Genomic DNA, 57,671 nt, shown 5'->3' with positions numbered 1-57,671 from the left:
CCCCAATTAGTACCGAGTAGAAACTAAAAATTTAGTCTTGACTTGTATTTTTTAATATTTTATAATTTTCTCATCAAAGGTTGGAGGTAATTTCAATGATTAAGACTAGAAATCATCAATTACAGCAGAATAACCGTTATTACTATAGCTATTACAGGTAAAGGTTTGGATTCATCACGGTGAGTTCAAACATCAAGGTTTGAATTTATCAGTGATGGCTATAGCTTTTTAAGTATGATTAGCCACACGACTTTCTAAGTGGCTAATCTTGCATTAACAATGAATGATTAATCCCAAGGCAATCTTGTGTTACCCACTTAGAAATGAGTGGGTATTTTTTTATTGGAGGAAAAAAATGCATTTACGTAAATTAATGACAGGAATCAGTCTGGCAGGATTACTTTTATTGGGAGGATGCAGCAGTAAAAAAGCTGACGATAACAAAGCTGTTAAACATGTTGGCGTATTACAAGTAGTTCAGCACCCTTCGCTTGATAAAGCCTACAAAGGTTTTAAAAAGGGACTGAAAGAGGAAGGTTATGTTGAGGGTAAGAACCTCAAAGTTGATTACCAAAATGCTCAAAACAGTCAGGATAATTTAAAGAGCATGAGCGATAAGTTAGTTAAGGAAAAATCTGATTTGATTTTAGGAATAGCTACTCCCGCCGCACAAAGTGTGGCTAACGCTACGCAAGATATTCCGGTAGTTGTCACTGCCGTAACCGACCTAAAGGCAGCCAAATTGGTAAATTCCAATGCTAAGCCCGGTAGAAACGTTACCGGTACTACCGACATGGTTTCAATCAAACGCCAAATTGACCTACTGTTATCAATTGTGCCTAAAGCAAAAACAATCGGAATTATGTACAATGCCGGTGAAGCCAATTCTAAAATTCAGGCGGACATGGCAACTGCAGTTCTAAAAAAGGCCGGAGTAAAGGTGCTGATTAAAACAGCTAATACAACTAATGATGTTCAACAAGTAACTGAAACCTTAGCCTCTAAAGTGCAAGGAATTTTCGTTCCTACCGATAACACTTTTGACTCGGCAGCCTCAGTTGTCGGCAAGGTGGTCAAAGAGAAAAAAGTACCACTAGTTGCGGGTTCAACTGATCAGGTTAAGACGGGTGGCCTAGCATCAATTGGCATCGATTATGAAGCCCTTGGCGAACAAACGGGTAAAATGGCTGCTAAGATTTTAGCTGGCAAAGCAAAACCCGCTGATATGCCGGTTGAAAAAGCCCACGACATGCGTTTAGTGGTTAATAAAAAAATGGCCAAAGCCCTGGGAATTGATCCTAAATCAATCAAGGCTCCCAAAAATTAAGATTAAATAATTAGCCAAGCTCAAATGCCCTTTCTAACAGGATTATTATTGAGCTTACTCACACATAGCTTTTTTATCAGCCAGGTTTTTCTTGACTTTAAAATCTTAATAATTTATAATTTTTTCATCAAGGTTGGAGGTACTTTTGATCATGAATATAAATCAAAAATCACAACTGAATAACCGTTATTACTTTAGCTACTTTAGATAGCATTTGAATTCATCAAGATGAGTTCAAATGAAACGCAAGTTTGGATTTATCTATGATGGCTAGAGCGATTTGATTACGGTTAGCCACATAACTCTAAGTGGCTAATCGCAACGATTAATTTACAAAACAATGTTTGTATACCCACTTAGAAGTAAGTGGGTATTTTTTTATGGAGGATTTTTAATAGATGCATATTAGAAAATTAATTACGGGACTTGGTTTAGCAGGATTATTATTACTTGGCGGCTGTAGTAATAACAAAAAGAGTGATAGCGGCCAAACTGTCAAACATGTTGGTGTGCTGCAAGTTGTGCAGCATCCCTCCCTTGATAAAGCCTACGAAGGTTTTAAAAAAGGTTTAAAAGAAGAAGGTTATGTTGAGGGTAAAAACCTTAAAATTGATTACCAAAACGCGCAAAACAGTCAAGATAATTTAAAGAGTATGAGCGAAAAACTGGTTAACGAAAAATCAGATTTGATTCTAGGAATTGCTACACCGGCTGCCCAAAGCGTTGCTAATGCCACACAGGATATTCCAACTGTCGTAACTGCAGTAACCGACTTAAAAGCAGCTAAGCTCGTTAATTCAGACGCAAAACCCGGCAGAAATGTTACTGGAACCACTGATATGGTATCAATTGATAAACAAATTAAGCTGTTATTATCAATTGTGCCCAAGGCTAAAACAATTGGCGTCATGTATAATGCCGGCGAGGCCAATTCCAAAATCCAGGCAGATTTAGCAATTAAAGCACTCAAAAAAGCCGGTGTGAAAGTGTTAGTTAAGACGGCCAACACTACAAATGATGTTCAGCAGGTAACAGAAACTTTGGCGGGCAAGGTTCAGGGAATTTACGTTCCAACTGATAATACATTTGCCTCAGCTTCCTCGATTATTGGTAAAGTTGTTAAGGAAAAGAAGATTCCGCTAGTAGCAGGTTCAACTGATCAAGTAAAAACCGGTGGTTTAGCCTCAATCGGAATTGACTACGAAAAACTTGGTGAACAAACTGGTAAAATGGCAGCTAAAATTTTAGCGGGTAAAGCTAAGCCAGCAAACATGCCAGTTGAAAAAGCAAATGAATTAAAACTGGTTGTTAACCACAAGATGGCCAAGGCTTTAGGAATTGATCCTAAAACCATTAAGGCACCAAAATAAGTTTAGAAAGGCAGCGTGAACGCAAAACAATGTTAAATACTTTTTGGGAATTATTTCTTTCTGCAACTTCACAAGGATTACTCTGGTCACTAATGGCCATTGGGGTTTACTTAACTTTTCGTATTTTAGATTTAGCTGATATGACTGCTGAAGGAAGCTTCCCCTTAGGTGGTGCAATTGCCACAATGTGCCTTGTTAAAGGAGTTAATCCGATTTTAGCAACACTAGCAGCTTTTGGAGGCGGCATGATTGCTGGCCTGGTAACAGGATTTTTAAATACTAAATTACGCATTCCATCATTACTGGCTGGAATTATCACAATGACTGGCCTATACTCCATTACTTCTCGGGTAATGCAAAATGCAGCTAATGTTTCACTATTAGGTAAAGAGACCATTTTTACTATTGCCCAAAACTGGGGCTTAACGAGGAATAATGCTGTTATCGTGATGGGGCTAATTATTGCTTTAGTTGTCATCGGCTTATTGGTAGTATTCTTCCGCACGGAAATCGGCTTAGCGATGCGTGCGACTGGCGATAATCCGGAAATGAGTGCTGCTAATGGAATTAAAACTCAAGGAATGAAAATTCTAGGCTACATGATTTCTAATGCTTGTATTGCCCTTTCAGGAGCACTGCTCGCCCAGAATAACGGCTTCGCAGATTTAAACTCTGGGGTCGGAACCCTAGTTATCGGTTTAGCCTCAATTATTATTGCTGAAGTCATTGTACGGAATTTACCAATCTGGGGTCGTTTGCTGACTTTAGTTCTCGGTGCAATTATTTACCGATTGATTTTAGCACTAGTTTTCCAGATGAATGTCGAACCATCGGATGCTAAATTAGCTTCGGCTTTGGTCTTAGTTGTTTGTCTAACCCTGCCTAACTTTCACCTACCGCGTAATCTAAAAGGAGGAAACAAGAATGCCGGAAGTACTAAAGATTAAAAACTTACACCAAACTTTTGAACGTGGGACCGTTAACGAAAACCGCGTACTACAAGGGATCGATCTCAGCTTAAAAGCTGGTGACTTTGTAACAATTATTGGAAGTAACGGTGCCGGAAAATCTACCTTATTAAATAGTATTGCTGGCACGATCCCGATCCAAGAAGGACAAATTATCCTGAACGGCAATGACATTACCAAATTACCTGTAACCAAACGGGCCAAAAATATTAGCCGGGTCTTTCAGGATCCTAAGATGGGAACAGCAGTCAGACTGACGGTTGAAGAAAACTTGGCCTTAGCAATGAAACGGGGCCAACACCGTGGTTTTTTACCAGGAGTTAAAAAACAGGACCGCAAGTTTTTTAAAGAACAATTAGCCCAGCTGAATTTAAACTTGGAAAACCGGTTGGAAACTGAAATTGGTCTGCTTTCTGGTGGTCAAAGGCAGGCAATTACCCTGCTTATGGCAACCTTGCAGCGACCTGACTTAATTTTATTAGATGAGCATACCGCGGCTCTTGATCCTAAAACTTCCATTACGGTGATGGAACTCACGCAAAAATTAATTAGTGAGCAGCACTTAACGGCATTCATGGTAACCCATAACATGGAGGACGCGATTCATTATGGTAATCGTCTCATCATGCTTCACCAGGGACGTGTTGCTATCAACTTGGCTGGTGAAGAAAAGCAAAACCTAACCGTACCCAAATTAATGGAACTGTTCCAAAAACAAGTTGGTAGTGAAGTTGGCGATGATGCGATGTTATTAGCCTAAATACTAACTAAAAAAAAGCAATCTGAACAAAGTTCAGATTGTTATTTTTTTTATTAACGGCTTCACTTGCATTTATGCAGTTAATCAAGAACATCGAATTAACCGAATAGTTTACCCTTGGGTGCGTTTTTTGTAGTGCTTTTAACGTTAGCAGTAATAATTAATTTTGCACTTTTATCTAAATCGCTTTTAATTATTAATTCTATTAGGTAAAAAATATATTATCGTTACCCTTAAATTCCTAATAATTACTAAACTATTCTTGTCAAATGGAATTGAGGTTCAAATATTATCCTTGAATAGTTTTTTTGCATCTAGCTCACTTATTTTTTAATTAACCAGCGCTCAATAACGTTTAAAAATAACTATTCTCTTTTTATCTATAATGTACTTGACAATTTACGCTGAATAATGTTAACAAAATTTCGAAAATTCTAATCAATAATTTAAATTAACCTTCATAATCAGCTTAAACTCATATCTATTCAACAATGCAGGAAAACTCCAGATTTTACAGGTAACCAAGATTAACTGTCGACCTTCAAATTATGTTGAAAATTCAATAAATAATTAAATTGGAAAATCCTATGCTTAACCATAATCTAACTAGTCGCGTACAAATAAGTAGTATTTAACATTTCATTTTTAAACATGTCTCTTAATGATTAAAAAAGAATTACGATATCATATCGCTTTTTTGTAAATAATAAAAGCAAAATAGATTTTTTAAGAAGTATCATTATTAGCAATTGACTAATCACCCAATTTTAGTTTAAAAACTTTTATTTAGCAAACAGCGTTAGCTATTTAATATATTTTGTTTGGTCAAAACTAAGCTATTCATCTTCAGATAAATTTAGTATAGTAGTAATTTAGTCCAAAAGTGTGAAACTGTTTCAATTAAGAGTTTTAATCCATATCTTTTGTTATCAAGAATTTAAAACTTTTAATTTCTAGGTTTCTCTTTATATAAAACAAATGATTCTTAAGTTTAATATATGATAAGCAGTTGTTGTACTCTTACTGTTAGGTTTAGGTCAAAATTTGTAAAGACTGAACCCACAACTTTAAGCGAATAGATAAAAATAAAGTCAGACTTAAGCTCTTTTAGAACGCAAAAGAGCGCATACCTTTTTATATAATACAAGTAAAAGTTTCAACATTTTTAATATAGCTTCACCACTATTAAATAAAAAATCTGAAAATCTTAATTAATTACATAGTTTTCCTAAAAGTAATCTTTAATAACATGTCATTTTAATTCCAATTTTTTTAACTTTTAGGAATAGCTTTTAATCTCTAATTTATTTGCGCTGACTTCTTGCAAAAACTGGTTTTGCTTAAATTTAAAAATCAAGTCTGTTGTTTTAATAGGGAGATACTAATATGTCAAAATAAATTACTAACTATTCATTAATAAACCACTTCAACTTTATTTTTCTCAAACAGTTCATTAAAACTGGTTGTTGGCTTTTTATCAGTTACTAACGCTGAAAGTTGATTTAATTCACAATCTTTATAGGGTAAAACCTGATCAAACTTAGTATTATCAATTAGTAAAATCATTTTTTTAGTACATTCCAACAGGGCATGCTTTAAATTTGATTCTGATTCTACTTTATCAGTTATGCCATATTTTAAACTAATTCCACGACAAGACATAAAAGAAATATCAAAAACATAATTTTTTAAATAACTCGCCGTAATCATGCCACTAGTATATGTATCAATCAGTGTACCTCCTAAAACATTAATTTTATTCTGAGTATGTAAATTTAAATAAATAGCTGTTTCTAAATTCGTAGTAGTTATATTTAAATCTTTAAAAGCTCCTAAAAAATGTGAAAGTGTGTTTGCTGTACTGCTGCCATCTAAAAAAATATTTTGTCTATTTTCAATAAAACCTGCTGCAAGTGAAGCAATATATTTCTTTTCACTCATATTAAGGTGTTGCTTAATAGTTGTTGGAGTTTCTATTTCATTTGGCTTTAAAACAAAAGCTCCTCCATTAATGCGCTGCACTAAATCATTGTCTGACAAAACTTTTAAATCTCGTCTAACTGTACTAGCGCTATAATGCAATAATTTAGAAATTTCAGTAATAGTTAAAAAGTTTTTTTCTTTTAAAAGCGTTAATAAAAACTCTTGTCGCTTATTCATAGTAGGCCTCCGATTAAGAATGAAACAAATCCGTCAATTTTTGAAAAATTCTTTATTCATTTTGACATATTTTCAATATCATTGTCATCTATTGAAAAAATATAGATAGATTTATAGCATTAGTAATGAAAGCGAATACAAATATAATTAACATTAATGGAGGTTAAAAATGACATTAGTAACTTTAAATGATATTTTACCAAAGGCAAAAAAGGAGGGCTATGCGGTTGGTGCATTTAATTATGCAGACCTGAATACTGCGCGTGGCATCATTAAAGCAGCAGAAGAAGAAAATTCTCCAGTAGTCTTGCAGATTGCAGAATCGCATTTTCCCTATTTGCCATTAAGAGAAGGCGGAAAGCTGGCACTCGACTTAGCCGAAAATGCCAGTGTACCAGTTGTTGTTCACCTAGATCATGGTACAGACATGGAAACTTGCATTAAAGCATTGCGCTTGGGCTTTAGTTCAGTAATGCTTGATTTTTCGCAAAAATCTTTGACCGAAAATATTGAAAAGACCAAAGAAGTCGTTGAATTCGCACATGATATTGGAGCAAGCGTCGAGGGAGAAGTAGGTGTGATGACGCACGATGGCGGTGATGGCAAACCGGATTATAGCAACTTAACAGACAACTATACCACCATAGAAGAAGCAAGAAAGTTTTACAATGAAACTAACATTGATGCTATGGCCATTTCTTATGGAACAGTTCACGGTATTTATCGCGAAAAACCGATGCTTAATTTCGATCGTCTACATGAAATTTCAAGTGCAGTCCCAGTTCCTTTAGTTGTTCATGGTGGCTCTGGTTTAACCGATGAAGAATACAGAAATTCAATTAAAAATGGTATCAGCAAAATAAATTACTATTCCGTAATGTCTTTTAATGTCACTAACGGGTTGCGAAAATATCTCAATGAGCGTGAGAAAGAGCAAGTTTTCTTATATGATGTCGATATGAAAATAATGGAATTGGTTAAAGAAGATATCAAGAATAAAATAAGAGTCTTTGGTTCAGCAAACAAGGCTTAGTATATAAAAAGGTATAGTTATGAACAAATTTTTAATTATCACTCATAGTACTCTGGCTGAAGGTTTTTACAACAGCACCAAGTTTCTAAGTGGTTTGACAGATAATGTCAAGTTTATTAATGCTTATGTCGATGAAAGTGACTGGACCAAAGAAGCTAAACAATTTTTATCAGAAGAAAATTATAAAAATTCTGTCGTTGTTATGACGGATATTTTCGGTGGTAGTGTTAATCAAAAAATGACGCTTTTACTCAAAAAATTTAACTTTATCCTGATTACTGGCGTAAATTTGCCTTTAGTTTTGTCACTGGTACTCGAAACTGAACCGTTAACGAAGGAAAAGTGCTCAAAAATAGTTACAGAAGCAAGAAAGCAATTACAAGTTGTCAAAGCGGTTAGGCCAGAAAAGGATGAACAAGACGATGTTTTTTTAAATTGATTAAGGATGCGATTTTATGATTAAAGAACTGAGAGTAGATGACCGGTTAATTCACGGCCAGGTCGCACTAACCTGGCCGGGTCATTTGGGAACAAGTCATATTGTTGTTGCCAATGATGAAGCCAGCAAAAATGAGATGCAACAAAGCGCACTAAAAATGTCAGTGCAGGGAACAGCAAAAGTTCTTGTACGGAATATTGACGATGCAATCAAATTGTTTGAAAATCCGAAGGCACAAAGCATACCAATGTTTGTGGTGGTTAATAAGGTAAAAGACGCACAAAGAATCTATGAAGGCTTGGACAGACAAGGTGTTGAAAGAATAAATATTGCAAACGTTGGACGTTTTGATGGTATTGATAAAAGCAAAAAGACTGAACTAACAGGTTCAATATTATTGACTTTAGAGGATGAGGAAGCTACTAAAGCTTTAATAGGTGCTAATGCCAAAGTAGTTCATCAAGTGATACCAACCGATAAAGCAGAAGCATTTTCGAGCATACTGAAGGAGCACTAAAATGACTAGTAATATAATTTGGGCCGCTTTTTTATGTGGCTTAGCTGAATTTATTTGTTACGGAGGCGACTGGCTAATCGGGCAAAATATGGCTGACCAGCCTATTGTTGTCGGTCCACTCGTCGGCCTGCTTTTAGGCGACCTCCAAACGGGAATTATCCTAGGAGCGATGCTTGAAGCGACTTTTATTGGTGCGGTCAACGTTGGGGGAGCTGTTTCACTCAATCCCTCCGTTGCCACCGTCTTAGCAGTAGCCTATGCAATAATTGGCGGAGGCGATACCAAAGCTGCCGTTGCGCTTGCTATACCAATGGGGTTATTGGGTGGTTTACTTGAGGTTGGTACCTATGTATTGTTTTCCCTAGTTCAAGATTCATGGACTGACGCCGCAGATAAGGGCAATGAGAAAAAACTAGTTTGGCTTCACTATGGCGTCTGGTTTGCCAGGTCACTTGTATTTTTTGCAGCAGTCTTTGTCACAGTTCTTATCGGTGTCAAGCCAGTAGCTGCTTTCATCAAGTCACTACCAGCATTTGTCGAAAATGGACTGGGACTGACTGGTGGCCTTCTTCCGGCAGCTGGTTTCGCAATGTTGCTTAGCATGGTTTGGGAAAAGAAACTGGCGGTGTGGTACTTTTTAGGATTCATCTTAGTTGAATATGTCAAGTTACCACTACTTGTTGTTGGAATTATTGGCTTAGTATTTGCAGTAGTGTTCGCTTTTTACGATAAAGATATTTTCGACTTAAAACACCAAAAAAATGCAGCAATAGTAAATAACAAAACGTCAAATGAACAAGAAGAGGAGGATTTTCTATCATGAGCAGTGAAACTAGTATTAAAAATAAAAGCACCACAATTTCACCTACGGATAAAAAACTCTTGCGCAAACTTTACCTTAGATCATTGACAATTGGTGCACCCTTGCAATATGCCAACGAATATGGCTCGGGATTTGAGTATTCAATCCTGCCTTTTATCGACCATTATTATAAGGATGGCTCTGACAAAAAGCGCCAAGCCCTTAAAAGGCACATCGTCTTTTATAATATAACTCAATATGTTGGTACATTCTGCCAGGGTCTTGTGGCATCAATGGAAAAGCAGGCTGCTATGCATGATGACTATGATGTTTCATCCATTAGTGCCGTTAAGGCTAGTTTAATGGGGCCAATGTCAGGTATCGGTGATACATTGTTTTGGGGTATTTTGCGGGTCATTGCTGCTGGCGTGGCTATGACTTTTGGCATGCAAGGCAATGTTTTGGCACCGTTTGTCTTCTTATTGATATACAATATTCCGGCACAATGGTGTCGTTGGGAAATGACCAAGTTGGGCTTTTCCGTTGGTTCGGAATACATCACCGAAATGTATTCGTCAGGACTTCTCACGATCTTTACCAAAGCGGCAAGAACACTGGGTCTGATTATGTTAGGAGGTATGACTAGTAGCCTCGTCCAATTCAAGACGAAACTAGTTTTCCATGTCGGTGGGGGGCAAGTAATTAATGTTCAAAACATTCTTGACTCGCTTCTAAAAGGACTAGTCCCGTTGATAATCACTTTAGTTTGCTACTGGTTAATTGCCAAAAAACATATTAACTTTACAGTGGTCATCATTGGTTTAATCGTTTTCTGTATCCTACTCAGTGCATTGGGTATTGCATAAATAACTAAGATTTAAAAAGTCGAGAACTTCAATTTTTTGGTTCTCGACTTTTTGTATACAATTTAATAGTCAACGATTTTGAATGATAGTAGCAATATCGACACAGGTCTCTTCACTCTGTTTTAAATAACCTAGTCGATCAAAAAAGCCATGATCTAGTCCTTTATATAATATTTCTTGGACCTCAACGTTATTTTGCTGAAGCAGTTTTACAAAGTACTTATTACTTGGTAAAAAGTAGTCAAATTCCGCTTCAATCATAGTTACCGGTGGCATATTGACAAAATTAGTTGAATATACTGGACTAACTAATGGATCAGTTGCTTTAGCATTTCCAACATAAAGTAATTTCATTAAGTTGTTAACATACATAATTTTATTTAATCTTGTGTGAATATAATTACGATGCTTTTCATTCATTTGATAGAATAAATAATTCCAATTATAAAGAGTTTGTTCAACTTTCTGTAAATCTAGAGCTCCATATATTGAAATCACCTGTTTAATTAAGTGTTTATTATCTAGTAGCCCACATTCAACTGCTAAATTTCCTCCTGCACTATCACCAGCAACAAAAACTTGCGAATTATTAAAACCGAGATATTTTTGGTTAGAAATTGTCCATTCAACAATTTCTAACGCGTCATTAAGAGAACCAGGAAATGGTGTTTCAGGAGCTAGTCTATAATCTGGTGAAATTACTACACATTTTGCTCTTTCCGCTATTAAGCGACACTGATTTAGCAAAGTGCTACTACTTCCACCGATAAAACCTCCACCATGAAAGTAAACACAAGCATTTTTAATATTTTTTTCATTACCTGGTCTACAAACCACAGCAGGTAAAAACCTATTCTTACATTCAATAAGTATATTTTTTTCAATAACTGTAGTAGTAGTTAGATCCTTGTTAGGAGATCCCATACTTTTTCTTACTTCCGTAAAATCAATTTGAGTCAAATCAATTACTTTGTTTGCTTCTTCATCAGTAAACTCCGGTTTGCATTGTGTTCGCTTTAGAACCTGAGGATCGAGAAGCCCCCATCGTTCACCATATACAGTATTCTTAATAATCATCTTTTGCCCCCATTCATGATTAATTATTTTAAATCACATCAATAGACATATGTATGTATAATTACTTTACCAATAAGTTACATGTGCATGCCAAACTTTTATTAAAAATCTTTCTTAAAAAGTTAGATTTGCATCGTATTAAATAAAGCTATTTTTGAGTTTTATTATAATCATCGTTACAAACAACTTCCTATACACCTCGAATATTCCTCTTCGTTCTAAGTAAGTGCTGATTGTCAAAAAAATATCACCAAATTAAATAATCATATACAAATGCAAAAAAAATTAATTTTTATATATGAGAGTAGTTATTACGCATGTTTTCAGTGATTGCATTTCTTATTTCGTATGCAAATTAAAAACAAATCTTAAAATAATTGGAACAATTAAAGCCATAAATCCAAGAATAAATGAGTACAATAAGTGTGTTTTTTACAGTTATCTAATTAATAACATCCTCAATGCCACAATTCTCTGACTTATCAAATTCTAAGCCATGAATGCAGACTAAAGGAATGTTTTGCCCCCGCTGACCCATTACTAACCCGGCTGCAGAAGCTAGCATGTCACAGAGCGTTTCGGCAGTACCATTTTCCTTATTCAATCTCAATCCATTCAGGCCATACAAACCAACTGCAACTTGGTTCGCACCTTTTTTATCAACCCTGCCATCACTATCAGTAATGATTACGCTTGTTCGAACTCTTAGAATGTCAAAGAATGTATCGCTGATTGTCTTAGCTGTCTTGTCACAATCTTTAGGTAGAGTAATCGCAAAATTATCTTTGACCTTATCAACACCCGCGCTGGTCAAAAAGAGACCGTTGGGTAGCCAAGCACCAATATGATAACCAGAAATTTCTAAATGTTTACCTGATGGATCACCTGTCTGATTAATAATTACCTGAATTAATCTTGCATCTTTGCGTGGAATTTGTTTATGAATTTTTTCAGCTAAAGAAGAGGGCGTTATGGTGTTCAGATCAATAATATTGTCTTCTGCAAGAGAACAGATTTTAGAGGCGACACAAATAATGTCGCCATTAGCAATTTTAAAACTCTCTTTTTTTATTATCTTGGCTAAAGTTTTTGGTAAGTCACATGGTGCCGAAATTTGTGGTACGTTGTGTAGTCCTTCGATGGTTAACATATTTTATCCTTTTTGTTCCTTTGTCTTTTCGGAGGCTTCTTTTTATTACTTTGAAAAATGAATATTAAATTATCAATACACGAAAAAGTTACCTATTGAAAGAATAGCTGCATTTAAGCAAAAATCCGTACTCATAATTGCCGCAAATTTTTTATAAAATTTAGGTGTAGCATATTAATCCTCAGTATTTATTAATATATAGATATGTTTGACAGCTTTCAAGAGCCAATTAAGCAGTATGGCTTACTTTCTCTTTTAACTGGACAAAGGGTTTATAGAGAAAGTTTTGGAAATAAAGAATAAGCCCCATTAAAGGTTGGATATTGTCACATAACCTGAATATAGCAAGAGTTAAAATACAGTTGAGTAGCTGAACAAGTTTAAAAGGCTTTTGGTCAGCTTGAGACGTCATTTTTCTAGGCAATGATGGTGAGCGTCAATTACTTCAACAATTTCGGCAACTGGAGCAGCACAATCAGTTTTTAACCATTCACCAATCACAGCAGCAATCCCATTGCGGAAAAAAGTTTGATCAAAATGGTTCTTCTGCAGCTTTTGCTCGGTAAATCTTTCAGCTAAACCCATTTGTAAATTGAGTTTAAAAAACATCCGGTAAAGATCCTGGTGATCCTTGATGTGCTGCAGCAATATGGTAAAGGACGGGTCGCTCATATCATCCTGCAATCGTTGATATTCATCAACTAAATATTCACGAAGCTTGTCTGTTAAATCATAAATATCAATGTAATTATCATAAAAAGATGATCGGTTAATTTGAGCTTTTTGGCAAATTGTTGTTACTCGTAAATCCTGTAATTCATGATCTTTTAGCAGATCGATGACTGCTGCCTGAATTTTTTGCCGAGAGACAGCGCGGCTTCGCTTATTATTCATAAAAACAATTATGCCACAAAAATGTGTTTCGGTTAATTCTTTTTAAACTTGCATAAACTAATTATCACTTGAATAAGAGCTAATCCTGTCATTACTGCAAACGTGAACTGAATTCCGGCATAATTTGCCGTCACATGTGGGTTATTAAAGTGGGTTGCACTTGTCATTATCTCCATTAAGATAGCTGTTCCTAATGCACCGCTTAGCGTTCTTAAAGCCGTTAAAAGCGCGGTCCCATGGGCTACTTCTTCTTGTGGTAGATTCTGCATCCCCCACGTGACAATCGGCATCATCAGACAGCCAACTCCCAATAACCGAAGCAGATACAGTCCGCCTAATAAAAGCAGCTGACTTGAAGAATTAATTAAAGTTACACCCCAGCAACTAATCAGTAACATTAAACTGCCGCCAATTGCTAATTTATTGATGCCAAAACGATCATAAAATTTTCCTGTTAACGGGTTAATTAAAGCCATTGCCAACGAGCCTGGCAACATTATTAGAGCGGAAATCACCGCTGATTTTTTCATTACCGTTTGAATTAAAATCGGATAAATGGTTGAGCTGCCCATCATTACTGCATAAAGCAGCATACTAATGATGACAGCTAGGCGAAATTTAGGCTTTTGCAAAATCCGTAAGTTAAGAAAGGGCTCACTGCTATTTAATTGTTTTTTACTAAAAATAGCTAATAAAATAGCCCCGATAACTAGTTCAAACAGGCTAACCATGAAGTTTGTTGCCAGACTGCTCAGACTAAGTAAAATACCGGTTACCCCGCCTGCACAAAGCAATAAAGAAATGTAGTCTAATGGGATCTTCTCAGTAGGGGTAACATTCTTAACACAGCAAAATGCCAAAATAATGATGATAACAGAAATTACTCCTGCCATTAGGAAAATACTGCGCCAGCCCCAAGAATCAATCACAATTCCAGTTAAAGTTGGCGCAATTACCGGAGCAGCACCAGAGGCGAGTCCCAAAATACCCATCACAGTACCCTGCTTTTCTAGCGGATATAGCGTCATAATGACGACTTGCGTTAATGGCAAAATAATTCCGCTTCCTAAAGCTTGAAAAATTCGTCCCAGCAGCAAAATATTAAAGTTTTGTCCCCACCAACTGATTAATGTCCCCAGTGTAAACAGAATCATTGCTGCTAAAAAGACCTGCCTGGTTGTAAAGCGTTTAATTAGATAGGCCGTCATCGGTACCATAATCGCCATTGTTAAGCTAAATGCACTTGTCAGCCATTGGGCGGTCGCTGCCGATAGTGTTAATTCACGCATTATTTGTGGTAATGCTGTCGTCAAGGATGTCTGTAATAGCGATGTCACTACAGCCCCAGTTAAAAGTGTTCCAAAAACTAAATTGGCTTTCTTTGTAGACATATTTGTTCCTCTTTCAAATTTAATTGGTTTTAATTATAGCGACGGGAAAATTGCAAACAACCAACAATTTTTCTTTATTTGTCGGTTAACAGCATCTATAACCAAAGAAACTAATCACTTAGAATCAGCAAACATCGTCTTTTTCAGCATTTATTTTTATTTTGTATACTTATTGTTAAATTGCTTAAATTTGGTGCTATAATTAAACAAAATTTTATTTTAATTTCATGATGAGGAAAATAAAATGGCAGAACATGAATTTAAAGATTTAGATCAGGCTAAAATCTCGCATGCAAAGGCTCAGGAACGCCATTTCAATAAAATAATATTACCGCTTGCTGCAGTTTTCATTTGCTTTTTAATATGGACAGTAATAACTAGTATTGGTCTGTTTTTTAAAACAATCACGATTGTCGCATTAATCTTATTTGTTTATTTTGTTATCTCCGATTCAATGTACTTACATGACAAATTGAAAAAACGCAGAGAAAAATAATAGTCGAACTAAAATAGGCTTAGCAACATAAAATCGCTGCTAAGCCTGTTTTAGTACAGTTATATTCTAGTGTTTGTCAAATTTTGTCACCATTTTTAATCTTGTGAAACAGTGAGTAATATTATATTTTTCAATAGCTAACGTCAAAATCACTTACCAAAATTCTATGACCTTAATCTTATTTCAACTTTCTATAATCATTGGCTTTAATTTCAAGCTAACTTGCTCTGACCCAAACGTAAATCCTAACTTACTATTTTGTCCTTGTTACTCATTTTCCTTTCTAATATCATTGATTGTTTCTGCAAAAGATTTTTCCTTGCCAAACAAAGCCGAGGTTCCAAGAATAAAATTATCTACCCCTTTAGCATACAATTTCGTTATTTTTGCTCTTGAAACAGCTCCATCTATTCCCAAAACATAATTATATTTTTGCTTTGCTTCAATAAAGCAGTCTAATTTTGGCAAAACAAAATTTTGAAAAGGCTGACCAGCAAATCCAGGATGAACTGTCATTACTAACACATAATCAACCTTGGGCAACAATTCTTCAACCATTGCAAAAGAAGTACCAGTATTAACAGCAATGCCAGCCTTTTTACCTAAGACATGAATATCATCAATTGTTCGTGCAGGCTGTAATTCTGCGTCCGGACAAAAGTAAATTAAGTCAGCACCTAATTCGCTGAAAAATTTAACGTAATTGCGCGGGTTTTCAATCATCAAATGAGCATCAAGCGGCTTGTTGGTCAATCTACGAATAGTTCGGTAATCCTCTGGACCTAAGGCAAAATTTGGTACATATTTTCCGTCCATAACATCCATGTGAAACATATCAACACCGGCTTCATTTAGTTGCTTCACTTGGCTTGCTAAATTACCAAAGTCTGCACACATCATTGACGGACTCAAGATTAAAGACATTGTTTTCCTCCTTTTTTGAGTAATCAATTACTCATGTTCTTAATTGACATTATTGCACTTTATTTTTTGATTGTAAACGTTTTATTAAATATAAAAAGCAATCGTTTAACCTTATTAATAGAATGCAATAGTATTTTTAATGCTATAATATTTAGCATAAAGGAGTTAACGATGAAGCAATATTCAATCAAAGACATTGCTAAACTCTGTAATGTCTCAACTGCAACAGTTTCACGAGTTATTAATAATAATGGACGCTTTTCTGAAGAAACCAAGAATAAAGTTTTGGAAGTTATCAATCAGACAGGTTATATGATTGATGATAGTGCACGCAGTCTACGCACAAATGTTACTTATACAATTGGTATTTTAGTACCGGATATTAAAAACCCATTTTTTGCTGATCTTGTGCAGAAAATCGAAGAACTGCTTTTTTCTAAAAACTATTCCACAATAATCTGCAATACAGACAAAAATGAAAAAAAAGAACAAGCATACTTACACATGCTTGAAAATAAAAAGGTGGATGGAATTATCGTTATTTCCGGGTCATATCAGCATGGTTTCAAATTCCAGAGTTCCTTAAAAGAGATCCCTTATATTTGTATCGACCGAGAACCGGAAAATTTCCATAATACAGTCTTTATTTCTTCTAATCACTATCAAGGCGGGCTAGACGCTACCAATTATCTCTTCAATCGAGGAAGTCAATTTCCAGCAATTGTTGTTAAAAAAATCAATTCTTCAACCAAATCGAGAATTGCGGGCTTTAAAGAAGCACTCAAAAATCATCAGGTAAAGTTTTTAAAATCGCATCAAGAACTTAAGCTCACAAATAAAAATGCAGTAAAAAAATTTTTAGCAAAAAATCCACAAGTCGATGGTTTTTTTGCAGCAGATGATAACATTGCCATTAGTTTGATTCAGTACCTAAAGGAGCTTAATTACCAGATTCCCAAGCAAATACAAATTATTGGTTTTGATGATATTCCAGCAGCCAATGTGCTCACGCCTAAATTAACTACCATTCAGCAAAATACTAAAAAGATCGCGCAAACTGCTGTTAATAGCATGATGAATGCAATTAATAAGCAAAATGAAAAGGGTAGCCAATTTCTTATTCCAACCAAACTTATTAACAGAGAAACCACAAGATAATACAAAATTAGGCCAAACACAGTTAAATGTTTGACCTATTTTTTAATTATTAAACTTTATTCGACTTAAAAAGAAAGATTTATCTTTTATTATTAAAATATTCATGAAACTTTTTCATTTCTCGCTCTATTACTTCATCGTCTGACATGGCAAATTCAAAAGCACATTGTGCGTCACTAGGTAAATAATAAATAACTGCACGCCAATTAAACATTCCCGTGTCTAATGATTTAGTATTTTGCATCTTTCCTTCTGCTGTTAACATTGGGTTTTTTAAATGAATATAACTAACAAAAGGTGCTAACTTTTGAGCTGCTTGATTTGGATCAAAACCAGTAAAAGCCAGGTTACCTAAATCAAAAGTACAGCAGATCGAATTAAATCCCGCTTTTCGTGCTGCTGTCAAAAAATCATAAACGGTATCTGGATTACCTCCGATTGGAGTTTGATCATTTTCAACGGTAGTTTGAATTTCGGCTAAAGGCAAATTTGACAAATCTTCTTTTAAATCCCCATGATATCGATAAAAGTTCCCCGTACTAAACTTTATTTTCTGCGCCCCAAGTTCTTTAGCTTCTTGATAATATATTAGTAAGTTTTGATTAAAGTTACCTTTTTCATCAAAAATATTATCTGGGACACTATAATTTACTAGTAACTCTTTTTGTTTAATTGCTGGTGCCAATTCTTTAATTTCTTGATTAACATTTTTAAAGTATTCACGACGAATCTCAATACCATCTGCATTTAGATCCGCAATGCGATCAACTAAATCAAATTGACTAATCCCACTTTGAATTTCTTTTTCATAAACTAAGGTATTAATAATTAGAGTCATGATTTTTCTCCTATTTTTTCACGAATTCAAGATATTTATTATGAAACTTAATGGCATTTTTTGTAACTTGCTGATAATCATCTTCTTTTGCCGGACCAACCATACTTCCACCAACGCCAACAACAAACGCACCTTGCTTAAGCCATTTGGTCAAATTTACCAGTGAAACGCCACCTGTTGGCATTATATTAACATTAGGAAATGGCCCATGAATTTCATTAATAACTGACTCTCCAGCCACAGAACTTGGAAATACTTTAATTACATCAGCACCATAAGTCAATGCTGCTTGAACCTCAGTTGGAGTAAAACAGCCTGGAATATATGGAATTTCATATAAATTGCAGAGTTTAGCCGTTTTTTTATTAAAAGAAGGACTTACAATAAATTCTGCTCCTGCAACAATTGCTAGTCTAGCAGTAGTTGGATCTAAAACCGTTCCCGCACCTATAATGACGTCAGGACTTGTACGGTATTTTTTTCTTAATCTACTAATAGTTATATCTGCATTAGGTGAAGTAAATGCCAACTCAATTGCAGTAATTTGACCTTGTACACAAGCTTGGGCAGTTTTATATGAATCTTCTTCACTTTTCCCTCTAATTACCGCTACTATTCCAGCTTGGTGAATTTTCTTAATTAATTCAAACTTCAATAACATGATTTTTCCTCTTAATTATTCCATATTATTATGTTTAGCCTTTGCATCAATATTAGTAACCTTCTCACGTTTGCTTAATTTCAAACATAAAATATCAAGTATAATATGGACGCTTTGATCAAACAAAGTACTTAACAACTGAATTGATTTTATACCGTCACCATTTTTAGTGGCTCCAGGAACAACCACTACTTGATTAGCAGCTTTAGCTAAAGGCGATTTTTTATTACTTGTCACTGCAATAATTTTCACTCCTAAATTTTGTGCCTTTTGTGTTAGTTTTACAACACTATCTGTTTTGCCTGAACCAGAAACTGATACCAGAACATCACCATTTTCAATTGATGGAGTAATTGTTTCACCTATCACATACACTTGATAACCAAGATGCATAAGTCTCATGGCAAAACTTTTAGCCATAAACCCAGACCTACCTGAACCCAAAACAAATATTCTTTTATCTTTTGTAATAATATCAGCAACTTGATCAATTTGTTTTTGATCCACTTGATGCACAACTTCATTAATTTCTTGTAAAACATCATCTATTAGATTATTTGTCTTCGTATTCATTGCATTATTGCCTCCTTAAATTGAATAGCTGAGTTAACCGGATTGCATGTTTTAACAATTTTGCTACCAACAATTACAATTGAAGCCTTTTTTTGCTTAGCAATTTGTTTAACTTGCTTCAAATTTATCCCGCCTGCAACTGCAATATTTTTGATATTAGGATATTCGCTTTTAAAATTAGCGATTTCATTTGTAATTGGCATACTTTTTTTATTATCATATGATTTATGCAGATTATAAATAGCATTTGGATAGACTGCTATTTTTCGAATTATTCTTGGCTCCAGACCCATCAAATCGATTAACATTTTTTTCTTTTTTTGTTCTGCAACTTCATAAGCTAAATCAAGTGTTGCTTTATCCGCTGATCCCATCACGGTTAAAATATCGGCACCAGCTTTAAATCCTTGACTGAATTCATAGGTTCCCTCATCGTTTGTCTTGCTATCCATTAGTAATAAGCTTTTCTTTAACCCAATTTCTGCTCTTTTAATAGTGCAAAAGCCATAATCTTTTATTATTGAGGTTCCTAATTCGATGATATCTGCAATGCCATCCAATTTCTGGGCTAGTCTTATTGCATCTTCCAACTTTACACGATCAATGGCAATTTGTAGTTTCATTTTCAGAAGTCCCCTGATCTTCGTAAAATTGTTTTAATTCAGCTGGAACAGGATAACCATCATTATCACCTAATGTTTGAACTTGCAAGCAACCAACTGCATTTCCCCGAATTGCTGCTTCTTTGAGACTCTTTTTTTCAAGTAAAGCTGTGATTAACCCCAATGCAAAACCATCTCCGGCCCCAACTGTATCAACTACTTTTTCTGCCTTAAAACCTGGGACAATATATTTATTGTGCGAGCTAGTCTTAACAAAAACGCCATGGGCTCCTAACTTGACCATGACTACACGAGTTCGTTTGCCGTTAAGATAAAAGTCAGCAATCTTTTCAGGATCGTCAGATCCAACCAAAACTTTTCCCTCTTCAATTCCGGGTAAAACAATATCAGCCATTCCTGCCAATTCATTGACTGTTTTAATCATATATTCTTTACTCTTCCATAAAGATGGACGAAGATTGGGGTCAAAAGTAATAAACTTACCTGCCTCAATCAGCTTTTGGTAAAAGACACGAAAAGTATGTTCAGCAGTAGATGAAATTGCAGGAAAAATTCCTGACATATGTGCTATTTTGACATCACTAAGATCAATTTTATCTAGCTGATTAGCCTCAAGATGACAAGCAGCAGAATCACGCCGATAATTGACTACCATTGGATCACCTTTTGTTACCAATTGTTTCATCTGATGACCTGTATAATAAAAATTATCATAACTTACATATTTTGTTCCTACATGATGCGCAGCAATAGTCTTTTGAACAAATTTACCCATTGGATCTTGGCCTACTCTTGTTATATATTCGACAGAGTGCCCTAAACGTTTAACTCCAATTGCTACATTTAACTCGGCTCCTCCCATAATCTTGTGAAACTCCAATGCATCAGTTAACGAAACATCTGCTTCTTTTGAACAAAAAGTAACCAGCGGTTCACCAATTGTAATTACTTCTGACATAATGTTTTCCTTTCTTCTTTTTCAACCAAAAAAGTAATAAACAAGAACTTCATTAATGATTGAGACAATCCACATTACAGGTACACCATACTTAAGAAAGTCTTTCGACTTAACTTTCATATAGTCAAGTCCCCAAACGTTCCAAGATTGAGTAATATCAACTGATACTGCCATCAAAGTTGGAACATATAATAATGGCAGTAAAAAGTTATCACTAAAGAGTCCTGTACCATATAGCACAGCAGCCGTAGCAGCACCAGCACCCCAAACATGCAAAGGCCCTCTAAATAAGGCAAGTGGAGCCAAAATACCTAGAGCTAAACATAAAACTAAATGCTGATGGGGTAGCATTGTAGCTAAAATTGGTTTAAATTTGGCAGCATTTAATGTTGCTGCGCCAGTAAAACATTCTAATGCCATCAAAAACATAATTAAACCAGCAATATCTGTAATTGCATGTGCAATGGAATCGTTCAGAAACTTAAGGCCTTTTTGATAATTTTTAAATTGACCCGTTAACAAGATTGCAATTATACTAGCTAATGTTAGAGCTGGAACTGCATCCCATTTAAATAACATATTTAGAGCAACTGGAATAATTGGAACAATGTAAGCAAGTTTAGGAACTGTGACCGTTTGATGATTGGCACTTTCAGCACCAATTAGCTTTAAATTTTTATCTGCATTAGTCTCATCTATTTTTTTGCGATTAATCAGTAAAAAGACAATAATTGCGAATAACTGAACAGATGCAGCACAAATACCAAATGTAATGTATTTACTATCATAAGTTGCTTTTGGTGCAAAAGCTTTCATTTGGTTATAGAGAACAACATTAATATACATTGGTGCTCCAATTGCCATTGAAAAAATTGTCAATGCTAAATCACGCGGCAATCCAAGTGACAACATAATTGGTAAAAGAATTACTCCAATTGCAATGACAGAACCCACTCCGTAGGCACTAATAAAAATAAATGCAGTTACCAAAATTACCAAAATCGTAGCTAATACCGGTTTCTTTTTACCAATTAATTTAGTCGCATCTGAAATTGCAGGTGCAATGCCACTATCGACCAAAACTCTGCCAAACCATGAGCCAAAAACAATATATATTATTGTTGGCCCATAACTTAACGCTGGTTGTGCAAATACCTTGCTTATTGCTTCATTAAATGGAATTAAGCCGATGACGCACCATAAAATTGCCATCGTAAAGAACCCAATCATTAGATTCCCGCCCTTTAAGATATACAAAATAAACAAAGCAAAAGTTACTAATAGTAAAATAGCTATTATTGTAGTATTCATAACTTTTGTACGCTTTCTAAACAATTAATTTTTAAAATTTCGCCATTTTTATTAGGTAACCGGTTACCTAACTAATATAAATCTTTAATCTAAGATTTGCAAGCGCTTTTTTAAACGAACTTAGTATTACAAATGTAAAATCATTTTATGCAGAACAAAATGATATACTATTATTTGAGGAAATTTAAATGAAAAGAAAAAAAAGTCATGAAAAAGCAACTATCCGTAATGTAGCTGAATTAGCCAACGTTTCCGTTGCATCGGTATCAAGATACTTGAACAACAAAGCTACAGGTAGGCTATCTAAAGAAAAAGCTCAAGCAATCGAAAAAGCAATAAAAACGTTAAATTATATTCCTGACATAGCTGCCAGACAAATGGCTACTAATCAAAGTAAAACAATTGCAGTAGTCGTTTCCAATATTGATGATTACTTTTCAACTGAGTTATTTAAGGGTGCCTCAAATATTTTAAGACTAAAAGGCTATGAAGCTTTTTTATTAGACACTAATGCGGACCAAAATCGAGAAAAAGAACTGATTAAAACTGTTAGTAGCAGTTTTTTTGATGGTTTACTTTTTCAGCCTTTCGGCAGTAACTTTAGAAATATCAAGTCTGAATTTGTTCACGATATTCCCACGGTAATTCTTGACAGAAGGTTGGCTAGTTTACATTGGCCCCAAGTTATTTCTAATAATATTGAAGTTTCAAAAAATGCTACAAAATATTTTTTAAATAAAGGATGTGACGATTTTTTAATTTTATCCTCAGAAGTTAAAATTGCATCAACTCGACGCGATCGTTATAGTGGGATTTGTTTTGTGGCAAAGCCAGAACAAATACATTTAATTCAGATTGATGAAGAAACTTACAACTATTCAGCTATTAAACGGAAAATCGAGGCTTTTTTACAAAAGCAAAAAGAAAAAGGAAAAAAGACATTAATTTTTTGCTTTAAAGAAAGATGGCTATTGGAATTTATTCCAATGTTAATGGCTGATGGATATCTCGATAATGAAAATGTTTTTGTTACTGGGTTTGCAGATACCAAGCTAGCGCAGTTAATTCTGCCCCAATCAAAGTTAATTTCCCAAAATCCTTATTTAATGGGAGCAAGTGCAGCAGAAATTTTATTAAATCTACTAGTAAATAAAGTAAAACCGCAAGAATTTCAACCTTTAGTAATTGCAGCTAAGTTTTAATTTAACTAAATTTGGGGAACAGATTATTATTCATAACAAAAATAGCTAGCAAATCTTTTTAAACAATTTGCTAGCTATTTATATATTATAAATTTTTGCTTATTTTATTTTGATAAATTACTTTGTAGGTTTCTAACATTTGTTTTAAATACCTTTTTTTATGAACATCAACAGTTGGTACATATTTTCTTACTTTTTTCTTCAAATGACGCCCTGTTGCAATAGTATAGGCTCCCTCGGAAACTGCCTGTTCAGTATCTATACTGATGACATTTGCTTGTAATATATCCGCCTTAAGTTCAAGCCAAAGGGGATCTTTGGCAGCAGGACCAATTACTTTAATTAGATGATATCTTTCTGAATTAAATAAAGTAGTATACGCAATTTTAAACTCACAAGTTAATCCTAAAAATAGACCAAAAATTAATTCGACCACTGTAGTCTGGCTTGTTAAGCCATATATGATCCCTTTACTACTAGACATTTTATTTGGTGCACCACTGCCGTTAAAATGTGGCATTACTAGAACTCTAGAGTTAAACAATGAATAATCATCATATCCTTTCTGAGCTTCATTCATTAACTCTATTAATTTGTTTTCATTTATTCGACAAAGATTCATCAACCAAGCAATTGTTGAACCTGCAGCTGGCATCGCAGTAAATCTGGTATAATGTTGATCATCTACATAAATACCGTTGGCCAGTGCATTTTTTTGTGCTTCAGATGAAATATCAAAATGCTCTACAATTGTCATCATTGCCTCAGTCGTCCCGGTTGAATCAAGAAGTTCTGTTTCATCTAGTCCAACACCAGCTGCACCACACATATGATCATGACCAGCAATTATCACCTGACATTCTTGGGCAAATAATTTACCAAGTTTTCCCTGAATGTGGCCTAAATTACAGCCAGCTGAATAAATTTTTGGAAAAGAAATATTGCTTATACCTAAAAGCTGTTGAACTTCTTTTGACCACTTACCTGTTTTTATATCAAGACAAAGTGTTCTACTTGCAATAGTATATTCCGTTGCAAGATTACCAGTAAATCGATAAACCAAATAATCAGGGACACATAACCATTTGTACTTTGCCAAAGGCATGGTAATCGTCTTATCATATTTCAATAACCAGGCGATTTTAAGCGCTGAATAGTGTGCATTAACCGGTAGCCCAGTTAGCTGGTAAATTCGACTTTTTTTCTCTTCAGTTATTTGATCAACAATTATTTGAGCACGATCATCAAACCAGGAAATACATTGACCAACTGGATTATTTTTTTCATTTAGTAGAATTCCAGATTCTCCAAAACTTGCAATCGCTATTCGGGTTACTTTTTTGAGACTAATTAGGTCAAATGAACTAATTGTCCTAATAATTTCATCCCATAAATAACTAAGCTCAAAGTTAGTTTGCGTTGCGACTGTTTTTTTAGGTGTAACAAATTGCTTTATCTCTGGAATTCCATTACACCATAACGTAATTTTAGTATTGGTAGTACCAACATCAATCGTCAGACAGTTACTGGTCAATATCGACAACCTCTTTCTTAGTCGTCCGATAAATCCACCATAGAAGAAGTCCAACTACAATGACTGAAAACAATGCAATAGGATTAAGTTCAAAAATTTTGACTAACCAAAATCTAAGTGGATTACCACCATCCAAGAAACTAGTTACCGTAGCATGCGCAGCTCCCTTGTATGCAACCGCACGTGCCATTTTAGTAATAATGGGAGCCATAGCACTAGCAATGTATAAATCACCTATTAAACACGGAATTGCTATAATTACAGCACGAAAAATGTTTCCCTTACATGCTAAGACAATCATTGAACTAAACACGGCTAGATTAGCTAAATCAGCCAATGGTAGTGTTCTATTTCCTGGTAAAATAAATGCCAGAAAAATAGCAATCGGAGTTAGCAGTAATGCCGTTGAAATAATTGATGAATTGCCAATTGCTACTGCAATATCTAATCCAATAAACAAATCTTTTCGATTAGGGAATCTCTTAGTCAAGAAGTTTTGAACTGCTTGTGAAATTGGCATTAATCCTTCTAGTAAGACCCTAGTCATTCTCGGAAGTAATAACATAACTGCGGCAAGATTAACTCCTATATTTAGTAATCCTTTAACGTCATAGCCTGCTAATAGTCCTAGCAGAATACCCAAAATCAAACCAATCATCATTGGCTCACCAAAAATGCCAAAGCGCTTTTGAATTGATTTAGGATCAATTTTTATATTTCTAATACCAGGAATTTTATCAATAAGCCAATTACCGATTAAGCCGATGGGCCAAAAAGTGATCGATGACACCGTTGGTAAAGAAATACCTTCTAGACCAAAGTATTTCTCTCCCATTGGTGCTGCCCAATCTGCAAGTTTAAATACAATAATCGTAATAATTGCAGCGGCTAATAGACCTAAGAAAAAGTTATTGGTAACATAATAAACTAACGTACCAACTAAGGCAAAATGCCAATAATTCCACATATCTACATCAACTGTTCTTGTTTTTCCAATGACTAGCATTATGATATTAATAATAATTGTCATAGGAATAACCAAGGGAGCAATGGGCAACCCCCACGTAATTGCAGACAATGCAGGCCAACCTAAATCAGCTGCGGGCAAATTGATACCGGTGTGCTTTACCATCGCTTGTGCAGCTGGTCCCACATTGTTAGTCAAAATGCCGAAAATAGCAAAAATACCAACAAAGCCAACTCCAACAGTTAAAGCAGCTTTAAATGCTTGTGCTACTTTCATTCTAAAGCACAAGCCAACAATAAAGAGAATAATTGGAAGCATAACAATTGCTCCCATACTTAAGATGTATTGAACAACTCCATTTATTTGTGAAGCCAAATTAGCCATTATTTGCCTCCTATTTTACGTAATCATAAATTTGTTCCAGTGTTTGATCAGCCCCAATACCTGTGATTAGTGATAATGCATGAACAACTGGAATATCTAGATCAAATGGAACCTGGGTAGTTGCTACAATTAAATCAACTGTTGAAGGATTTGCCACTTCTGGCAAAGAAGCAACATTTGTTTGAGTATAGGTAACACTAATCCCCTTATCTTTTAAATATTCTAATGTCTTTTCCGTAGCAACCGTTGAAGTTGCGATTCCAGTTGCACAAACAAATAAGATGTTCTTTTTTCTGTTAGCCATTTTTTATTCCTCCAAAATAGCACGTTCCACTAATTTTTTTATTTCAATCTGGGAACCATTTTTTATTTCAATTAAGTTAGCCGGATTTTGAAAAACGCTCATTAACTTAGCTAATATATTTAATTGTTTATTTGATTGATCCAGTGCAAGTAAAAAGACTATTTCAACACTTACCTCTGTATCCTTGCTACCCATTACTATTTGCTTAATTGGATGCTTAAGAATGCCGATAGCAATTGCATTGTGCCGAGTCCATTTAGCATCTGTATGAGGAATTGAAACACCAACCGACTTGGTTGGTAATCCGGTCGGAAATTTTTTCTCACGCAAAATTACCTGTTTAGGATAATCAGGATCAACTAAACCTTGTTTTATTAATTCATTTGCTAGATCTTTAACGACATGTTCGAAATCAGTTTTTTTGTTAAAAAACATAATCTGATTCTTTTCAAATATGATTTTTTTATCGCTTAACGCCATCTTATCTCCCTTTATTGAACTGCTATTGGCGATAGTTTATTCATGACTTTAATCTTGTGATAAACAATCTCTTTAACAGCTTTTCTTGCATCTAAAGTGACATTAACTAAGTCAAAGCGATTTTTGTTCCGTTCATAATCTTTTCCCATCGTTTGAATATAAGCTTGTCGCAAATCACTAGCTACATTAATCTTAACTACACCATAATTAACCATTTGATTAATTTGTTCGTCTGGAATGCCAGAAGCACCATGCAACACAAGCGGTACTTTACAAACTTCTTGAATCTTTTTTAATAACGAGAAATTAATATTAGGATCAAGATTCAAGCCATGGACATTACCAACTGCAACCGCTAGTAAATTGACTCCAGTTCTTTTTACAAAATCTATTACTTGCTCTGGATCCGTATACTTATGCTTGGGATTGACGAAATCATCTTCCTTACCCGCAATTGCGCCTAGTTCTGCTTCAACTGGCACACCATAACCTTGAGCGAATTCAACAGCTCTTTTAGTTTGAGCAATATTTTCATCATATTCATATTGAGCGTTATCAGTCATTACTGAACCAAAGCCGGCCTGACATGCATCAACAACATTCTGAAAATCCTTGCCATGGTCTAAATGCAATGTAACTGGTGTCTCCATTTGATCGGCATATCTTTTAACCATATCGTAAATGTAGCCATAACCTGACAATGGAATATTTGTCGGTGCAATTTGGATAAATGCTGGAATTTTGCTCTGTTCAACTGCATCCAAAATACCCATTGTTGTAATTAAATCTGTTGTATTATAGGCACCAGCACAGACATGACGCTCTTTAATTATTTCTAATAGATTAAAACCATTGATTAATGGCATATGTATCCCTCCAAATATATCTTTTCAGTTTAATTAATCTTTAAAAAGTCTCTTTGTTAAGGGAGTATCCGATATTAATGTTCACTTGTCTTCGATAAAATTCACTAAATGATTTTTATTGGTCAAACTATGTTTCGGATTAATAGCCAATAAAATCACCTTAGTTAATTGATAATCATTTTTTTCACTTACAGAAAAATAGGATATTTTATTTTCTAGAGTTATATAAAAAATAGTATCTTGCTTAATTTTTTGATCAATCACATGAATAATTAGTATTGATGATGAAACTAGCCCATCACCCATTTCATCTCTTTTTTTAATATCAGCTAAGATTTCTTCTCTACTTAAACTGGGCTCCAATTTTCTGGTCAAATTGATTACGCAGTCTTTAAGTTCACTAAACTTAGATATTTTTACCCTTAAATATTCTTCTTCAATTTTCAAAACGCTTATTCCTAACAATCTCATCAATTTTATTCTGCACAATTGTCTGATCTTTTTTTGTAAATAAAGCACTCACTACTACACTTGGCACTGCAATTTTATTAGATACCCGAACAGTTGAAATTAATAAATCAACATTACGATAATCATAATGACTATTATTACTTGCAGTCACACCTAATACTTCAATATTTGGAAAAGCCTTTTTAACCTTAATTTTAAGTAATTCTGAAGTACCAATACCTGTGGCACACATGATTACAGCTTTTAAACGGGTAGAATTTTCTTCGAGTGCCTGAGCAAAATAAAGTGTAATGTAACCAATTTCATTTTCATCAATTTCTTCAAATTGATATTTAGTAAATGTTTTTTTAGCAGCAGTTTGAATAATGTTAAAAAGCTGTTGATATTCCATCTTGATTTGCTCTAATAAATTATTATTAACACTAATATGATTTTTTAGGCGGTTAATTAACGGTTGAATGTGTTTCTCAAGCCTATCTTCAATAAAACTAAAGTCATAATGAAAATGAGAAGAAACCTCTTCAATCAAATCTTTGGTTATTTTGACAACCTGCTTAGAGGTTGTAATAGCTACAGTTTTATTAATAAACCTTGAAGAAGATAAGTAAGCAAATATATAATCTGCTTCAACATTGGGAACTCTAATACTTAAATAGTTACTAATATCATTTACAACCTGTTTACTAATTTGATAAATATTAGAATTAAAGACTTTTTGATCCAATCCTGCTTTATTAGCCACTTGATAATTAGTCCCGTTTTTTCGCAAACGACTAATTAAAATATACAGATGTGAAAAAAGGTTAACATTGTAAGGATATGGTAATGTCGTTTGCAGCAAATAACTTATTTTATCAATTTCACTTACTACAAACTGCACATCATATTTTTGACTAAAATCTGTGCTTTTTGGTAATTGCTTTAAATCAATTATTTCCTGATCATCAATTAAGTCTTTTAGCACTCTCCTAATACTTTCTTCTGGTCCTTTAACACAAATTAAGTTGTTTTTAGTTATCAAATTAATGCAATACTCACTGAGAATCTTTTTAATAATTTGTTTATCATGGTGACGAACATTCGCACTAATATAAAATTGATTAAAAACCTCACTTTCCTTTATTTTCTGAGGAGATATTAATAGTAATCGTTTCATAATCCTATTTCTTCTTTCAACAGGTGAGAGATTGACAGACGAGTTTTGTTCCAATTTTTGATATTTTTTTGGCTGAACGTAATACTGATAATTAAGCTTAAAGCCACGGCCTCTTTGAGACTTAATTAAAGCAGTCGACATATTTTCATTAATATTATCAACCAGGCGATAAACTGTTTTTTCAGATACATAAAGTACCTGAGCAATTTCTTTTGCCGTCAAATACCCACTGCTATTTAAAAGAAGACTAAATAATTCGTGTGTCCTCTCTGAATTTCTCATATTCACCCCCTAAATTCCGACTTTTTAAAGATTCAATTATCATTTTAGTGACTTTGTTCTTTCAAAAATTTCGACTTATGTCCACAATAATGGACAACTTTAATAGCGCTTACAAGTGCAATTATAAAAAAGATATTGTGGAAGTAGAGGTGCTTTAGTTAAAAAAACATGCAAAAAACAGGCATTTCAATAGATTTAAAATGCCTGTTCGTAATTACAGCAAAAGCGCTAATTTATAAAAAAGTGATTTTCTTTTTGTATGTTTGACCAACAGAATCCATAAAAATCACGTAGATTGTACCTGAGATTGTTTCACCACTTATTGAACGATAAAATTTGATTTTTGGTGTCATTTCACCTGGATTTACTTTGACAAAATCCCAATCAATCCCGGGCTTAACATGGCTCTGTTTAATATTCTTAAAACTACAACTACCATTTTCTTCATCAACGTGTTGGGCATAGCACCAACCAACATACTTAATATTACCAATATGTCTGCTCGTATTTGTACACCAAATGTAGAAACTAGCTTCATTGACAATCGGTTCACCGATACCTTTTAGTCCGATCATCTGCTCTTGACCCAATTCGAGAATATTCTTGGCTTTACTCATTTCTGAAATTTCAAATTTACTGTGAGGGTTAACTATATCGTAATATGTTATTGCTATAGCTAGTAAAGCAATTATTACAGAAAGTTCACCAGTGCTCATTCTGATTTCTAAAAAAGCTTGTTGAATTTGGGTAAACCACAACATGAAAATAAAAATGGTCAAAACAGCTAAACAATAAAATGCATTGCTATCATTTTTAGATTGCATAAGGGTATGCTTTGCTAACACCTTATCCCATAGTTTTACTATACCATTAGATATAAGATTAACTAACTTATATACAAAAAAGCTCAAAATTAATGAAAGTATGAGGACTACGAGATACAAAATTCCATAACCCGTATCTTGCAGAACATACGATGATGCTAAGCGATAAATTTTCATAACAATAAAATTGCATATTGAATATGAAATTAACCATGATATTAGTATGTATTCAACTTTTAACAATGTGTCTAATAACTTTTTCATTCCCCACTCCCGCTTAAATTAAAATACTTCTAAAATTATACAACTAAATAAACCAGATTAGAAAGTAATTTTTAATATTAATACTTTAAATATCAATGTTTTTAATTTATTAAATTATTAACAGAGCATTTACCCAACAGCTTTAAATCAAATTAGAAATACAAGCTACCATAATTTTGCTTTACAAAAGTATCGTTTACTAAACAATTATAAAAACAATTTTGCTTTTCGCCAACTACCCAAGCAAAATTAAAGCCTATTACCTAAACAATGGTAATAGACTTCCAACAGCTTATTCAATTTTGATAATTTCTTTGATAAATTCTTGATAACTGTTACATCTAGATAATTTGGCAACTTTATTATCATTAATGATCACTTCAGAAAGTTCATCAAAAACTTGCCGGAACCTTTTTTCGTCTTTTGGACTTGAAGCAAGCATAATAATTAAATAAACTCGCTGGTTTCCCCATTCGACACCCTTTTCATTAATATAAATAAACCATTGGCTCAGCCTAGCATGATAATTAATCGCATGAGGAATTGCTACAGAACCAAATGCCGTGCTGGAAAGGCGCTCTCTTTCCCAAATCTGTTCTTCAAAGTCTTGGGCGACAATTTTTTCTTGTAAAAACCGCTCACTTATAAAATGAATAACTTCATGGGCTGTCCGATTATGATTTTCAGTAATAAAGTTAGCAGCAGACGTAAATTTGTCTAACCCCTTCTGCAGTTTATGTGCTGCATTGGCATCCTTAATTTGGTTAATTGCCTTTTGAATCTTATTAATATCACCTGGTAAAAGGAAACTAGAAACTTGAACAAACTGATGCTTTTTGATAATTTGCTTTGAATCAACGACAATTACTAACTGCGTTTCCGCTAATAAATCGGTTTCTGAACTAACAGTATTTAAAATAACCAAATCATTGCCAAATTTATGGTCAAGTAGCGAAACTGCATTTTGTGCATTATTGTGATATTCAGGTATCAGCAATTGACAAATCACTTTGTTTTCATTCCTAATTTGTTCCGTTACGATATTACCGACATGAAGGGCAATAAAAGCAATTTCTTCTTCACTAACGGCAATTTCTAGTTCCTTTTTTATTTCATAGGCAATCAGAGTCGCACATTCATAAATTGTCGGCGAAGAATTTTTGATATTTTCAGCTAATGGATTATGTACTGTATTATTATTTTTAAAACGGGCAATCAAACGCAACAAATGTGGCAAAAAGCGGTTTTTAAAAAGTTCTTCATCAAGATCAAGATTATAAGTTTTACGGACAAATGCTACGATTCTTTTAAATAAATTATTAAGCTGCGAATCTTGTGGTAAATCAGCAGAGTGATTATCTGATAATAGCTGGACCATTTTCGTTAATTGTTTAATATCTTCGTCTGACAAATGATATCTTGTTCTTTGATTAAGCTTAGTAACAATTGACTTAACTACTGGATTAGAGATTTGATCTTTTTCTGCTACAAGTGCAGTCTTATCGGAACGATCTAGCATAATTACTAGGTGTAAGAGAAGATTACTGAAATTAAAGGAATCAAATTTAATATCAGCGACTTTAGCACTTTGCCGCAAGATATCCGCCACTGTTTTAACATCGACTTCAGGAAAATACTTTTGAATAGCCTTTTCATTAAGCAAGGTACCGTTTAATTCGTGATAGATCATTGACGAAAGAAGCTTACGCTTATTTTCCTCTTCACCATCAACATGGTAAAAATCGCCTTCGCGAATCAATCTTAAGTCAAAATTACTGAATTCACTCGTTAGCTTTTTTAGTTCTTTACGTAACTCAACTTCATTGATGTAAAGTTGACCAGATAGATCATAAATATTGAGTGGCTTTTTAGCTTTGATTAGTTTACGAATTAACCACGAACTCCTCTGGCCCGCATTATCAGGTAAATATTCGCTTATTTCCGGAGTATCAAAGTTGCCTTTTATTCTATATCCTTTAGGTCCACTCTCAATTTCAATATTATTTTTACGCAATTGAGCTATTTTGCTTTTTACCGTTCGCTCAGACACGGTCAATTTCATCGCAAGAGTTTTAGCAGTGATCCAAGATTCATTATTTTGCCTTAAAAAATCAAGTAAATCTCTGTTGTCGCTCATGTTTTAGTCTCCTTAATTACTCTAAATTAGAGTGTGTATCCCGTAATTGCCTAGTTGTAATCAAATTAGCATGCAATGCCTTTAAAATTAAGCTATCGAAAAGCAGTAATGAGGCTTGTTCATATAAACTTCCCATTGGCTGTAGAGAATTCTGGTTAATGTCCTTTGTTTGCGCCTCAATGACAATAACTTCATCACTTGTTTGACTTAAAGGAGCAGTCCTTTTAGCTGTAAAAGTCAAAATCGTTGCTCCCACATGCTTAGCGCTTTTAGCCTGTCCGAGTAAAAAGCTGGACGTGCCACTAGCAGAATTCAATATTAGCAAATCTTCAGCATTAATTGCCGGACAGGTAATCTCACTAACTACGTGAACTTGTAACCCCGCTTGCGTCAAGCGGTTAGCGAGTGCGCGAACCATCAGACCGCTTCGACCCTCTCCTGACAGGAAAACTCTCTTAGCAGAAAAGATTAGTTGTAGAATTTTTCGTGCTTTCTGCTCTGATAAATCATAATTAATAGTAGTTAATTCTGTACAAATTTGAGCAAACTCTTTAATCATTTTTAACCTCTTTTGCTAGCTGCTTACCGACTTTGCCAGCAGGATGATTTAATAAAAAGTCATTTTTAGAAAAATGTTGTTCTTGCATCAACAAAACAGCAATTACATCAAACAAAGAGATAACAGCTAAAGTACTGGTAGTAGCTAACAAATTAAATTTATCTAGTTCGCGTTTAACCTTAATTTGGACAGCCAAGTCCGCTTTTTGAGCTAAAACTGAATCAAGATTTTCCGTAATAGTAATAATTTTGGCCTTTTTAAATTCAATATTAGCAACAAAGCTGGTCAGTTCTTTAGTTGAGCCACCCTTTGAGATAAAAATAACCACATCATTTTGCTTAACTTGTCCTAAGCCGCCATGAACCGCATCCGAAGGATTTAAATAAAAAGCAGCTAGACCAACTACATTCAGTGTATGAGTAATTTTTCTGGCTGCCATTGCCGAGGTGCCACAACCGGTGAGAAAAACATTATGAGTATTCTTTTTTAAAATCGTTACCAGATGAGTAATCTCATCTGGGGCAATACTTTGCCCTAGGGCACTTATTTCTTCACCTTCAATTTGGAACAATTCCGAATAACTATTCATTTTGTTCTCCTAAAACAATAACTTCAATCTTTCGTTGACGTTCTCTTGTCTGATCAAAATCAACGAAGAAAATTTGACCGACTGCTCCCAGCAATAGCTCATTTTGCCGAACCCCTAAACAAATGCTTGAGCCCAACAAATCTGCTCTTAAGTGCCCATCAGTATTTAACATTGTCCACTTAACTGCTGGATAATTTGGGTCCGTCTTTTTCATACCATAAGCGATGTGCTTGGGACCAGGACTCAGATAGGGATAATTTTCCGTAGTTTGGCGGGGAACAATTTTTTCTAAAACATGATTAAGATCCACTTGAAGAAAATCGTCATCATAATAGTTGCGGTCATGCATGTACTCATCAAAATAAATTGAACAAGTAGTATGTACAGTTTGAACCAAGCAAAGACCATTTTGAACTTGGCTATCAGCCACAATTTGTTTAACCTGATCCGTAATCATGTGATAAGATGGCCTGCCCGAGACGGTTTCCAATTGAATTTCTTGATAGTAAAATGTCATGATTCAAGCGCTGCCTTTACTTGATCCCAAACCTGCTCTGTTCCAATTCCTGTTAACAGGGCTACTCCGTTGATTACTCGGTCTTTAATAGCATCCGGAACAATCGTCGTCGATATAACAATGTCATAAAGACCATTTTGAATATTATCGACTTCTTGACTAACTGCAGACTGCTTGATTTCAACGTCATTGGCAAAATTATTTTCCTTTAGCCAATCATTTACCTTTGCATGAACGATTGTTGATGTAGCATGGCCTGCGCCACACATAATTAGCATTTTTTTCATTATTATTCACCTTTCTTATTATTCATTAACATTAAATTTCTTTACTACATTTAAGTAAAAAAGCAATCCCAATAAAACAACGATTAAAATAACTAGTCCGATTAAGCCCATATTCTGAGCCATCCATACAAACGCTGCATTGGTCCACAAACCAGAAAGCTCAAATGAAAATGCTCCTTTAGTATTAATGCTGTAGTTAGCTAACTTAAAGCTCTTCATAACAAGCGGCGAAAGCCAAGTTGACAAATAGAGCATTGGAATTGAGTAAATTGTGGCACCAATTAAACTTCTAATAATATTGCCTTTAAATGCACCAACTAATAGTGTGAAAACATAAACATAAAGTGTTAAATCTCCTAAGGGCAAAACTTTATTACCTGGTAAAATGCTTGCTAAAAATAACGAGATAGGAATCATTAAAACACTAGTTGCTATGACAGCTGGATGTCCAACAGTCAAAGCTGCATCCATTCCGATATTGACTTTCTTGCCCCGCAAGTGCTTTTTAGTAAATTCTTGTGTAGCTGAAGAAATCGGGGTCAGACTTTCCATAAACATGGAAATCATTTTTGGCATAATCTTAAGAGTTGCACCCATTTCAACTCCCAGTTGTAAAATACCGGCAAAATCGAATCCTGCTAATAGGCCAATACCTACACCTACGATAAAGCCAATAACAAGTGGATCGCCCAAAACGCCAAAACGCTTTTGAATTTTTTCAGGACTAGCATCAAGCTTATTGAAACCTGGAATTTTATCAAACAGCCAATTTAAAGGAACTGCTAGAATAGTAGCTGAAAGTGCCATCGTGTGAGTTACTGCAATACCCGGTAAATTGAAAAACTTTTCCGTGATCGGCTGCATCAAATCTGCTAAAAGCAATTCAAGTAAGAAGCCACCGCCTAAAGCAATAATGCCATATACATAATTCCCGGTTACCGCCCAGACGAGCAAACCAATAAATGTTGGTTGCCATAAATTCCAGATATCAACGTTTAAGGTTCTAGTTAAACCAACCCAAACTAGGATCAAGTTAATTAAGATGGTTAACGGAATTGCTAAAACCCCAAGTGAACTTGAAAAAGCAAGGGGACCACCAACACCACAGCCAACATCCATGATGCTTAGAGATAAATGGTAACGCGTCACCATCAACTTGATTGCTGGTTGTAAATCGGTGGCCATCATATTTACCACCATATTCATCCCAATAAAGCCGGCACTCAAAGTTAATCCCGAAATTAACGCCTTGGCTGGCTTTAGGCCTACAATTAGGCCCAAAATGATAATAATAATTGGGATACCAACTGTTGAGCCTAAATTTAGGAACCAGTGGATTGCCTGTACAAACATTTTCTTCACTCCTTCTATTTCAAATCATACTTATTTAAAATTTGCTCTACATTTTGGGGATTTCTTTCAGCCAATAACTCGGCAATTGCTTGCTTATTCTGGCAAAAAGTCATTAGATTACTTAAAAGCTGGGCTTGTTCATGCGGCTTACTCATCGCAATCATGAACACCAAACTAACCTCTACGTCAACTGCCTTGTTAACCATGCTTTTGAAGACAACCGGCTTTTTTAGAGTCGCTACCGCTATTTGAGATGTATTAACATATTCAGAATCAGTATGGGGAATAGCAACTCCAATTCCATTTTCAAGTTGTAAACCCGTTGGGAAATTCTTTTCCCTAGCCAAAACATGAGTTAAATAATTATCCTTAACGATTGTTTTTTGCTTTAGCATCTGAGCAAGCAGTGTGATTATTTCCGTGCTGCTTTGCACATCTGCTTGCAGCTTAATAATTTTTTGATCAAAGAACATTCCTCATCCGCCTTTCTATCTTCAAATATTAAGCGCTATCACAAAAAGAATAAAAACAAGATTTGCACGTTAAGGGGAAAATACGGGTGCCACTTATTTCACCTTAACTAGGCAAATTTTATTTTGGTTTAGACATCATATTGGTTTAAAAGTTGTAGTAAAGGAGTGATATATGATGTGTCAAATAGCTGTTTCACTACACAGCGGACCGAAATTGAATTTAGACAAAACCCTGAAGAGCCTTGCTAGTGCCCGCGCTGATTTTCTTCATATTGATGTAATGGACGGTCATTTCGTACCTGAAATTGATTTTGGTCAAAAACTTGTACAAGAAATTAGTCAAAACTGCCAAATTCCATTAGATATTCATCTGATGGTCGAAAAGCCTGAAACTTTAATTGAGCAATATATTTTCCCAACAACGGAAATAATTGGTATTCATGTTGAATCAACACCGCACATTCACCGCATTTTAACTTTAATTAAAAAATTGGGTCAAAAATGCGAGGTGATTATCAATCCCGGGACACCTATTTCAACAATCATCCCTGTCCTTAGATTAGTAGACCAAGTAATGGTTATGTCGGTTGATCCGGGAACAAGCGGTGCAAACTTTATTGACTCAACAATCGAAAAAGTAAAGCTGTTAGACGAATTAAGACGGCAAAATAATTATCATTACCAAATCAAAGCAGATGGCAGTATTGATGATCACAATATTGTTAAACTGACAAAAGCTGGCTTAGATATTGCAGTTGTCGGATCTTTTATTTTTAAAGATAATTTGGCAGGACAGATTGCCAAATTAAAAAGCAAGTAAAAATAGGTCATTTCTCGTTCAGGAGAAATGGCCTATTTTAATGGCGCAAGTTAAGTAGTAATGTATTTTGGTTAAATCTGGTTAATCTGTTCTTCTAAGTTCAGTACTTCTAAAACATCAGTTGCACATTCTGCCCCCTTATTGCCGGCTTTTCCACCAGCACGATCGGTGGCTTGTTCAACCGTATCAGTCATCAAAACACCAAACATGACAGGAACTTTACCATTAGCAGTGGCTGCGGCAAGTTGCGCAGTTGTTCCCTCACAAACATAGGTAAAGTGAGCGGTTGCTCCACGAATAACTGCACCTAAAGCAATGATACCGTCAACTTTGCCACTTTTTGCTAAACAGTTAACTGTCCGGGCAATTTCAAAGGCACCTGGAACATGGACAACTACGATATTATCGTCCTTAACACCTGACTTATGTAATTGACCGATAGCCCCTTCAAGTAAGCGATCAGTCACAACGCCATTAAATTGCGCAACAACAATACCAATTTTTTTATTTTGACCAGCCGCAATATTTCCCGTAATTTCCTTCATTTTAATCAACCTCACTTAATAAATGGTTCATCGCATGTTTCTTAGTTTTCAAGTAATCCCTGTTTTCTGCGGTCATTCCAACTTCGACGGGAATGCGCTTAGTAACTTTTATCCCATAATTTTCCAATTGCTCGACCTTATCAGGATTATTTGTCATTAATTCAACTTCATTTACTCCTTTTTGGCGCAAAATTTCGGCAGCAATGTCGTATCGGCGAGCATCTACGGGCAAGCCCAAATGCTGATTTGCCTGGACCGTATCCATTCCTTGGTCCTGCAATTGATAAGCTCGCAATTTGTTCGTAAGCCCAATCCCCCGGCCTTCTTGCCGTAAGTACAATACCGCACCTGAACCATTTTGCTCTATTTTAGTTAAGGCCTCAGCTAATTGAGCGCCACAATCACACCTTTTTGAGCCAAATACGTCACCAGTCAAGCATTCACTGTGAAGCCGCAACAGCAGCGGGCTCCCTTGCTTAATTTCACCCTTGCTAATAAGTAAAGTTGGCTCCTTGTCTGGATGTTCATTATCTTTAAAACCCTCAAGCTGAAATTGACCATATTTCGTCGGGAAGTCAACTTTAGTAAAAGATTCGATATCCAAATCTTTTGCTTCATGGTGTTTACGGTACTCAATCAATTCTTCAATGGTTAAATATGGTATTCCCAAGCCTTCGGCTAAGGCCTTTAAATCCTTTCGCCGCGCCATATGACCATCTTTTTTAATGCATTCACAGATAAAACCAACTGGGGCCACACCAGCTAAGCGAGCTAAATCTAAAGCAGCCTCTGTATGACCAGTTCGTTCTAGAACTCCACCTTCTTTAGCTACAAGCGGAAATACATGACCAGGATGGTAGAAATCATCCCATTGACTATCAGGATTAGCCAACTTCTTGATTGTTTTTGCCCGGTCAAAAGCAGAAATTCCAGTAGTAGTTTCTGTCGAGTCAACGCTTAAGGTAAATGCCGTGCCAAAAGTATCATTTGACCCCGTTTCAATCGGTTCAAGTTGAAGTCTATCCGCAAATGCTTTGCTCATCGGTACGCATAAAAGTCCCCGAGCTTTGCTAATCATCATATTGACTGCTTCAGGAGTTACTTTTTCGGCTAAGCCAATCATATCTCCCTCCGATTCACGCTGAGGGGAATCGGCTACGATTACTAATCCACCATTTAGCATGTGCCGTAAAATTTTCTTCATTTTTTGTTCTAATTGTTCGTCCATTTTTTGCTCCATTAAAATTCTTTTTTCCATGCCTGAATTTGCTTTACCGCATAACGTCCAATCATATCCATTTCAAGATTAACCTGATCATGAACGTGATAATGCGCCAAGGTGGTATTAGCAATGGTATAAGGAATCAGACTTACGCCAAATTCGTCATTTTGTGCCATCGTCACCGTTAAGCTGATACCATCAATTGCCACTGAGCCTTTTTCAACTAAATAAGGATCATATTTATGCGGTACCTTAAAACGTAATTCAATTGCATTTTCATTTTCACTTCTACTAATAATTTCTGCCGTAGTATCAACATGACCGGCCACAAGGTGACCATCAAGCTTGCCGTTCAAGGAAAGCGATGGTTCCAAGTTAACTAAGCTGCCGGTAGTCAGCTTACCTAAGTTAGTCCGCTTCATCGTTTCCGGCATTACATCAACCGTAAACTCATTATTTTGCCAAGAAGTCACGGTCAAACAAATTCCATTAACCGCAACACTAGCGCCAAGTGGTAGGTTTTGTTTCGCAATTTCAGCGGCCGAAATGCCTAACTTAGCGTGCTTTTCGGTAATTTCTAACCGAGTGATTTTACCAGTTGCCTGAATTATTCCTGTAAACATTTATTTCCTCCTTGCCGTAATCCGAATATCTTGTCCTAGCTCTTGGACAGCTATTAATTGGTACTCCAATTTTTGAGCTAGTGCTTCACCTACGGCTACAGGCAGAGCGATTCCACCCAATACTATTGGAGAAATATAAGCAACTATTTGATCGGCTAATCCGGCTGCTAAAAACTCAGCTAACAGATTGCTGCCACCCTCAACTAATAGCGATTGAATCTCACGTTCAGCTAAAAGTTCACCAATTTTTTGGGGTGTCCATTTGTGAGAGACAAAGCAATGCACATTGGCCTGAGCCTTGCCCTTTAACTCGGTCTGACTAAGTAGCCAAATTGGGCCAGGTAATTTAAACAGATTCTGCGTTAAATCAAGTTGATTTGCATCATGCGTTAAAATGATTCGAATGGGCGGCTGTGGTAAAGCCTTTATTCGTACCGTTAATTGCGGATTATCAATTCGCAATGTGTTCGCTCCAATTAAAATCGCCTGCTGGTGCAAGCGCAGCTTTTGCACATCGTACTGGGCTTTAGGGCCAGTCAGAAGCGTGCGCGTTTTTTCTGCACCATTAAGCTTCCCGTCAAGTGACATTGCATATTTCAAGGTTACGAGTGGCCGGTGATGCTGATAAAAGAAGTTATATGCTTCGTTTAGTTTCTTTGTCCCCCCTAGCACCTTAGTTTTAACGCCGTGCTCATTTAAATACTTAATTCCTTTACCAGCCACAATTCCGTGGAGATCAATTTGTCCGATAATCACTTCTTTAATTCCGGCCTCAGCTACTTTTTGGCAGCAAGGCGGTTGCTTACCGTAATGACTGCACGGCTCCAGCGTCACATAAAGTGTTGCACCTTGAGCTTGTTTGATATCATCTAGCTGATTAAGTGCGTTAACTTCCGCATGCTCTTGTCCAAACTGATGATGATAGCCGGAAGCTAAGACCTGGCCGTTTTTAACAATAACCGCACCAACTAAAGGATTAGTCCATGTCATTCCCAGTGCCTTAACGGCCTCTTTGCTTGCTATTTCCATATAGTCTGTATCCTGCAAAAAATTCACTTCCTAAGCACAAAAAAACCTCGTTGATTTCAGAATCAACGAGGCACTAATATTTTCTAATTAAATAAGATTTCAGCGAAGTTTAAAAACAACGCTAAGATTAAATTAGCTTAATTTGTTCTTCTCCCATCCAGACTTTAACTGTCGGTACTAGACTTGCACTAGTTCCACCGTGCGTACGCGGGTCACGGACTTCAACCTTACTGGTTGTCACCGTCGGTAGGGAATTTCGCCCTGCCCCGAAGAAACCGTATTCAATTAGTTACAGAATAATATACTAATTTGATTGCGTCAATAGACCCAGCAAAAAGAATTGAAAAAGCTAGCTACAATTATTCCCGCTTAAGTTTCCAATCTGAAGCTTTAAGAGGGAGATTATTGTTTTTACTAAAATATTTTTTAAAAGCAGTGATAAATTCTAACCTATCTTCATGCCGATAACGGTAAATGTCATTTAATGTCATACAAGCCGTCACAAGTAAATCAGTCAAAATAATTATTAATAATCCGATTAAAACGTATAACAGGTAAAGCATGATATTCCCTCCTAAAAGTTTAGCTGTATTACTTATCTAATACAGTACTATCATAATGAATAAATGTCAACGCTTTTTTAAGGCAAAATTAAACTTTTATGATTATTTGACACTTTGGTTTCGCTAAAAAAAGACTATTAACTGTCAAGCAACAATTAATAGTCTAATTTAGTCTTTAGTTCTACCGGTTAATATTTATTGTTTTTTGAATCGACGAAGAAAATTAAGTACCGTGACAATCACTTGTCCAACCGTCAGGATCAAGCCTACGGTTTCTAATACATCAATTGTGTCTTCACCATTATTCAAGTTTTTATTTTTTCTCATCTAACCACTTCCTGCAAAAACCATTTAAGTAAATATTGATTCTTCTTAAATTATACTTTTTTATTCTCAATATACATCAAGTATATACCATATTATTAAGTAAGTTTTGCTTTTAAGATTTTTAAATAAAAACTTTTGTGGTACCTTCATAGTCACCCCGTCAGTTATCATACTTAAGTTATTATTTTCATCGCATTAAATTAGTAAGGTATTAGATAAAAAGTTGGAAACCTTAATTAAACAGCATTAAATCTTTTGCGTTAAAGATCTTGGTCTTAAAATTACTATTCAATTGTTAACCTACTTTCTCCCGTTAGATTCCTGTAGGTCGCAATTTCTTTGCCAGCGCGGTAAAGCTTAACATCAAAAGACTGAATTCCACTAGAACGTATTAATAAACTTTCACTCTTTCGAATAACTGTAACTTTGCCACAATCTTTACCATAACTATCAGTGATTGAAGTTACTATTTTTCCATTTTGCGGCTCAAAAATATTAATAGTTGGGTGTTTAGTAAAATCGTACATTGTTTTATCATCAAATTCACCAGTTACAATGACAGAATTCGGTCGAGCTAGAACCGGCAAAGTTAGCTCATCAAATTTTTCTTGATACCATTTTCCCCCTTCATAAAACTCACCATTCAATATACTGATCCACTTACCCTGGGTCTCAGGAACATAGAACTGCCCTTTACCTTGGTCATTAAAAATTGGTGCAACAAGCAAATTATTTCCCAGCATGTACTGCATATCTAAATCTTCTACTCCCGGATCTTCAGGAAATTCTAAAATCATAGCACGCATAATAGGAACACCATGTGTATGTGCTTCATGAGACATACTCATTAAATACGGTAATAATTTCAACTTAAGATTTGTAAATTTTTTTGTGTTTTCTACTGCTTCTTCGCCATATAACCAAGGAACTTTATATGTAGTTGAACCATGGTAACGGGAATGTGAACTTAAGAGTCCGAATTGTGTCCAGCGCTTATATAAATCAGGTGTTGCACTATCTTCAAACCCAGAAATATCATGAGACCAATAACTAAAACCACTCATTCCAAATGAGAGACCACTACGCAAGGTCTCTGCCATAGATGAATAATTAGAAGAAGAATCACCACCCCAATGTACCGGAAAGCATTGACTACCAACTGTAGCCGAACGTGCAAATACTACCGCTTCTTTTTCACCCTTAACTTCCGCAATAGTATCTGTCACGATTTTGTTATACAACAATGTGTAATAATTATGCATCTTCTTGGGATCAGACCCATCAAAAAACCGTACACCTTTGCTTGGAATTCTTTCACCAAAATCAGTCTTGAAGACATCCACTCCTTGATTCAACAATTTTTTCAAATATCCCTGATACCACTTAACTGCACTGGGATTAGTAAAATCGACAATTGCCATTCCTGCTTGCCATTTATCCCATTGCCAAATATCTCCATTAGTTTTCTTAATAAAGTAGCCTTTTTCTATCCCTTCGGCAAATAAACGTGATTTTTGTGCAATATACGGATTAATCCAGACACAAATTTTTATTCCTTTATCGTGAATGTTTTTAAGTAGTTTTTGCGGATCATGAAAGTTATCTGGATCCCATTCAAAATTACACCATTCAGTTGGTTTCATCCAACAACAATCAAAGTGAAAAACGGATAATGGGATATTTCGCTTTAGCATCCCATTTATAAAGCTCATCACTGTTTTTTCATCATACTTAGTTGTAAATGATGTACTTAACCATAAGCCATAAGTCCATGCAGGCAGTAAAGGTGGCCTCCCGGTCAAGGCAGTATAGTGATCTAAAACTTCTTTATTATTTTTACCACCGATAAACATGTAGGAAAGTTGTTGATCAGGAACAGAAAATTCAACTCTATCAACTTGCTGAGATGCAATTTCATATGACACTTTTTCTGGAGTATTTACAAAAATGCCATAGCTTCTGTTAGACAAGTACAATGGGACGTTTTTATACGCTTGCACAGTTTCAGTACCGCCGTCTTTATTCCAGATTTCTACTTCCTGTCCATTTTTCACGAAATTGGAAAAGCGCTCGCCAAGGCCGTATATTTTTTCACCCGGTTGTAAAACAAAAGAATTGGATATATGAACTTGCCCCTGCGGATCAAAAATTCTCGCAATCGATCTCTCAACTATCTCTGCTCTGAGTTCATTATTATATAAATAACGGAATTCAACTTGACTTCCCCTTGTTATTTCAAGGGTTGTTTTATCTGATTTAACAACGAACTTATCTGGCTGTTCTATTATCTCAGGTTTAAAGTTTGTACTTTTATTTAACTTAAAGTTTGGTCCATGATCTACAGTACCCCGAAAATTAATAATTTTAGTATTAATTATATTTTCACGAGGTGACGTGATTTCTACCGTCAGCATCCCATCATCTAAGGTCATGCCTGTATCGGTTATTGTCTTAAAAGGTAGCCAAAGTGTTAGTTTGCCGCCGTCAATCTTACTATCGTATACGCTTTGACCATAATCAATAGAAAAGCCGTCACGAACTAGCCAATTACCATTTAAATATTTCATGATTATTCCTCATTCCCTAAATCTGCCCCATTTGTTTTAATTACCTTGGCATACCAGAAATAGCTGCGCTTAGGAATTCGTTTTAAACTACCATTTTCGTGATTGTTTTGATCTACATAAACAAATCCATAACGTTTAGAATAACCATTAAGCCAACTTAACAAATCAGTAAATGACCAGGCACAATAACCTATTATTTCGACACCATCAGTAATAGCCTGTTGCATTGCAGTAATATGATCAGCTAAATAAGAAATGCGATAACTATCGTTAATCTTGCCATTTTCTACTTTATCAAGGGCTCCTAAACCATTTTCAGTAATCATGATGGGTAATTGATACTTCTCATACACTAGTCTGAGTGTAATTCTCAAGCCGGTAGGGTCCTTTTCCCAACCCCATTGCGTTTTCTTAACATATGAATTCTCGACATTATTAAACATTGGTACTTCAGGTTCATTTGCTTGTCCTTGCTGTGGCTGCATTAGATACGGATCAGTTTTATCAAATTGTTCTTGCTTTCCGGAATTAACAACTTTCTGAATTCTATTTTGCTGAAATGTACCGCCATGATAATAATTAATACCCAAGAAATCAGGATGAGCTTCTGGATCTTCTAATATTGCTTGTTGTTCTTTTGTGACTTTAGGCATAATATCCAGTTTTTCAAATTGCTTTTTGCAAAAATAAGGATACTTGCCAGTACAATAGACATCTAACCACCAATTATTATTAAAGTCATTTGCATTAATTGATGCTAAAACATCTTCTGGATCCGAAGTTTTCGCATATGTTGGCCCGTAACCGAAACTAGGACCTATCATGCCGTCTGGAACCATTTGATGAAAAAGTTTAATAGCTGCAGCATTTGCAAGATTTATATAATGATTTACTTGTAGCATTAATTTAAAATCATGCTTTTTCGGCGGATGTGTACCCCACCGGTAGCCCATAGACGTGAAAACATTTTGTTCATTTATAGTTACCCAAAACTTTACTTTTGTACCAAATTCTTTAAATAATAATTTGGCATAATTTGTAAAAGCTGCTATTGTTTTCGTAGATTCCCAGCCATGGTATTTTTCTTGTAGTGTCAAGGGAAGATCCCAGTGATACATGGTTAACACTGGCTCAATCCCCGCTTTTTTTAATTCGTCAATTAAATCACGGTAAAATTGCAACCCTTTTGGATTTACTTCTCCTTCTCCTTCAGGAAGAACGCGGCTCCAAGATACAGAAAAACGATAAGCTTTTAACCCCATCTTTTTCATCAAAGCGACATCTTCCTTGTACCTGTGATAATGATCTACAGCTATATCTCCGTTAGTGCCGTGATATGTATTCCCCTTTTCATGTGAATACACATCCCAAATTGACTTTCCTTTACCATCTTCGGTTGGCGCACCTTCTATTTGATACGCCGCCGAGCTTGCTCCCCATAAAAAATCCTTGGGAAAGCTATCTAAATTCTTGTGAAACATCTTTTTTTCTCCCTATATAGGCCCAATATGCTCCATAAAGACTAGCATCATCGAAAAATCGACAAGGTTCTATTTTTATTTGAAAATCTCTCCAATTCGGAATTCCAGCTAATTTCTTATTAAGTATCGGTATTAGTTCACTATTTTGACTAACACTTCCACCTATCAGAAATTTCTGTGGATTGAGTGTGCATGCAATATTAAAAATACAAATAGCCACGTATGTGGCCCACTGATCTACTATCTTTTTTACCTGAGGATCATCTAATTCAGAAAAGATTTGGTATTCTTCTACTAAGTCATTGGGAATACCTCTCATCTCTGAATAAGCAGTAATCAATGCTTTTGCAGAAGCCAAAAAGTGCTCGCTCTCATATCCATGACCAGAATAATCACTTATCATCATGCCAAATTCACCAGCCGAATAGCCAACGCCGCGAAGCAAACTATCGTTGATAAAAATAGCACCACCTACGCCATTACCCAAAGTCATAACTACAAAGTCATGCACATCTTGCGCATTTCCATTTAACTTTTCCGCTATTGCCGCACAGTTAGAATTATTTTCAATAAATATTTCGATTTTCTTATTTATATATTGGTGCAAATCTTCAACAATATTGTGTCCATCTAAAATCCTCAGTGATCCAGCACGAATGGCAATATTATGCTTAACATCAATAAATCCTGGAAAGCTTATACTGATTGCAGTAATATCTAAATCGCTTTCTCTTACTATCTTTGCTAAAGATTCATAAAATGTATTAGCAGAGTCGTTTGAATTTTTATATTGGCCTTTTCCGGTTAAATTACTTTCATCATCAAAAAAGCCATATCTAATATACTTCTGACCAACATCTACTGTTAATACTGTCATATTTCATGCCTTTCATTTAAGTTAGTTAGTTTAGTTTACATACTTCACAAACTAGAATAATCCCGTTCAGCAAAAATGTAAACACTCTCATTAAATCTTATTTTATAAATCCTACTGATACCTTTATAATAAAAAGTAAGAAAGGCAAATAATAATATGGTTATAAATAAGCAGGCAATGCGCAAGAGTAATGAAATTTCTGTTATCAAGCATGTCATAAACTACGGACCCATCTCACGTAGCCAAATCTCCAAGGATCTTTCAATTAATAAAGTGACAATCTCCAGTATTCTAGATGATTTATTAGCTAAAAAGTATGTTAAAGAAATTGGTGAAGGTGAAAGTACAATAGCTGGCGGCAGAAGACCTTTACTCGTCTCCTTTAATTCAGATTATGGCTACTTCATTAATTTAGAAATGGGTTCAAAGACTCTTAAAATCATGGCCACATTAGCAAATGGGTACATTAATCGCTTTGAAGAAATAGCTTTATCAGCTAAAAGTTCAAATATCAAAAGTTTATTACAAAAAAAGATTACGGACTTTTCAGTGCCCAATACCCAAAAAGGGCTACTCGGTATTTCCTTGACAGTCCACAAAAAAGAACAACTATTAAGTGACTCGCTAGTTTCGTGGCTCAAAGAAAACTATTCTATTCCCGTAATTGTTGCTAATAATGCAGATGCCGCAGCAATCTTTCAGCGTGACTTTTCCTCTAATAACGAGATAAAAGACCTAATTACCATTGTTATTGATGAAACTATTAACGCTGGCATTATAATTAATGAAAATCTTTATACAGGATTTGGAAATAATGCCGGTGATTTAAGTGAAATGCAGTTTCTTTTTTCAAGCAATGAAACTATGGCTTCTTTTAATCCAGATACTTATTGTTCACAAGAAGCAGTTTTAAAAAACATCTCAAAAAACGAAGGTCTAAATAATATATCTATCCAAGAAATAGCAAAACTCTATTTTAAAGGTAATAAACAAGTAAATAAATCTATTTCACAATTCGTAAAAGGGCTAGCCCTTGTGCTAAATAACCTTATCGCTATCTTTTCTCCTCAAATGATAATCTTAGATTCAACGTTACTAGAAAATATTCCAAATTTATTAATTCAAGTAAAAAATAATCTGCCAATTTTGAGAAAGCATCACACTCAATTACAAATAGCCCGTAAATCACGATTTGCACCTCTCCTTGGTGGCTATTCATTACTTTTACGAGAAGTTTTTGATCTAGGAAATAAAAGACTACGTCTTATTCCATAAGCATATTTTCTAACTTTAATTTGACAAAATCGATGTAAGGGATTACATTAATTTTAGTTAGTTAGTTAGCTTTACTTACTTGTTTAATTGAATTCGTTGGAGGACTTTATTATGCATAACATAATGACAACTATGCAACAAAAGCTAATGCCTAAACTAGCAAAAATTGGTAACCTAAAATATATGATAGTTCTTAGAGATGGTATGATTATTACCATTCCCTTTACTATTTTTGGATCAATCTTCATGATTATTGCTCAATTACCTATTCCTGGATGGGCAAATATCATTAAGCCCTTTGCACCTGCTCTAAACGCTTGTGTAACAGTAACTTTTGGTATCTTAGCCTTAATAGTAGCTATGGGCATAAGCTATCAAGCCGCTAAGGCAAATAAGATAGACCCAATGTCTACTACTGCTATCGGTACAATTGCCTTCTTATTAGCAATGCTAAATAAAAATTTAGCTATCGACCCTTCCCAGCTAGGCTCTGGTGGTATTTTTACTGCTATTGTAATTTGTATTTTAACCGTTGAAATCATGAATTTTTGTATTAAGCATCATTGGGTAATTACATTACCAGATTCTGTTCCACCTGCAGTTGCCCATTCTTTTTCATCATTAATTCCAGGTTCGGTAGCTCTTTTGGTAGTCTGGATTATTAGAGTCGTATGCAATATTGATATTAACAGCGTTATTACAATGATTTTCAGTCCTCTTGTTGTAAGTCTTTCAAGCATTTGGGGCGTTGAGTTGGCAATCTTTTTAGTTTGCTTACTTTGGACTGTAGGTATTCATGGTACTAATATTGTTGGCAGTATTTACACTCCTGTATTTTTATCATTTTTAACTCAAAACATTAATGCTGTCGCTAAAGGACATGCTCCAGTAAATATTACTGCAGATGGATTTTTGAATTTTGGTATGACAATTGGTGGTACCGGCGCTATTCTTGGTTTAGTTCTCTGCATGTTTACTGCCAAAAGTAAAAGATACCAAGCTATGCGCAATTTAAGTATTATGCCTGCTATTTTCAATATTAGTGAACCGATCATGTTTGGTGTTCCGGTTGTATTAAACCCTACTTTGACAATACCATTTATTTTAGTGCCAATGATTCTTCAATTTATTACCTACTTTTTAATGAAGTTTCATATTATCGGAATGATTGTTGCCCAAGTTCCGTGGACAACACCTACTATTATCAGCGGCTTCTTAATGACTGGTGGTGATTGGAGAGCGGCTGTATGGCAAGCCATCGAATTAGCCTTTGCCGTACTCGCTTACTACCCATTTTTCAAATCTTTGGATAGGCAAGCAGTTAAGCAAGAACAGGCAGGTAAATAATTGATGCATTCAGCTGCTATAGTATAAACAGACCAAGACCCTGGAAATGATGTTCTTCTGTTCTATTTTTTCTGAAATTCAACTTTTTTTCTGAAAAGCGCATAATTTTTCTGACTTCTAGATTTTTATTGTCTAAAATAGAAAATATAAACTATTTATTCTAATTTGAACAAGGAAAACTTTATGATAAATAAGAAAACTATTACTAAGATTTCATCGGGCCTTTTAATTAGTTTAGGTCTTGTAACATTACAACAAAATTCGAGCTCTGTTTCGGCTGCCGCTTCTCCCAGAGTACAATTAAGGCATAATTCTTATGTATACTCTTCCACTGCAAGGAGAAAAGGAAAAACTTCGCTGAAAAGAGGAAAATATCTTAAGACTTTCGGCAAAAGGTCAATTAAAGGAAAAGTATTTTATAGAATTGGAAAAGGTCGCTATATCAAGAGAGTCAACACTGTGATTCCTCCTAAAGAGGATAAGGATCCAGTTTTATTTACGGTATATTTAAAAGATGATGCTGAATTTTATACAAAACCTAATGGTAAACCTTCACTTTATACACTGATGGGAAAGCAAAATGTCTATCAAACATATAAAGACAATAATGGGAATACCTGGTATCGCATTAAGTATCAAAACTGGGTAAAATCAAGTGATACACAAAAATCAAAGGTAAAGGTAAAAGAAGATAAAGAGATTCCAACTTCAGCCAACTGGGACGATCCAAATGATAATACCAGTATAGAAGTTGATAATACCAGCATTAAATTTGAAAAAAAGATGAGAAGCAATCTTCCAAGCGGGACTGCTCTAGATCGAAACACTATCGAAGAAACTGCAAGGTGCTTTGAAAAGCTTGTCAATGACTGGCGAGCAAGCCAAGGAGTTGCCACCAAAATAACGTATATTACCAGCCGATATGATTATGATGTCTCGAGAGCGGTTCAAGATGCTCAGCATTATGACAAGTATAAAAAATCTGACATGCACGCAGGTGCAAAATATGGAGAGCTGGAAACTCTTGTCACTTATAATACTCCCCAGAAAATGGCACAAGAAGCATTTAAGCAATTTGTTTACGAAGATGCTCAAGCAAATTTTGCTCACAGAGATGATTTAAAGAGTGCTTCACTTAAAACCATTGGTATCGGTTTGGCAACAACCTACTATAATAGTTATGATTCTAATGGTGTTACTTTCATAGTAAGTACAAACCTTTAATTCAACTAAATATAAATCAAAAATAGTCTATGCTTAAATATGTGTGAACCACAAAATTAGGCCAGTATAATAAATTTCAACTAAGGACTAACTTCCGCTGTTCGGTCGGACTTGGTCCTTTTAGTTTTACTTGTTATAGTGACTGATATATTTTGGGATTGCTTCTTCAAGTTTGTTTAGATTATTAAATTAGGTTTTAAAGCCGTAGGATCACATTGCCCGTTTGAATACGCCAAAACATCTACAGAGAGAGTTGCCCCTACGCAACATGGACTGATCAATCCTATGATATTTAGTCATAATAAAAGCCTCGAAGTTGTCCTAACTTCGGGGTTCATATCAAAAAGCTTTTAATCTTCTTTATTTAATTATTATAGTTAATTAGCAGCAATAATGAGAAAATCAATTTAATACAAATATTTTCTTATGGCTTCTGCAGGAGCCATTACCGCACAAATTCCACCGCAATTACGCGAGTCACGGACTTCTGTTATTACCGTCGAAATTTCGCCCTGCCCTAAAGAAGCCCTATTCAATTATCTATAAATTAATATACTAATGTGATTACGTCAATAGCTATTAAAAGTTAAATTTATAATATGCATAGATAAATGGTAAAGATTATATTTAAAAGATCCAAGAAAATTAATTATACTATCTCATTTTTTTAATAATCCCAGTTATAAATAATCTATTTTTGGAAAAACTATCATTTTCCTAAAAAAGTATTGACAGCGTTTTCAAAAGCGCATATACTATCGTCGTAGTAAAATATTAATTGAACAAGAAATTTAGAAGGTTCATTTAAACCTGTGTAAGTTATTACACATAGGTTTATTTGGGCCTTCTTTTTTTTGACTTCATTTTGGTAAAGGAGATTTATTATGGATAAAGCAAAACGCTTAAATAATATTTTTGGAAAAGATGGAAAAACAATAATTGTCGCTTTAGATGGATTTGGATTTTCTTCCAATACGGACGGAGTAGATTTTTCCGTAAAAAGTGTTAAAGAATTGCTAAAATATGGACTCAACTGTGCCTTAGTTACCTATGGTCAAGCTCAGCTATTTTCAGAAGAGTTAATTGATGTTCCAACAGTTTTAAGAGTAGATGGCTCGGTCAATGTCTTTGATGATACTGTTCCAGAAACAGCTCAGTTCTTCGACGTTACTGACGCTTTGAAGCTTGGAGCAAGTGGTGTAGTCTGCATGACATTTCCAGGAGCTCCAGGTGGCAGAGAAGAATTTTCTCATAAAATGTTGTCTAAATTGGCCAAACAAGGGGAAGAATGGAATGTTCCAGTGATTGCAGAAACTCTTCCTTGCTCCTACCCCGTCTTAGATAAATATCCGAATTCTAATAATCCGGATTACATTAAAACGGCTGCAAGACTAGGAGCAGAATATGGAGCAGACGTTATTAAGACAAGATTTACTGGCAACGTAAAAATTGATCGCAAAATCGTTGAAAATACGATCCGTCCGGCAGTTGCTTTAGGTGGGCCAAAAACCGACAATAAAACGTATTTTGAATACGTTCATAATTTGATGGAAGCAGGTGTTAAGGGTATTGCTACGGGAAGGAATATTACTCAAGACTCTAATCCAATTGGTAAGGTAGCTGCTTTATCCGCTATTGTCCATGATGGAAAATCGGTTGAGGAGGCGCTGCAGATATATTCAGAAACAAGATCTTAATTTCAAAAATCAATAATTTTCTTTAATAAGAATTAAACCATGTTTATAGCTTAATAGTAATTTTTGATATTTGTATTGGAGGAGATTAGATGCAGCAAAATAAAATAATTATACCCTCAGTGAGAGAGCTCAAATTCTTACAAATAGCTTGTAAAGCAAAGGCACCAATCATTCTTTTGAGTAATACCGACATAGGAAACCTAATTCAACAAACATCTTATGTGCATAAGTATAAAAAGAAGGCATTTGTACATTTGGAATTAGTAGCTGGCTTTGCACCAGATGTTAAAGGCTTACGACTACTAAAAAATATGTACCAAGTCGACGGAGTCTTTACTACTAATATACAAGCTGGCAATATTGCCAAGAGTATTGGGCTAAAAGTTATTTACCGCTTTTTCTTAATTGACAGCCGTTCTCTAAAAAGAACAAGTGTAATTCTGGAAAACAACAAGTTTGATGCCATCGAGGTTCTTCCTGCCTGTTGTGCAATTATCGAATCAAACAGTCTAGTAAAGTTAAAGAAAAACTCTAAATTACTTGCTGGTGGCTTCATTAATACTATGAATATGGTTGATCAAATTTTTAAATTGGGATTTTCTGTAATTACAACTAGCAATAGAGAACTTTGGCAATAAGAAAGGTGTGAAAATATGACTAAATACTTAATGGGTATCGACAATGGCGGTACTTCGACAAAAGCAGCTATCTATGATTCTGCTGGACACGAAGTGGCAAAATCGACAATTTATACTGAAATGATAACGCCTCATGAATTTTGGACAGAAAGAGACATGTCTGAACTTAGGGAAGTCAATTTTAAAGTTATTCGAAACGTTTTAAAAAAATCAGATATTAATCCCAAGCAAGTTGTCGGAATCGGTATAACTGGTCACGGCAATGGGCTTTATTTAATAGGAAAAAATGGAACTTTTATCCGCAACGGCATTATTTCGACAGATAATCGAGCTAACCAAATTGTAGAAAAATGGCTCTCCGATGAAAAATATGAAACTATTGTTCGGCCTAGGACTTACGCGACCATCTGGAGCTCACAGCCAGCTTCACTTTTGAAGTGGCTAGACGAAAATGAACCAGAAATTTATGACAAAACTGAATATGTCTTCATGATTACTGATTTAGTACGTTACTGGCTTACGGGAAAGGCTGGCTTAGAAAAATCAAATGCTAGTGGAACTTCACTTTTTAATCAAAAAACCGAAGAATTTGATGAAAAAGTATTTGAATTCTTTGGCATTAAAAAATGGTTAAAAAAAATGCCTCCTTTAGTCGAATCTACAGAAAAGTGTGGGGCAATCACGAAAGAGGTAAGCAAGCAAACTGGCCTTAGTGAAGGTACACCTGTTGCTGGTGGACTATTTGATATTACTGCAAGCGCTTTATCGACGGGGTTAGTTAATCACGACCGGCTATCAATTGTAACCGGAACTTGGAGCATTAACCAATATATCGATAACAAAATTTCAGTAGTCAAAGATTTATTTATGACTTCTGATTATCCGATTAAAGGTGAGTACTTATTAACAGAGGCTTCGCCAACCAGTGGTTCCAACCTAACTTGGTTCATTGATACCTTTATGAAAGATCATTCTCAACTTTTGGAAATGGTTAACGATAATATCAGCATCTATGACTATTGTTCTAAATTAGTAGCAACAGTTAAACCATGGGAAAGTAAGTTGATTTTTTACCCATTTATTTTTGGTTCGAATGCAGGAATTGCTAACTCATCCGCCGGTTTTATTGGTGCAACTAAAGATACATCCCTCGCACAATTTGTAAATGCAATATACGAAGGTGTTTGCTTTGCTCACAAAGCCCACGTTGAAAAATTAGCAAAAATAAATGCAAATATCCTAAATTCACCGATTCGCATAGCTGGAGGTATTACTAACTCGGATATATGGCTACAAATGTTTGCTGATGTTTTTCAAAAGCCGCTTGAATTGGTCAATGTCAAAGAAAATGGTGCAATGGGTGCGTCTATGACTGCAGGAGTAATGTCTGGATTATTCACAGACTTTTCATCTGCATCAAAGAGTATGGTTCATATTTCTAAAACTATCTCGCCTAATCCGAAATTGGCTGAGGTCTATAAAGAAAAGTATCAATTGTATCAACAAGTTGTGAAGGATCAATCTTTCGTCTGGAACGACATTGGAAATGTTAAATTGGCAACAGTATAGAAAGCATAAGATATTTAAAAGGAGAAAAAATGGAATTAGGTTTAAAAGGTAAAAAAGCACTGGTAACTGGTGGTGCTACAGGTTTAGGGCAGCAATTTGTTTTAGCCTTAGCAAAAGAAGGCGTTACAGTTGCTTTTAGTTTTCTTAATGAAAATGAATGCCCAGAATTAACAGAAGAAAAAGTGAAAGAAGAAACTAATCAAAAGGCTTTTGGTTTAAAAGCAGACCTTTCTCAGGTTGAACAAGCTAGGAGGCTATTTGATGAGGGTCATGAAAAATTAGGACAAATTGATATTTTAATAAACAACGCTGGAATTTGGTTAAGCGGAATGGTTACAGAAATTAAAGACAAAGATTGGGACTTAGAGTTAGAAACCAATTTAAGAGCGCCCTTTCTTCTTGCACAAAAATTTGCAATTGCTGCAAACAAAGAGAACCACGGTGGGCATGTCCTAAACGTAACTAGTCAAGCAGCATATTACGGTTCTACAACTGGACATTCTCATTATGCTGCTTCTAAAGCCGGTTTAATCGCCTTTAATGCTTCATTTGCTCGCGAACAGGCTAAGAATAAAATTAACAGTAATAATATTGCAATTGGAATCATGCACACCAGGATGATTCAAGCAAATCTTGATAAGAATCCTAACTATTATGTAAACAGGATTCCAATGGGTAGGGTTGTCTAGCCTAATGAAATCGCAAAAATGGGAACTTTGCTAGTTTCAGATGTGTACAGTTACATGACAGGAGCAACGGTTGACCTTACTGGTGGAATGTTAATGCACTAAGATTTTAGAAAGAAGAGTTAAATATGAAAATAATCGCTTTTGGTGACAATCTAATTACCCCCAAAATGTTAAATACAGGATTAAAGCAATTTGAACAAAATGGAGACTTAGTTGAAATTAGAGACTGGAGCCATGATACAGTTGAAGACTTACAAAATGATAATATCAAAATTGAACAAAAAGGTGCCAATTCAGTAGAGATTACCAATCAAGATTTGCTCAAGGGCATTGAAAGTTTTGATATGATTATTACCCAATTTATGCCTATAGGAAAAAAAGTAATTGATCAAGCTAAAAATCTTAAGTACATTGGTGTTCTAAGAAGTGGTACTGAAAATGTAGATAACAAATATGCGGAAAGTAAAGGTATAAAAGTTATCAACACTGCTGGACGTAATGCACGTGCAGTTGCAGAATTCACAGTTGGTATGATACTTTCCGAAACAAGAAATATTGCCCGCACAAATGCAAAGATGCATGAAGATATTTGGTTCAAGGATTTTCCTAATAAAGACAATATTCCTGAGATCGGCGGTAAGACCATTGGAATTATTGGTTTTGGTCATATTGGACAATTAGTAGCTAAATTTTTGAGTGGCTTTGACGCTAAAATCATTTTCTATGATCCATATGTTCAAAAGACAAATTTAAATGCTAAAAAAGTTGATAGTATTTCTTATTTACTTAGACAATCTGACATCATCACAATTCATATGAGGGCAACAGAAGAAACTCACCATATTATTAATAAAGACATGTTCGAACTAATAAAGCCAAGTGCATATTTTATCAATACTGCTCGCTCAGCTCTTGTTGATGAAAAAGCTCTAATTACAGTATTAAAAGAGGGCAGAATATCTGGTGCAGCAATTGACACTTTTGATGAGGAGCCTCTACCAGCAGATTCTGAATTTTTAAACTTAAAGAATGTCACTTTAACCTCGCATTTAGCTGGTTCAACCGCTGATGCTTTCAAAAACACTCCGAAATTGTTTGCTCAAAGATTTTTAGATGGGCAAAAATAATTTTCTTATTTTAGAATGGAGAACTTTACAATGACATTAATTAACACTATTGTTGGGTTAGGCTCCTCAGTGATGATGCCCATTATCTTTTTTATCGTTGGCATAATTTTTAGAATGAGTCTAGCAAAAGCTTTTAAGGCTGGTATGCTTGTCGGTGTTGGTTTTACAGGTGTTTCGATGGTTATTAACTTAATGCTGAATGCTTTAGGTCCTGCTTCGAAAGCAATGGTTGCGCGATTAGGTTTAAAATTAACTGTTACAGACGTTGGATGGGGAACCGCATCAACAATTGGCTGGGGATCATCAATTATGTTGGTCACCGTTATAGGATTCTTAGTTATAAACGCGATTCTACTATTTTTAAACTTAACAAAAACTGTTGACCTTGACATTTTTAATTTTTGGATTTTTCTTTTAGTAGGCAGCCTTATCTACGCAGGTACAAATAACTACTGGATTGCAGTTATTGCAGACTGGATCATTTATGTCTTAACGTTAATTATTGCAGACATAACCCAACCAATCATTCAGAACAAATTTCCTAAAAAGGATTTAAAGGGTATTTCATTTCCTCACCTAACTTGTTTAGCATGGGTACCGTTTGGAATTGCAGGAAATTGGATCTGTGAACACATTCCTGGTTTAAACAAAATTAAGTTGGACCCTGAAACAATTAATAACAGACTTGGAATATTGGGTGAACCAATTAGCTTCGGTGCAATTATTGGTTTCTTAATGGGAATACTGGCTGGTTACGATTTTTCTAAGACTTTAACCTTAGGAGTAAATATTGCTGCCTCAATGTACCTCCTGCCAATAGTGGTTGATGTTCTGGTTTCAGGTCTAGTCTTGGTAAAAGACCATGTAAATAATAAGTTAAAAGAATGGTTTCCGAAAAGAGAATTCTATATTGGAATGGATACAGCACTATTAATCGATGACCCTTCAGTGTTATCTACTGGTCTTTTGCTTTTGCCATTGGCAATTATTTTGGCCTTTATTCTTCCCGACAACCGAGTACTTCCATTTGCCGACCTCGCTTCGCTAATGTTCTTGTTTGCTTTAATAGCACCATTTTGTAACCGGAATATATTTAGAATGCTTAT

At 35.1% G+C, this 57,671-nt stretch carries 58 protein-coding genes and 1 riboswitch (1 of these 59 running past the window's edge); of the genes, 22 read left to right on the top strand and 36 right to left on the bottom strand.

The features are described 5' to 3' along the window. Positions 1–355 precede the first annotated feature (355 nt). The 4 genes from J3U71_RS03095 (at position 356) to J3U71_RS03080 (ending at position 4,425) form a co-directional block, all read left to right on the top strand. Positions 356–1,327 carry an ABC transporter substrate-binding protein gene (locus tag J3U71_RS03095; protein WP_267392475.1) on the top strand — a complete coding sequence of 324 codons (972 nt, stop codon included), beginning with the start codon at positions 356–358 and terminating at the stop codon, positions 1,325–1,327. 398 nt (positions 1,328–1,725) lie between these two features. Continuing rightward, positions 1,726–2,697 (top strand): ABC transporter substrate-binding protein, encoded by a 972-nt coding sequence (locus J3U71_RS03090; protein WP_220220688.1) that lies wholly within the window; start codon positions 1,726–1,728, stop codon positions 2,695–2,697. A 29-nt stretch (positions 2,698–2,726) separates the two neighbouring features. Next, positions 2,727–3,644 (top strand): ABC transporter permease, encoded by a 918-nt coding sequence (locus J3U71_RS03085; protein ID WP_267392476.1) that lies wholly within the window; start codon positions 2,727–2,729, stop codon positions 3,642–3,644. After that, on the top strand, positions 3,622–4,425 hold the full coding sequence (locus tag J3U71_RS03080) for an ABC transporter ATP-binding protein (RefSeq protein WP_220269133.1): 804 nt from the start codon (positions 3,622–3,624) through the stop codon (positions 4,423–4,425). The genes J3U71_RS03085 and J3U71_RS03080 overlap by 23 nt, the downstream gene beginning before the upstream one ends. Positions 4,426–5,838: 1,413 nt before the next feature. Here the strand turns inward: J3U71_RS03080 and J3U71_RS03075 are convergent. After that, complete coding sequence (locus J3U71_RS03075; RefSeq protein ID WP_220269132.1) at positions 5,839–6,585, bottom strand: DeoR/GlpR family DNA-binding transcription regulator; 747 nt, start codon at positions 6,583–6,585, stop codon at positions 5,839–5,841. A 169-nt stretch (positions 6,586–6,754) separates the two neighbouring features. On the opposite strand from J3U71_RS03075, the gene J3U71_RS03070 reads away from it, so the two are divergent. From J3U71_RS03070 to J3U71_RS03050, 5 genes are read left to right on the top strand one after another with little or no spacing between them, the layout of a single operon-like run. Beyond that, positions 6,755–7,618: a class II fructose-bisphosphate aldolase gene (locus J3U71_RS03070; protein WP_220269131.1), complete on the top strand. Its 864-nt coding sequence runs from the start codon at positions 6,755–6,757 to the stop codon at positions 7,616–7,618. Between the two features lie 19 nt (positions 7,619–7,637). Further along, entirely contained in the window at positions 7,638–8,057 is a 420-nt protein-coding gene (locus J3U71_RS03065; RefSeq protein ID WP_267392477.1) for a PTS sugar transporter subunit IIA, read from the top strand. Between the two features lie 16 nt (positions 8,058–8,073). After that, entirely contained in the window at positions 8,074–8,574 is a 501-nt protein-coding gene (locus J3U71_RS03060) for a PTS sugar transporter subunit IIB (RefSeq protein ID WP_220269129.1), read from the top strand. 1 nt (position 8,575) lies between these two features. Then, positions 8,576–9,397 carry a PTS mannose/fructose/sorbose/N-acetylgalactosamine transporter subunit IIC gene (locus tag J3U71_RS03055; RefSeq protein ID WP_220269128.1) on the top strand — a complete coding sequence of 274 codons (822 nt, stop codon included), beginning with the start codon at positions 8,576–8,578 and terminating at the stop codon, positions 9,395–9,397. Then, the gene (locus J3U71_RS03050) at positions 9,394–10,242 is read left to right on the top strand and encodes a PTS system mannose/fructose/sorbose family transporter subunit IID (protein WP_220269127.1); all 849 of its coding nucleotides are present in this window, start codon (positions 9,394–9,396) and stop codon (positions 10,240–10,242) included. The genes J3U71_RS03055 and J3U71_RS03050 overlap by 4 nt, the downstream gene beginning before the upstream one ends. 69 nt (positions 10,243–10,311) lie before the next feature. Here J3U71_RS03050 and J3U71_RS03045 read toward each other — a convergent pair whose 3' ends face one another. From J3U71_RS03045 to J3U71_RS03030, 4 genes are all read right to left on the bottom strand, one after another. Next, a complete protein-coding gene (locus J3U71_RS03045; protein WP_220269126.1) occupies positions 10,312–11,319 on the bottom strand; it encodes an alpha/beta hydrolase in 1,008 nt (335 codons plus the stop codon). Between the two features lie 442 nt (positions 11,320–11,761). Then, complete coding sequence (locus J3U71_RS03040; RefSeq protein WP_220269125.1) at positions 11,762–12,469, bottom strand: coenzyme F420-0:L-glutamate ligase; 708 nt, start codon at positions 12,467–12,469, stop codon at positions 11,762–11,764. A 408-nt stretch (positions 12,470–12,877) separates the two neighbouring features. Further along, positions 12,878–13,363: a TetR-like C-terminal domain-containing protein gene (locus tag J3U71_RS03035; protein ID WP_267392478.1), complete on the bottom strand. Its 486-nt coding sequence runs from the start codon at positions 13,361–13,363 to the stop codon at positions 12,878–12,880. Between the two features lie 32 nt (positions 13,364–13,395). After that, entirely contained in the window at positions 13,396–14,754 is a 1,359-nt protein-coding gene (locus J3U71_RS03030) for a DHA2 family efflux MFS transporter permease subunit (RefSeq protein WP_220269111.1), read from the bottom strand. Between the two features lie 244 nt (positions 14,755–14,998). Between J3U71_RS03030 and J3U71_RS03025 the strand changes: the two genes are divergently transcribed. Continuing rightward, a complete protein-coding gene (locus J3U71_RS03025) occupies positions 14,999–15,250 on the top strand; it encodes a hypothetical protein (RefSeq protein WP_220269110.1) in 252 nt (83 codons plus the stop codon). Between the two features lie 267 nt (positions 15,251–15,517). Here the strand turns inward: J3U71_RS03025 and J3U71_RS03020 are convergent, their stop codons facing one another. Beyond that, positions 15,518–16,174 carry a ribulose-phosphate 3-epimerase gene (locus tag J3U71_RS03020; protein WP_220269109.1) on the bottom strand — a complete coding sequence of 219 codons (657 nt, stop codon included), beginning with the start codon at positions 16,172–16,174 and terminating at the stop codon, positions 15,518–15,520. A gap of 171 nt (positions 16,175–16,345) precedes the next feature. On the opposite strand from J3U71_RS03020, the gene J3U71_RS03015 reads away from it, so the two are divergent. Beyond that, a complete protein-coding gene (locus J3U71_RS03015; protein WP_267392480.1) occupies positions 16,346–17,332 on the top strand; it encodes a LacI family DNA-binding transcriptional regulator in 987 nt (328 codons plus the stop codon). A 79-nt stretch (positions 17,333–17,411) separates the two neighbouring features. Here J3U71_RS03015 and J3U71_RS03010 read toward each other — a convergent pair whose 3' ends face one another. Genes J3U71_RS03010 through J3U71_RS02985 form a run of 6 tightly spaced genes read right to left on the bottom strand, consistent with a single transcriptional unit; the run spans position 17,412 to position 22,296 of the window. Further along, on the bottom strand, positions 17,412–18,170 hold the full coding sequence (locus J3U71_RS03010) for a sugar phosphate isomerase/epimerase family protein (protein WP_220269108.1): 759 nt from the start codon (positions 18,168–18,170) through the stop codon (positions 17,412–17,414). A 10-nt stretch (positions 18,171–18,180) separates the two neighbouring features. Further along, positions 18,181–18,831, bottom strand: a complete 651-nt coding sequence (locus J3U71_RS03005) for a bifunctional 2-keto-4-hydroxyglutarate aldolase/2-keto-3-deoxy-6-phosphogluconate aldolase (RefSeq protein ID WP_220269107.1) — start codon at positions 18,829–18,831, stop codon at positions 18,181–18,183. A gap of 15 nt (positions 18,832–18,846) precedes the next feature. Next, positions 18,847–19,404: a 6-phospho-3-hexuloisomerase gene (hxlB, locus tag J3U71_RS03000; protein ID WP_220269106.1), complete on the bottom strand. Its 558-nt coding sequence runs from the start codon at positions 19,402–19,404 to the stop codon at positions 18,847–18,849. Continuing rightward, a complete protein-coding gene (locus J3U71_RS02995) occupies positions 19,401–20,027 on the bottom strand; it encodes an orotidine 5'-phosphate decarboxylase / HUMPS family protein (RefSeq protein WP_220269105.1) in 627 nt (208 codons plus the stop codon). Before J3U71_RS02995 ends, hxlB (J3U71_RS03000) begins: the two co-directional genes overlap by 4 nt. Then, positions 20,005–20,985 (bottom strand): sugar kinase, encoded by a 981-nt coding sequence (locus J3U71_RS02990; RefSeq protein ID WP_220269104.1) that lies wholly within the window; start codon positions 20,983–20,985, stop codon positions 20,005–20,007. The genes J3U71_RS02995 and J3U71_RS02990 overlap by 23 nt, the downstream gene beginning before the upstream one ends. A gap of 21 nt (positions 20,986–21,006) precedes the next feature. Next, complete coding sequence (locus J3U71_RS02985; RefSeq protein ID WP_220269103.1) at positions 21,007–22,296, bottom strand: gluconate:proton symporter; 1,290 nt, start codon at positions 22,294–22,296, stop codon at positions 21,007–21,009. A 188-nt stretch (positions 22,297–22,484) separates the two neighbouring features. Here J3U71_RS02985 and J3U71_RS02980 point away from each other — a divergent pair, with 188 nt between their 5' ends. Further along, the gene (locus tag J3U71_RS02980; RefSeq protein WP_267392483.1) at positions 22,485–23,498 is read left to right on the top strand and encodes a LacI family DNA-binding transcriptional regulator; all 1,014 of its coding nucleotides are present in this window, start codon (positions 22,485–22,487) and stop codon (positions 23,496–23,498) included. Between the two features lie 85 nt (positions 23,499–23,583). Here J3U71_RS02980 and J3U71_RS02975 read toward each other — a convergent pair whose 3' ends face one another. The 15 genes from J3U71_RS02975 to J3U71_RS02905 form a co-directional block, all read right to left on the bottom strand. Further along, a complete protein-coding gene (locus J3U71_RS02975; protein ID WP_267392485.1) occupies positions 23,584–25,032 on the bottom strand; it encodes an FGGY-family carbohydrate kinase in 1,449 nt (482 codons plus the stop codon). Beyond that, positions 25,022–26,383 (bottom strand): PTS galactitol transporter subunit IIC, encoded by a 1,362-nt coding sequence (locus J3U71_RS02970; RefSeq protein WP_220269100.1) that lies wholly within the window; start codon positions 26,381–26,383, stop codon positions 25,022–25,024. The genes J3U71_RS02975 and J3U71_RS02970 overlap by 11 nt, the downstream gene beginning before the upstream one ends. 10 nt (positions 26,384–26,393) lie before the next feature. After that, positions 26,394–26,687 (bottom strand): PTS sugar transporter subunit IIB, encoded by a 294-nt coding sequence (locus J3U71_RS02965; RefSeq protein ID WP_220269099.1) that lies wholly within the window; start codon positions 26,685–26,687, stop codon positions 26,394–26,396. A 3-nt stretch (positions 26,688–26,690) separates the two neighbouring features. After that, positions 26,691–27,167, bottom strand: coding sequence for a PTS sugar transporter subunit IIA (locus J3U71_RS02960; protein WP_220269098.1), 477 nt, complete (start codon positions 27,165–27,167; stop codon positions 26,691–26,693). 11 nt (positions 27,168–27,178) lie between these two features. Then, a complete protein-coding gene (locus J3U71_RS02955) occupies positions 27,179–28,033 on the bottom strand; it encodes a class II aldolase (protein WP_220269097.1) in 855 nt (284 codons plus the stop codon). A gap of 81 nt (positions 28,034–28,114) precedes the next feature. After that, the gene (locus tag J3U71_RS02950; protein ID WP_267392486.1) at positions 28,115–28,480 is read right to left on the bottom strand and encodes a PTS sugar transporter subunit IIA; all 366 of its coding nucleotides are present in this window, start codon (positions 28,478–28,480) and stop codon (positions 28,115–28,117) included. Continuing rightward, a complete protein-coding gene (locus J3U71_RS02945; protein ID WP_220269095.1) occupies positions 28,470–29,942 on the bottom strand; it encodes a BglG family transcription antiterminator in 1,473 nt (490 codons plus the stop codon). The genes J3U71_RS02950 and J3U71_RS02945 overlap by 11 nt, the downstream gene beginning before the upstream one ends. A 233-nt stretch (positions 29,943–30,175) precedes the next feature. Further along, positions 30,176–30,766 (bottom strand): hypothetical protein, encoded by a 591-nt coding sequence (locus tag J3U71_RS02940; protein WP_267392487.1) that lies wholly within the window; start codon positions 30,764–30,766, stop codon positions 30,176–30,178. Between the two features lie 556 nt (positions 30,767–31,322). After that, complete coding sequence (locus J3U71_RS02935) at positions 31,323–33,167, bottom strand: BglG family transcription antiterminator (protein WP_267392488.1); 1,845 nt, start codon at positions 33,165–33,167, stop codon at positions 31,323–31,325. Between the two features lie 16 nt (positions 33,168–33,183). Further along, positions 33,184–33,726, bottom strand: coding sequence for a 6-phospho-3-hexuloisomerase (hxlB, locus tag J3U71_RS02930; protein WP_267392489.1), 543 nt, complete (start codon positions 33,724–33,726; stop codon positions 33,184–33,186). Next, positions 33,719–34,315, bottom strand: coding sequence for a KpsF/GutQ family sugar-phosphate isomerase (locus tag J3U71_RS02925; protein ID WP_220220661.1), 597 nt, complete (start codon positions 34,313–34,315; stop codon positions 33,719–33,721). Before J3U71_RS02925 ends, hxlB (J3U71_RS02930) begins: the two co-directional genes overlap by 8 nt. Then, on the bottom strand, positions 34,308–34,832 hold the full coding sequence (locus J3U71_RS02920; protein ID WP_220269091.1) for a YjbQ family protein: 525 nt from the start codon (positions 34,830–34,832) through the stop codon (positions 34,308–34,310). Before J3U71_RS02920 ends, J3U71_RS02925 begins: the two co-directional genes overlap by 8 nt. Further along, complete coding sequence (locus J3U71_RS02915) at positions 34,829–35,119, bottom strand: PTS sugar transporter subunit IIB (protein WP_220220659.1); 291 nt, start codon at positions 35,117–35,119, stop codon at positions 34,829–34,831. Before J3U71_RS02915 ends, J3U71_RS02920 begins: the two co-directional genes overlap by 4 nt. Before the next feature lie 18 nt (positions 35,120–35,137). Next, positions 35,138–36,472 carry a PTS galactitol transporter subunit IIC gene (locus tag J3U71_RS02910; RefSeq protein ID WP_220232701.1) on the bottom strand — a complete coding sequence of 445 codons (1,335 nt, stop codon included), beginning with the start codon at positions 36,470–36,472 and terminating at the stop codon, positions 35,138–35,140. A gap of 14 nt (positions 36,473–36,486) precedes the next feature. Then, positions 36,487–36,945, bottom strand: a complete 459-nt coding sequence (locus J3U71_RS02905) for a PTS sugar transporter subunit IIA (protein WP_220220657.1) — start codon at positions 36,943–36,945, stop codon at positions 36,487–36,489. A gap of 172 nt (positions 36,946–37,117) precedes the next feature. Between J3U71_RS02905 and J3U71_RS02900 the strand changes: the two genes are divergently transcribed. Beyond that, entirely contained in the window at positions 37,118–37,765 is a 648-nt protein-coding gene (locus J3U71_RS02900) for a ribulose-phosphate 3-epimerase (protein ID WP_267392490.1), read from the top strand. Positions 37,766–37,836: 71 nt separating this feature from the next. On the opposite strand, the gene ribH is transcribed toward J3U71_RS02900, so the two are convergent. The 9 genes from ribH to J3U71_RS02855 all read right to left on the bottom strand — a co-directional run bounded on the left by ribH (position 37,837) and on the right by J3U71_RS02855 (position 46,999). Further along, positions 37,837–38,310 (bottom strand): 6,7-dimethyl-8-ribityllumazine synthase, encoded by a 474-nt coding sequence (gene ribH, locus J3U71_RS02895; protein ID WP_103752881.1) that lies wholly within the window; start codon positions 38,308–38,310, stop codon positions 37,837–37,839. A 1-nt stretch (position 38,311) separates the two neighbouring features. After that, the gene (gene ribA / locus J3U71_RS02890; RefSeq protein ID WP_267392491.1) at positions 38,312–39,538 is read right to left on the bottom strand and encodes a GTP cyclohydrolase II; all 1,227 of its coding nucleotides are present in this window, start codon (positions 39,536–39,538) and stop codon (positions 38,312–38,314) included. 11 nt (positions 39,539–39,549) lie between these two features. Beyond that, positions 39,550–40,155, bottom strand: coding sequence for a riboflavin synthase (locus J3U71_RS02885; protein WP_267392492.1), 606 nt, complete (start codon positions 40,153–40,155; stop codon positions 39,550–39,552). Next, positions 40,156–41,211: a bifunctional diaminohydroxyphosphoribosylaminopyrimidine deaminase/5-amino-6-(5-phosphoribosylamino)uracil reductase RibD gene (ribD, locus tag J3U71_RS02880; protein ID WP_267392493.1), complete on the bottom strand. Its 1,056-nt coding sequence runs from the start codon at positions 41,209–41,211 to the stop codon at positions 40,156–40,158. A gap of 114 nt (positions 41,212–41,325) precedes the next feature. Continuing rightward, positions 41,326–41,462, bottom strand: a riboswitch (FMN riboswitch). A gap of 81 nt (positions 41,463–41,543) precedes the next feature. Next, positions 41,544–41,747, bottom strand: a complete 204-nt coding sequence (locus J3U71_RS02875; RefSeq protein WP_220220655.1) for a hypothetical protein — start codon at positions 41,745–41,747, stop codon at positions 41,544–41,546. Between the two features lie 195 nt (positions 41,748–41,942). Continuing rightward, a complete protein-coding gene (locus J3U71_RS02870; RefSeq protein ID WP_258562415.1) occupies positions 41,943–42,074 on the bottom strand; it encodes a hypothetical protein in 132 nt (43 codons plus the stop codon). Between the two features lie 284 nt (positions 42,075–42,358). Next, positions 42,359–44,641 (bottom strand): alpha-xylosidase, encoded by a 2,283-nt coding sequence (yicI, locus tag J3U71_RS02865; RefSeq protein WP_267392494.1) that lies wholly within the window; start codon positions 44,639–44,641, stop codon positions 42,359–42,361. A 2-nt stretch (positions 44,642–44,643) separates the two neighbouring features. After that, positions 44,644–46,122 carry a glycoside hydrolase family 1 protein gene (locus J3U71_RS02860; protein WP_267392495.1) on the bottom strand — a complete coding sequence of 493 codons (1,479 nt, stop codon included), beginning with the start codon at positions 46,120–46,122 and terminating at the stop codon, positions 44,644–44,646. After that, on the bottom strand, positions 46,100–46,999 hold the full coding sequence (locus J3U71_RS02855; RefSeq protein ID WP_220232695.1) for an ROK family protein: 900 nt from the start codon (positions 46,997–46,999) through the stop codon (positions 46,100–46,102). Before J3U71_RS02855 ends, J3U71_RS02860 begins: the two co-directional genes overlap by 23 nt. 156 nt (positions 47,000–47,155) lie before the next feature. On the opposite strand from J3U71_RS02855, the gene J3U71_RS02850 reads away from it, so the two are divergent. The 9 genes from J3U71_RS02850 to J3U71_RS02810 all read left to right on the top strand — a co-directional run. Next, the gene (locus J3U71_RS02850) at positions 47,156–48,274 is read left to right on the top strand and encodes an ROK family protein (RefSeq protein ID WP_220269084.1); all 1,119 of its coding nucleotides are present in this window, start codon (positions 47,156–47,158) and stop codon (positions 48,272–48,274) included. Between the two features lie 111 nt (positions 48,275–48,385). Further along, positions 48,386–49,621 (top strand): PTS sugar transporter subunit IIC, encoded by a 1,236-nt coding sequence (locus J3U71_RS02845; RefSeq protein ID WP_267392497.1) that lies wholly within the window; start codon positions 48,386–48,388, stop codon positions 49,619–49,621. A gap of 183 nt (positions 49,622–49,804) precedes the next feature. Further along, a complete protein-coding gene (locus tag J3U71_RS02840; protein WP_267392498.1) occupies positions 49,805–50,845 on the top strand; it encodes an SLAP domain-containing protein in 1,041 nt (346 codons plus the stop codon). An 884-nt stretch (positions 50,846–51,729) separates the two neighbouring features. Next, positions 51,730–52,542, top strand: a complete 813-nt coding sequence (locus J3U71_RS02835) for a class I fructose-bisphosphate aldolase (protein WP_220269081.1) — start codon at positions 51,730–51,732, stop codon at positions 52,540–52,542. A gap of 89 nt (positions 52,543–52,631) precedes the next feature. Then, on the top strand, positions 52,632–53,180 hold the full coding sequence (locus J3U71_RS02830) for a glycerol-3-phosphate responsive antiterminator (protein WP_267392499.1): 549 nt from the start codon (positions 52,632–52,634) through the stop codon (positions 53,178–53,180). A 15-nt stretch (positions 53,181–53,195) separates the two neighbouring features. Next, the gene (locus tag J3U71_RS02825) at positions 53,196–54,749 is read left to right on the top strand and encodes an FGGY-family carbohydrate kinase (RefSeq protein WP_267392500.1); all 1,554 of its coding nucleotides are present in this window, start codon (positions 53,196–53,198) and stop codon (positions 54,747–54,749) included. A 29-nt stretch (positions 54,750–54,778) separates the two neighbouring features. Further along, on the top strand, positions 54,779–55,438 hold the full coding sequence (locus tag J3U71_RS02820; protein ID WP_267392501.1) for an SDR family NAD(P)-dependent oxidoreductase: 660 nt from the start codon (positions 54,779–54,781) through the stop codon (positions 55,436–55,438). Between the two features lie 125 nt (positions 55,439–55,563). Beyond that, the gene (locus J3U71_RS02815; RefSeq protein WP_220269077.1) at positions 55,564–56,565 is read left to right on the top strand and encodes a 2-hydroxyacid dehydrogenase; all 1,002 of its coding nucleotides are present in this window, start codon (positions 55,564–55,566) and stop codon (positions 56,563–56,565) included. 30 nt (positions 56,566–56,595) lie between these two features. Then, on the top strand, positions 56,596–57,671 hold the 5' portion of the coding sequence (locus J3U71_RS02810; RefSeq protein WP_267392502.1) for a PTS transporter subunit IIC. It continues 196 nt past the right edge of the window; only the first 1,076 of its 1,272 coding nucleotides appear in the window; the start codon lies at positions 56,596–56,598; the stop codon falls past the right edge of the window.

Source organism: Lactobacillus sp. B4015, assembly GCF_026536055.1.
GTDB classification, from domain to species: domain Bacteria; phylum Bacillota; class Bacilli; order Lactobacillales; family Lactobacillaceae; genus Lactobacillus; species Lactobacillus panisapium.
The sequence above is the reverse complement of the archived record's forward strand: the minus strand, read 5'-3'. Positions and strand labels throughout refer to the sequence as shown.

Coding starts and splice junctions, on each gene's coding strand:
- J3U71_RS03095 (WP_267392475.1), top strand. CDS start 356: ATGCATTTACGTAAATTAATGACAGGAATCAGTCTGGCAGGATTACTT.
- J3U71_RS03090 (WP_220220688.1), top strand. CDS start 1,726: ATGCATATTAGAAAATTAATTACGGGACTTGGTTTAGCAGGATTATTA.
- J3U71_RS03085 (WP_267392476.1), top strand. CDS start 2,727: ATGTTAAATACTTTTTGGGAATTATTTCTTTCTGCAACTTCACAAGGA.
- J3U71_RS03080 (WP_220269133.1), top strand. CDS start 3,622: ATGCCGGAAGTACTAAAGATTAAAAACTTACACCAAACTTTTGAACGT.
- J3U71_RS03075 (WP_220269132.1), bottom strand. CDS start 6,585: ATGAATAAGCGACAAGAGTTTTTATTAACGCTTTTAAAAGAAAAAAAC.
- J3U71_RS03070 (WP_220269131.1), top strand. CDS start 6,755: ATGACATTAGTAACTTTAAATGATATTTTACCAAAGGCAAAAAAGGAG.
- J3U71_RS03065 (WP_267392477.1), top strand. CDS start 7,638: ATGAACAAATTTTTAATTATCACTCATAGTACTCTGGCTGAAGGTTTT.
- J3U71_RS03060 (WP_220269129.1), top strand. CDS start 8,074: ATGATTAAAGAACTGAGAGTAGATGACCGGTTAATTCACGGCCAGGTC.
- J3U71_RS03055 (WP_220269128.1), top strand. CDS start 8,576: ATGACTAGTAATATAATTTGGGCCGCTTTTTTATGTGGCTTAGCTGAA.
- J3U71_RS03050 (WP_220269127.1), top strand. CDS start 9,394: ATGAGCAGTGAAACTAGTATTAAAAATAAAAGCACCACAATTTCACCT.
- J3U71_RS03045 (WP_220269126.1), bottom strand. CDS start 11,319: ATGATTATTAAGAATACTGTATATGGTGAACGATGGGGGCTTCTCGAT.
- J3U71_RS03040 (WP_220269125.1), bottom strand. CDS start 12,469: ATGTTAACCATCGAAGGACTACACAACGTACCACAAATTTCGGCACCA.
- J3U71_RS03035 (WP_267392478.1), bottom strand. CDS start 13,363: ATGAATAATAAGCGAAGCCGCGCTGTCTCTCGGCAAAAAATTCAGGCA.
- J3U71_RS03030 (WP_220269111.1), bottom strand. CDS start 14,754: ATGTCTACAAAGAAAGCCAATTTAGTTTTTGGAACACTTTTAACTGGG.
- J3U71_RS03025 (WP_220269110.1), top strand. CDS start 14,999: ATGGCAGAACATGAATTTAAAGATTTAGATCAGGCTAAAATCTCGCAT.
- J3U71_RS03020 (WP_220269109.1), bottom strand. CDS start 16,174: ATGTCTTTAATCTTGAGTCCGTCAATGATGTGTGCAGACTTTGGTAAT.
- J3U71_RS03015 (WP_267392480.1), top strand. CDS start 16,346: ATGAAGCAATATTCAATCAAAGACATTGCTAAACTCTGTAATGTCTCA.
- J3U71_RS03010 (WP_220269108.1), bottom strand. CDS start 18,170: ATGACTCTAATTATTAATACCTTAGTTTATGAAAAAGAAATTCAAAGT.
- J3U71_RS03005 (WP_220269107.1), bottom strand. CDS start 18,831: ATGTTATTGAAGTTTGAATTAATTAAGAAAATTCACCAAGCTGGAATA.
- hxlB (WP_220269106.1), bottom strand. CDS start 19,404: ATGAATACGAAGACAAATAATCTAATAGATGATGTTTTACAAGAAATT.
- J3U71_RS02995 (WP_220269105.1), bottom strand. CDS start 20,027: ATGAAACTACAAATTGCCATTGATCGTGTAAAGTTGGAAGATGCAATA.
- J3U71_RS02990 (WP_220269104.1), bottom strand. CDS start 20,985: ATGTCAGAAGTAATTACAATTGGTGAACCGCTGGTTACTTTTTGTTCA.
- J3U71_RS02985 (WP_220269103.1), bottom strand. CDS start 22,296: ATGAATACTACAATAATAGCTATTTTACTATTAGTAACTTTTGCTTTG.
- J3U71_RS02980 (WP_267392483.1), top strand. CDS start 22,485: ATGAAAAGAAAAAAAAGTCATGAAAAAGCAACTATCCGTAATGTAGCT.
- J3U71_RS02970 (WP_220269100.1), bottom strand. CDS start 26,383: ATGGCTAATTTGGCTTCACAAATAAATGGAGTTGTTCAATACATCTTA.
- J3U71_RS02965 (WP_220269099.1), bottom strand. CDS start 26,687: ATGGCTAACAGAAAAAAGAACATCTTATTTGTTTGTGCAACTGGAATC.
- J3U71_RS02960 (WP_220269098.1), bottom strand. CDS start 27,167: ATGGCGTTAAGCGATAAAAAAATCATATTTGAAAAGAATCAGATTATG.
- J3U71_RS02955 (WP_220269097.1), bottom strand. CDS start 28,033: ATGCCATTAATCAATGGTTTTAATCTATTAGAAATAATTAAAGAGCGT.
- J3U71_RS02945 (WP_220269095.1), bottom strand. CDS start 29,942: ATGAGAAATTCAGAGAGGACACACGAATTATTTAGTCTTCTTTTAAAT.
- J3U71_RS02940 (WP_267392487.1), bottom strand. CDS start 30,766: ATGCAATCTAAAAATGATAGCAATGCATTTTATTGTTTAGCTGTTTTG.
- J3U71_RS02935 (WP_267392488.1), bottom strand. CDS start 33,167: ATGAGCGACAACAGAGATTTACTTGATTTTTTAAGGCAAAATAATGAA.
- hxlB (WP_267392489.1), bottom strand. CDS start 33,726: ATGATTAAAGAGTTTGCTCAAATTTGTACAGAATTAACTACTATTAAT.
- J3U71_RS02925 (WP_220220661.1), bottom strand. CDS start 34,315: ATGAATAGTTATTCGGAATTGTTCCAAATTGAAGGTGAAGAAATAAGT.
- J3U71_RS02920 (WP_220269091.1), bottom strand. CDS start 34,832: ATGACATTTTACTATCAAGAAATTCAATTGGAAACCGTCTCGGGCAGG.
- J3U71_RS02915 (WP_220220659.1), bottom strand. CDS start 35,119: ATGAAAAAAATGCTAATTATGTGTGGCGCAGGCCATGCTACATCAACA.
- J3U71_RS02910 (WP_220232701.1), bottom strand. CDS start 36,472: ATGTTTGTACAGGCAATCCACTGGTTCCTAAATTTAGGCTCAACAGTT.
- J3U71_RS02905 (WP_220220657.1), bottom strand. CDS start 36,945: ATGTTCTTTGATCAAAAAATTATTAAGCTGCAAGCAGATGTGCAAAGC.
- J3U71_RS02900 (WP_267392490.1), top strand. CDS start 37,118: ATGATGTGTCAAATAGCTGTTTCACTACACAGCGGACCGAAATTGAAT.
- ribH (WP_103752881.1), bottom strand. CDS start 38,310: ATGAAGGAAATTACGGGAAATATTGCGGCTGGTCAAAATAAAAAAATT.
- ribA (WP_267392491.1), bottom strand. CDS start 39,538: ATGGACGAACAATTAGAACAAAAAATGAAGAAAATTTTACGGCACATG.
- J3U71_RS02885 (WP_267392492.1), bottom strand. CDS start 40,155: ATGTTTACAGGAATAATTCAGGCAACTGGTAAAATCACTCGGTTAGAA.
- J3U71_RS02875 (WP_220220655.1), bottom strand. CDS start 41,747: ATGCTTTACCTGTTATACGTTTTAATCGGATTATTAATAATTATTTTG.
- J3U71_RS02870 (WP_258562415.1), bottom strand. CDS start 42,074: ATGAGAAAAAATAAAAACTTGAATAATGGTGAAGACACAATTGATGTA.
- yicI (WP_267392494.1), bottom strand. CDS start 44,641: ATGAAATATTTAAATGGTAATTGGCTAGTTCGTGACGGCTTTTCTATT.
- J3U71_RS02860 (WP_267392495.1), bottom strand. CDS start 46,122: ATGTTTCACAAGAATTTAGATAGCTTTCCCAAGGATTTTTTATGGGGA.
- J3U71_RS02855 (WP_220232695.1), bottom strand. CDS start 46,999: ATGACAGTATTAACAGTAGATGTTGGTCAGAAGTATATTAGATATGGC.
- J3U71_RS02850 (WP_220269084.1), top strand. CDS start 47,156: ATGGTTATAAATAAGCAGGCAATGCGCAAGAGTAATGAAATTTCTGTT.
- J3U71_RS02845 (WP_267392497.1), top strand. CDS start 48,386: ATGCATAACATAATGACAACTATGCAACAAAAGCTAATGCCTAAACTA.
- J3U71_RS02840 (WP_267392498.1), top strand. CDS start 49,805: ATGATAAATAAGAAAACTATTACTAAGATTTCATCGGGCCTTTTAATT.
- J3U71_RS02835 (WP_220269081.1), top strand. CDS start 51,730: ATGGATAAAGCAAAACGCTTAAATAATATTTTTGGAAAAGATGGAAAA.
- J3U71_RS02830 (WP_267392499.1), top strand. CDS start 52,632: ATGCAGCAAAATAAAATAATTATACCCTCAGTGAGAGAGCTCAAATTC.
- J3U71_RS02825 (WP_267392500.1), top strand. CDS start 53,196: ATGACTAAATACTTAATGGGTATCGACAATGGCGGTACTTCGACAAAA.
- J3U71_RS02820 (WP_267392501.1), top strand. CDS start 54,779: ATGGAATTAGGTTTAAAAGGTAAAAAAGCACTGGTAACTGGTGGTGCT.
- J3U71_RS02815 (WP_220269077.1), top strand. CDS start 55,564: ATGAAAATAATCGCTTTTGGTGACAATCTAATTACCCCCAAAATGTTA.